Genomic DNA, 53,770 nt, shown 5'->3' with positions numbered 1-53,770 from the left:
GGTCCGCCACACGACCTTGCCTGTGTCCGGGTCCAGGGCCCAGACCGTTCCGGACTTCTGGCCCGCCAGCACCAGATCGCGGCCGCTCTTGAGCTTCACCGCCATGAAGGAGGCGCCGAAGTCCACGTCGCGATAGACGGTCTCGGGCGCCTTGACGCAGTTGAGCCGGCCCGCGGGCGGGCTCAGGCCGCAGCCCACGTTGAAGATGTCGTCGGCCGTCGCCTGGTGGCTCCAGGCCTCGGTTCCGTCCTTCAGGCGGATGGCGATCAGGGCGTCGGTGTTGCGGTGGGCAGGCGGCGAGTTGGATTCCCCGGTCCCGAAGAAGATCAGCCCGCGCTTCTCGTCGACCACGGGCGAGTTCCAGATCGGCGCGCCGGACGGTCCCAGAAGCGGCTTGCCGTCACCGCGGTCCCGCACCGGCTGCGCGTCGGGCATGGTGTCGTATCGCCACTGCTGCGCGCCGGTCTTCGGGTCCAGCGACAGCACGTAGCCGTGGTTGGTGCAGCAGGCGACGCTGTTGTTGGCCGCCACCATGATCTCGAACTGGCTGACCGGGACGATGATGCGGTCCTTCAGCACGCGCGGCGTGCCCGTGGTCATCGAGTAGGCGTACGAGCCCACGTGCTTCGTCCAGAGCGCCTTGCCGGTGCGCGCGTCGACGACATGGACCGTGGTGTCCAGGCCGGCGAACGCCAGCACCGGGACGCCGTCGGCGAGGACGCCGTAGGCGGCGCTGGTCCGCAGCGGCGCGCCCAGGGCCCGGTACACCCACTTCACGCAGGGCTTCGCCGGGTCGCTGACGTCGAAGGCGTACAGGGCCGAGGACTCGGCCACGGGGAGGAACACCATGTCGCCCACCACGGCCGGCTGCGCGCGGATCATGGTCGTCTCGGGGAAGCCGATGGCCCACGCCAGGTCGAGGCGCGATAGGGAGGCCTTGCTGAGACCGGTCTGGCGGGCCGACAGGGCCCGGGTCTGCCGCGCGTCGAAGCCGAAGGTGGTGACGGTGGGGGCGCCCTTCAGGTCCACGTTCCGGCCCGGGCAGGCCATCGCCTGGCTCCAGGTCTCGACGGACGCCTGCGAGCGGCCGGTCAGATAGTTGATCAGCTGGCCCCGTTCCTCGGGCGACAGCCCCTCGGCCATCGCCTTCATCTTGCCCTGGGACATGGCGAACTCGAGCGTCTGGACGCTCATGCCTTCCAGCGCGGCCTTTGCGGGGGACCGCGTGGCCTCGGGATTGTCGTGGCAGGCCGCGCATTTGAGCCGGTAGAGCGCCTGGCCGGGATGCGGCATCTGGCTCGCCGTCTGCGCCGACAGCGACGACCCGGCCGCCCACACGCCGGCCGCCGCCAGCATCCCCGCGGCGATGCCCCAAAGACCCCGCATCCACTTCCCCCGACATTCCGGGCGGCTCTGACGCGGCCGCCTCGATTTTTCGAAGATACGGCATCCCGGCCGCGCGTCCAGCCGACGCCGGCTTGACCTGACGGCGCCCGGCGTCGCAAATGCGCGCTCAAATCAAACAAATGTTTGGAGGAGCCCGCGATGGCCGTTCTGGAAGCCCCCAAGGTGAGCGCCAAGGGTCTGTTCGACCTCACCGGCAAGGTGGCCGTGATCACCGGATCCTCCCGCGGCATCGGCCGCGCCATCGCCGAGCGCTTCGCGCAGCAGGGCGCCAAGGTGGTGATCTCGTCGCGCAAGGCCGGGCCCTGCGAGGAAGTCGCCGCCGCGATCAACGCCGAGTATCCCGGCCACGCCATCGCCGTGCCGGCCAACATCTCGTCGAAGGAGGATCTCCAGCGGCTGATGGACGAGACCCGCAAGGCGTTCGGCCAGATCGACATCCTGGTCTGCAACGCCGCGTCGAACCCGTTCTACGGCAGCCAGCTCGACATCACCGACGACGCCTTCAACAAGATCCTGTCGAACAACATCGTGGCCAACAACTGGATGGTCCAGATGGTCGCGCCCGAGATGAAGGCCCGCATGGACGGGTCGATCATCATCATCTCGTCCATCGGCGGCCTGCGCGGCAGCCAGGTGATCGGCGCCTACTGCATCTCCAAGGCCGCCGACATGCAGCTCGCCCGCAACCTCGCCGGCGAGCTGGGTCCCTACAACATCCGCGTCAACTGCGTCGCGCCGGGCCTGGTGAAGACCGACTTCGCCAAGGCGCTGTGGGACACGCCGGCCGGGGAGGAGCGCGCCAGCTCGGGCACGCCGCTGCGCCGCCTGGGCGAGCCGGACGACATCGCCGGCGCCGCCGTCTACCTGGCGTCGCGCGCGGGGGCCTGGACCACGGGCCAGACGATCGTCGTGGACGGCGGCTCCACCTCCTGACGCCCTGAGCCCGTCCCGATTGGCCTGACTCGGGCCGACGGAGGGTTCCTGCGGATGCCTGATGCTCGTGCGGGAAGCGCTCCGGCGGGCGGCTGCAACCGGAGCGGAGTCGCGCCCGACGAAGAGTTCTGCTTTTGTTCTGTTCATGGACAACAAGCGGATGCGCGCCATTCCCCTGGGCGCCGAGGCGTCGGTGGGCGACTTCCAGCGGTACCCCGGCTGCCGGTTCACGATCACCTGCAGCCTGTGCGGCTGGACGAAGGCCTACAACCCGGAACGGGTGGTGCGCCGCCTGCGCGAACTCCGTGCGGGCGGCCACGCCACGCCGCTGAGCCGGCTCGGCGCCCGCGTCCAGTGGCCCTGTCCGGGATGCGGGCGGCTGAAGTGGCGCGCGGGCCTGGCCTGGCCCGCGGGCCTACAGCCCGATGAAGTGCGGCGGCTGACCAACCGGTACCGCAACTAGCCTCCCGGCCGTAGCCGCGCGCGCTCGGGATCACAGGCGGTCTCAGCCGCCCGGTGACTCTCCCCGAGAGAGCGCGGCGAGGCTGACGCGACGTCCGCCTTGTCTCCCCGTCGTCCCGGTCGTCTGATGTCGCCGTCAGGGAACAGCGGGAAGCGCCATGTACGATCTCTCGGGCAAGGTCGCCGTCATCACCGGCGCGGCCAGCGGCATGGGGCAGGCGGCCGCCATCCTGTTCGCGCAGCAGGGCGCCCATGTCGTCCTCGCCGACCTCAACACCGCCGGGGGCGAGGAGACCGCCGCCGAGGCCTCGCGGGCCGGGCCGAAGTGCGTCTTCCAGCGCACCGACGTGTCGCAGGAAGCGGATGTGGCCGCCATGGTCGGGCGCGCCGTCTCGGAGTTCGGCAAGCTCGACATCCTGTTCAACAACGCGGGCATCGGCGGCGCCGTCGGGCCGCTGGAGAACATCGCCGTGGACGACTGGGACCGGACCCAGGCGGTCTGCCTCCGGGGCGTCTTCCTCGGCATCAAGCACGCGATCGGCCCGATGCGGGCGAACGGCAAGGGCGCCATCGTCTCCACCGCCTCCACGGCGGGCATCGACGGCTATTCGGGCCTGCACGCCTATTGCGCGGCCAAGGCCGGCGTCGTGAACCTCACCCGTTCGGCCGCCCTGCAGCTCGCCTGCGACTTCATCCGCGTGAACTGCATCGCGCCGGGCGGCGTCTCGACGCCGATCGTCTGGAACGGCACGGCGAACCGGGATGCAGTCGAAGGCATGCTGCTGAACGCCCAGCCCCTGCCGCAGGTGGGCCAGCCGATCGACATCGCCAACGCCGCGCTGTTCCTGGCCAGCGACGCCGCCCAGTTCATCACCGGTCACACGCTGGTGGTGGACGGCGGGGCCACGGCAGGCGCCCTCGTCACGGCGCCGAAACGGGGCGGTCAGCCCACCGGCTACGGGGCCCAGCGGACCTTCGCCGGTCCCAGCTACGAGCTGGGCTAGCTCGCGAACCCGAGTTCCGGCTGGGTGATCGCCTGCGCTTCCTCGGGAAGGTGGCAGGTGAAGGTGGCTCCGGCGCCCGGCTCGCTCTCCAGCGCCACCCAGCCCCCGTGCAGCTCCGTGAGCGCCTTGACCAGGGCGAGGCCCAGCCCGGGACCGCCCCGCTCGCGGCCGATGAAGCGGTCGAAAATGTGCGCCTGGACGTGGAACGGGATGCCGCGCCCGGTGTCCGAAACCTGCAGCTGGACCTCGCCCAGGGCCTTGCGGGCCGCGAGCGTGACCGTGCCCCCCGGCGGCGTCTGCCCGATGGCGTTCTCCATCAGGTGGTCGAGGATCTGGCTCAGCCGCCGGCGGTCGCCGCGGATGACGCCGACGTCTCCGGGGCGTTCCAGGACGATCGAGACCTTCCCGGGCTCGGCCTCGGACCGCCAGCGCGCGGCGACCTCGATCAGCAGGTCGGCCACGTTCACCGGTCCCAGGTCGAGCGCCATCTCGTCGGCGTCGATCTCCGCCATGTCGAGCACGTCGTCGATCGAGCGCGCCAGCTGCGTGGCCGCCGACTTCACCGCCGCCGCATAGCCGCGGGCGCGCTCCGACAGCCCGTCGCCCGAATGCTCGAGCAGCTCGGAGTAGCCGATGATGGTGGTGAGCGGGGTGCGCAGCTCGTAGCTGACGTTGCCGACGAAATCGCGCTTCAGGCGCTCGGTCTCGGTGAGGGCCTGCTCGCGGTCGGCCAGCGCGCTCTCCAGGCGCCGCGCATCCGTGACGTCGGTGAAGGCGATCAGCGTGGCGCCGTCGGGGAGCGGGCGGGTCCGGTACTCGATGACCCGGTCGTCCGACGTCTGGGACTCGCCCGTGATCGGCATCCGCGCGGCGGGGTCGGGATCGGTGACCCGGCCCTTCAGCTCCTTCCAGAACGCCATGTCGTGCAGCTTGTGGACGCAGAGCTCGACCACGCCCTCGAAGCCGCCGGCCGCCTCGAGCTGCAGCGGCGTGATGTTCCAGAAGCGCTCGAAGCTCTCGTTGTGCAGGCGCAGCCGCCCGTCCGACCCGAACACCGCGACGGCGTCCGAAAGCTTGTCCAGCGTGGCCTGCTGCACCTGCACCAGGGCGCTGAACTGGGCCTTCATGCGCAGCTCGCCGGTGATGTCGGAGAACAGCAGCAGGATGCCGCCGAGGGGGTGGGGCTGGCGCGAGACGCGCAGCGTCCGTCCGTCGGGCGTCGACCACATCTCGTCCGGCGTGGCGTCGAGCCGCTCGTAGCGGTCGAGCTCGGCGGCCTTCCACCTGGCGTAGTCCGCCGTCTCGGGCAGCCGGCGGCGCTGGCGCAGCCGGTCCAGCACCTCGCCGTGCGTGGGTCGCTCGCTCAGCCAGGCCGGCTCCAGGCCCCACAACTCGGCGAAGGCGGTGTTGTGGAAGCTGAGGCGCTTGGCCTTGTCGAAGATCACGACGGCGTCGTCGATCCGGTTCAGGGTCTCGTCGTGGGCCTCGATGTTGCGCTTGATGTCCTCGCGCGCTTCCTCGAGCTCGGTCTGGTCGTCGGTCCACACGCCCACGCCGCCGCCGTCGAGCGGCTGGGCGGTGATGTGGAAGGCGCGACGGCGCCCGTTCAGCGACAGCCAGCGCAGGCTCTCGCGGCGCTGGCCCAGGTTGGCCGCCTCGCTGGCGATGGCGTCCGCGCCCCGGTCGAAGGTCGCGCCGCGCTGCGCCGCCTCGTCGAGCGAGCCGGCGTCCACCGCCTTCAGCCAGGCGCCGTTGACCCAGACCGGCGACCCGTCCGCCGCGGCGATCCAGGCGGGTTCGCTGCGCGAGTTCAGGAAGGCGGCGAAGCGGGGCGCGGTGGGCAGGCCCTGGTCCTCGCCGAGGACGCCGGATACGCGCAGCCACGCCAGGGCCCCGGCGGCGCGCCCCTCGACGGTGACCACGCCCGCGGGCCCCTTCACCTCGAACGCGCAGGCCTCGCCACGCTCGAACAGCGCGCGAAGCCTCCGGGCGTGGTCGGGATCCGCCCGCATCAGAGCGTTCAGCACCACCTGCGGGTCGCAGCCGCTGAGGCCCAGCGCCTCGCAGCAGACGCCGAGGCTCTCCTCGCCCGAGGCCAGCAGCGCCTGGCCGTCCTCCACGGCGAGCAGGGCGGAGTCGAAGGCCTCCGCCGAGGCCTGGGCGGTCTCGGCGCGCGCCTCCAGCTGGCGGATCCTGCCCGCGAGCTCGGCCACGCGGCGATCCGCGGCGCGGCGCTGGGCGAACGCCCAGAGCACCGCGGACAGCGCCAGGCTGACCGCGCCCGCAGCGGCCGCGAGGATCAGGTCTTGCGCGCTCATCACGCCCCGAATCAGTTCCTGCGCAGCTTAGGCCCCGCTTGGCCCCCGGGCACGCGCTACCCACGTTCTAATCCGGCAGATAATCGTCGAGAATGCGCCCGATGACCGCGATCCTCTACCCGGTGGCGACCAATGCGGAGCAGGCCCTGAGCCGCCCGCTGGGCCGCGCCGCGCGCGAAAGCGAGGCGGTGCGCCGCGCGGGCGAGGCGGTGGTCTTCACCAGCGACGCCGTCGGGCCGGCGTTCGCCACGCGCGAGGCGGCGCTCGACGCCTACCGCGGCCGGATCGAGGACGAACGCACGGGTGCGTCGCCCGAAGCCGTGGACCGATACTGCCGGCTCGTCGAGCAGGTCGCCGACGGCGCGCCGCGGCCCAGGCCCGTGGAGCCGGTCTACGCCGACGGGCGGCGCTGGCCCGATCCGCCCAGGGCGGCCCGGACGGTCTGGCGGCTCTCCGTCTCGTACTGGCGGGTGGGGACGGCCGAGCGGCCCCTGGACACGCCGCAGGCGCGGCAGGCGCGCAAGTCGAAACAGGCGCTCGACCCCGACACCCTGCGCGCCATCGCCCGGGCGCCGCTCCGGCCCACCCGGCCGCAGCAGCCGCTCGACATCGGCCTGTTCGAGGTCCGGCCCCCCGAGGCCCCCCACATCGTGATGCCGGATGAGTGAGCCGACCTCCTGGGGCCGCGCCCCCTCCCTGGACGACCTCGCCGAACTCGCCGAGCGCGCCTTCGCCGGACTGCCCGAAGGCTTCCGCACGCTGGCCGGCGACGTGGTCTTCCGCGTGGACGACTTCCCGCCCGACGACGTCCTTGAGGACCTGGGGATCGAGGACAGCTTCGGCCTCACGGGCCTGTACTCCGGCGTCAGTCTCGCCGAACGCAGCGTCTTCGGGCCGGAACCCGAGCCCTCGCGCGTCTTCCTGTACCGCCGCCCGATCCTCGACGAGTGGGCCGAACACGGGGAGATCTCGCTGGAGGAGCTGGTGACCCACGTCCTCGTGCACGAGATCGGCCACCACTTCGGGCTGTCCGACGCTCAGATCGACGCGATCGAGGCGGCGGTGGAATAGGCCGCCGGCGCGGCGTCCCCAGAACCTGACGCGCCCGTCACTTTCCTTGACTGAACGGTGTTAAGACCGCATTTTCTCCGGCCGGACCCCAGCGAGGATTTTGGCATGGCCGCCGACGGCAACATCACCAAGGACGTGATCTACGACGCGGTGTCTCCCGACGACTTCGAGTCGATGCTCGAGCTCGACCGCTACAACGCCCGCTCGACCGCCTTCGACAAGATCATCTCGGCCACCCACGACCACTTCTGGGATCCGCTCGACAAGAAGTACATCGACTTCGACGAGCCCTTCGACATGGAAAACACCATGATCCTCCCCGAGGAGATGGTGATCTCGCTGCAGACCGATTACGTGTCGAACGCGCTGAAGACGCAGAAGGACCGGGTCCGCTTCGTCAACCAGTTCACCCTGCGCACCTTCTCCTCGATCCTGCACGGCGAGCAGGGCGCGCTGAACCTGTCGGCCAGCCTCTGCCACGTGCTGAAGGACCAGGGCGCGCAGGAGTACGCCGCCAACCAGACGCGCGAGGAAGCGCGCCACGTCACGGCTTTCGCCAAGTACATCAAGGCCCGCTGGGGCCGTCCGGTGGAGTGCGGCCCGACGCTGAAGGCGCTGCTGGTCGACATCATCCACTCGCCCGAAGTCTACAAGAAGATCATCGGCATGCAGATGCTGGTCGAAGGCCTGGCCATGGGCGCCTTCGCCACGATCTTCAAGCTGACCAACGACCCGCTGGCCCGCAAGCTGACCCAGCTGGTGATGACCGACGAGGCGTTCCACCACAAGTTCGGGAAGATCTGGGCCGACCGCACCATCCCGCACCTGACGGAGAAGGAGCACGAGATCATCGAGCTCTGGGCCGCCCAGTGCTTCCAGACCCTGCTCTTCAACCTCGTGGGCCCGACGCAGCAGCGCAGCCTCTACGAGGAGTTCGGCCTGGATCCCGAGATCGTCATCGCCGAACTGGGCAAGCTGATCACGGACGACACCCGCCGCGAGGGCATGAAGGAGCAGACCAACATCTTCCGCGTGCTGGTGAAGACCCTGCTCAACGCCGGCATCATCACCGACCGGACCAAGGCGTTCTACGGCATGTACGTCGACATGGACGAGCTGAAGGCCGAGGGCGACAAGATGGTCGGCGACGACATCGCCGAGGAGGGCATCCGCTTCCTCCAGGAGATCAATTTCGCCGACAAGGCCAAGCAGGTCCTGATCGCCGCCGAATAGACGGCCGCCGCACGGACCCGGTTTCGGAGAGGCTCCGCGAAGGCGGAGCCTCTTTTCGTCTGGGCTTTGCCGCCGCTTGCTGCGAGGCGACCGTTCATCCTCCGGTCACCAAAGCTGCGTCCCAATGGCGCGGCTCCGGGATTGGCGTTTGGCCCTCGTTTCGTATATTGCACTGCAACATGCCCCGATCGTTGCTCCCGACGGCGCTTGGCGCCGCCCTGTTGCTCGCTCCCTTCGCCCCGGCCCAGGCTGCGGTCGAGCCCACGGGGCGCATCGAGATCTCCAAGATGATGGGCCGCTGGTACGAGGTGGCCCGCACGCCGAACGCGCTGCAGCGCGGCTGCGTCGCCGGCGCCTCCGACTGGAAGCCGGCCCCAAACGGGTTCGCGGTCGTCCAGTCCTGCCACAAGGGCGGGTCCAACGGCCCGCTCTCGGTCTGGAAGGCGAAGGCCACCGTGTCCGACCCCCGGACGAACGCCAAGCTGAAGATGAGCTTCTTCGGCGGCGTGGTGAGCCAGAACTACGTCGTGCTCGAGCACCGGCCCGACCAGGGCTGGCTCGCGCTCGCCACCGCCGACGGCAAGTACTTCTGGCTGATGGCGCAGCGGCCGGTCCTGCCGGCGGCCGCCCGGAGCCAGGCGCTGGCCCGCTTCCGCCAACTCGGCTTCGACGTGGGCCGTCTTGAGTTTCCGCTGCCGATGGGCAGCTGAGCGCCGGATTCTGTTGACTCGGAACGAAGGCGGAACAAGGTGATCGCATGGACGTCACCGTCGTCGTCTCCCGGCCCGAGACCACCGCCACCGTCACGCGCGGCGCGGCGCGGCTGCTGAGCGCCCTGGGCTATGCGCCGCTCGCGGAAGTGACCCTCCCGAACGGCCGACGCGCCGACCTGATGGCGCTGGGGCCCAAGGGCGAGATCTTCATCGTCGAGGTGAAGTCGGGCGTCGAGGACTTCCGGGTGGACCTGAAGTGGCCCGAGTACCTGCCCTACTGCGACGCCTTCGCCTTCGCCGTCGCCCCGGAGTTCCCGCGCGAGATCCTGCCCGATGAGCCAGGCCTCATCGTCGCCGACGGCTTCGGCGGCGCGATCCTCCGCGAAGCCCCCGCAGCCCCGCTCGCGGGCGCCCGGCGCAAGGCCCTGACGCTGGCCTTCGCGCGCCTCGCCGCCATGCGCGCCGCCGGCGTGGCGGCGACCGAGCTCTAAAGGAACACCTCCGCGCCGACCGGGGTTGTGCTGCCGCTCAACCCATGGAGTCGCAGATGCACAACGAACGCGAACACGCGGTCAAGGTCCTGAACAGCCTGATCGAAACCACCCTCGACAGCGCCAACGGATACCGGGAGGCGGCCGAGAACGCCTCCGAAGGGCAGCTCAAGACCATGTTCGCCGAGCGCGCCGCGCGCCGGATGGAGCTGACGCGCCAGCTTCAGCAGGAGGTGCGTTCGTTCGGCGGGGAGCCCGAAGACGATCAGTCCTTGCTCGGCAAGGCCCACAACAAGTTCGTCGACCTGAAGAACGCCGTCATGGGCGGGCGCGACGACACCGCGGTGATCGACGAAGTGGAGCGGGGCGAGGACTTCATCAAGGGCAAGTTTGAGGCCGCGCTGGACGACGGGGAGCTGCCCATGGAGGCGCGCCAGGTGGTGACGCGCGCGTGCGAGCAGATCCGCCTCGAGCACGACGAAGTGAGCGCCATGAAGCGCGCACGCCACTGACCCCCGACGGCCGGTCCTTTCCCGACGGCGGGGGAGGGCCGGCGCCTACTTCGGGGCGCGCTTGGCGAGGATCCGCTGCAGCGTGCGGCGGTGCATGTTGAGGCGGCGCGCGGTTTCCGAGACGTTGTGGTTGCACAGCTCGTAGACGCGCTGGATGTGCTCCCATCGCACGCGGTCGGCGCTCATCGGATTGTCGGGCGGCGCCGGGGCCTGGTCCCCACGCGCCAGCAGCGCGCGCACCACATCGTCGGCGTCCGCGGGCTTCGACAGGTAGTCCACGGCGCCCGCCTTCACCGCCTGGACGGCCGTGGCGATGTTGCCGTAGCCGGTCAGCATGATGATCCGCGCGTCGGGCCGCGCGTCCCGGACAGCTTCGACCACCTTCAGGCCCGAGCCGTCTTCCAGGCGCATGTCGAGCACGGCGTACGCCGGCGCGCGTTGACGCACGGCCTGCATCGCCTCCTGGACGCTGCCCACCAGCGTTGGCTCGAAGCCCCGCTGCTCCAGCGCGCGGCCGAGGCGCGTCCGCAGCGGCGCGTCGTCGTCCAGCACGAGCAGACTGCGATCGGCGAGGCCCGCGACTTCAGCGGAAAGGTCGGTCATGCGTCGTCCCTCCGGAAGGATGCGTCAGACTGTCGCACCTTGATGGCTTCGTGCAAGCGCTGCCGTGTCTCCAGCATCAAGACGCCTCCACCCGCGACCTGGGCCAGCGCACCGCCACCACGGCGCCGCGCGGCTTCGCATTGTGAAACGTCACTTCCGCCCCAGTTCGTTCCAAAAGCGTCTTGGCGATGAAGAATCCGAGACCCATTCCGACGTGGCCGGTCCGTGATCCCTCGGCGCCCGGGCGGCTCGTGACATAGGGCTCGCCCAGCTTCGCCAGGATGTCGGGCGCGAACCCCGGGCCGTCGTCGCGCACCTCGATCGTGATCGTGTCCGCGTCGAAGCGGGCGGACACCAGGATCTCGGACCGCGCGAAATCCACGGCGTTCTCCAGGAAGGTCGTGAACGCGTGGGTGATCTCCGGCAGGCGGCGGACATCGGGCGCCTTCAGGTCCTTGGCGCCGGTGACGATGGCCTCGACCCGCACCTCCTTGCTCGCATTGGCGTGAGGCTCGATCACCTCCTGCACCAGCTGGCGCAGCGAGAGGCGTTCGTGCACGGCGTCGGAGGCCCGGTCGGGCGTGGCGGTCAGGCGCTTCAGGATCTCGCGGCACCGCTCGGCCTGGGCGATGAGCAGCTCGGCGTCCTCCTTGACGGTCGCCGTCTGCGCCTCGCGCGCCATCTCCTTGGCGACGATGGCGATGGTCGCCAGCGGCGTGCCCAGCTCGTGGGCGGCGGCGGCGGCCAGCGCGCCCAGCGCCGAGAGCCGTTGCTCGCGCGCCAGGACCGTCTGGGTCACATCGAGCGCGAGCGAGATGCGCGCGGCCTCCACCACGGACTGCCGGACGTAGCCGGCGACGAGCGCGATGCCGGCGATGTTCGCGACGCCGGCGATGATCCGGAACTCCAGGCTGAACCGCTCAGAGCCGGGATAGGGCAGGTAGATGATCGCCAGCAGCATCGAGGCCGCCGAGGCCAGGCCCGCCACGAAGAGCAGCGGGCGCAGGGGCAGGGTCGCCGCCGCCAGCGTGACGGGCGCGATCAGGAGCAGCACGAACGGGTTGGCCGTGCCGCCCACGAGGCTCACCACGGCGGAGAGCTGGAGCACGTCGATCGACAGCTGTCCGATCGCCTCGCGGTCGGCCATCACCCGCTGCATCGGGCCGGACACGCGGGTGGCGAGGTTGATCGCGGCGCCCGCCGCGATCACGCCCGCGCACGCCAGGTAGGGCGCGTCGTACCGCAGCAGGAACGCCATGGCGGCCACCAGCACGGCCTCGCCGAAGATCACCATCCAGCGGACGTTCACCAGGGTCCGCACCCGCAGGTGGCCCCTGCGGATGTCGGCGGTGTCCCACACGTCTTGCGGCGCGTTGGGCGCCGCCGTATCGAGGCTGCTGACCGGGGCGTGGGTCATTCCGCGGCCCCCCGCGGCGAGCCCGGCGAAGGAGTGCGCATGTCCAGGCGGATCCTGGCGGTCATTGCGGTCTTGGCTGTCGCGTTGGCCATACTCACCGCTCTCGCCGTCCGCAGGGGCGTACTCGGCCCCACCGACCAGAGCGCGGCCGTGGGCGGACCGTTCCAACTGGTCGACACATCCGGACGTACGGTCGATCAGGACGTCCTGAAGGGCAAGTGGAGCGTGGTGTTCTTCGGCTTCACCCACTGTCCGGACATCTGCCCGACGACCCTGTTCGAGATGGGCCAGGTGGAGCCGCTGCTCGGCGGAGAGGCCGCAAAGGTCCAGACCGTGCTGATCTCGGTGGACCCCCAGCGCGACACGGTGGAGCAGATGCGCGCCTATGTGGCGAACCCGGCGTTTCCCAAGCGGCTGATCGGCCTAACCGGCACGCCGGCCCAGGTGGACGTCGCGGCCAAGGCCTACCGGGTGTTCTACCAGAAGTCCGGCGAGGGCCCCGATTACCAGGTGAACCACGCGGCCTACAGCTACCTGATGAACCCGAAGGGCCGCCTGGCGTGCGTCCTGCCCTACGAACTGACGCCCGAGCAGACGGCGGCGAAGATCAGGACCGCCATGCAGGCGGGCCCCGCCGCGGACCATTGCTGACGCTCACAGAGACCGCCTTGTTCTGCGGCGCCGCATAGCTGTGCTGTTTCGCCGCTTGCGGGATTCGTCTCGCGGCGCGCATCCTTCGCCTTGCGCAAGCCGTTAACACCCGACAGGGTATGTTGCGGCGCACAAGGTTCAGACGATGCTCTACACGCTCTATGAGGCCGGCTACTACGCAGCTTCGCCGCTCCGCTGGGCGGCGCTGGCGGCGCGTGACTTCTGGAGTTCGCCGCTCAACCCCGCGTCCGACACCGAGGTGGGCAAGCGCCTCTACGCCACGTCGGACCTGTTCGCGAACCTGACGCGCCGCTACGGCAAGCCGGACTGGAACATCGGCTCGGTCGCCATCAGCGGCAGCCGGGTTCGGGTGCGCACGCAGGAGGTCTGGTCCAGCCCCTGGTGCAAGCTCACGCACTTCGCGCGCGACATGAGCGACCTGCGCCGCGCCGGGAAGACCGAGCTGGAGCCGGCGGTCCTGATCGCGGCGCCGCTGTCCGGCCACTACGCGACCCTGCTGCGCGGCACGGTGGAGGCCTTCCTCCAGGACCACGAGGTCTTCATCACCGAGTGGACGAACGCGCGCGACGTGCCGCTCGTCGAGGGCCGTTTCGACTTCCACGACTACATCGACCACGTCCGGGAGATGCTGCGCCAGCTGGGCCCGCGCCCGCATGTGGTCGCCGTCTGCCAGCCCGGGCCGCCGGTGCTCGCGGCGGTCTCGCTCATGGCCGAGGACAACGAGGAGTGCCGTCCCGCCTCGATGACCTTCATGGGCTCGCCGATCGATGCGCGCCTCTCGCCCACGGTGACCAACAAGCTGGCCGAGGAGCGGCCGTTCGCCTGGTTCGAGTCCAACATGATCTACAACGTGCCGCCGCCCCACCTGGGCGCGGGCCGGCGCGTCTATCCGGGCTTCGTGCAGCTGGCGAGCTTCATGTCGATGAACCTCGACAAGCACCAGGAAGCGCACCGGCGCTACCTGTCCCACCTGATGGAGGGCGACGGGGACTCCGCCGACAAGCACCTGGAGTTCTACGACGAGTACCTCTCGGTGCTCGATCTCACCGAAGAGTTCTACCTGCAGACCGTGGATGTGGTCTTCCAGCGCTACCTGCTGCCGAAGGGCGAGCTGGAGCACCGCGGCCGGCGGGTGAAGCCCGAGCGGATCACCGACGTGGGCCTGCTCACCGTCGAGGGCGAGAACGACGACATCTCGGGCATCGGCCAGACGCAGGCGGCGCACAGGCTCTGCCTCGGCCTGCCGGTCGAGATGAAGGAAGACTACATCCAGCCGCACGTAGGCCACTACGGCGTGTTCAACGGCAAGCGCTTCCGCGAGGAGATCTATCCCCGGGTGCGCGAGTTCGTGCGCCGGATGGAGAAGGACGTGAAGCGGCGCCCGGCGGCGGCCGCCGCGCGGGCCACCGAGGCCGACGGCGTCGTGCAGATCCGTCCGCGGGCCGCCAAGACCTAGCCGCGTCTGTCGCCTAGCCTGGGCGCGATGAACATCCTGAGTCGCCCCTCGAGCCTGTCCGACGGCGATCATCTCGAGATCGCCGGCGCCCGCGTGCGCCTCAAGGTCAATGTGCGCGCCCGGCGGGTCTCGCTGCGGCTCGACCGCACGCGACGGGAGGTCGTGGCCACGGCGCCCTCCCTGCGCCGGCTGCCGGAAGCCGCCGCCTTCGCCCGCGAGCGCGCCGGCTGGATCGTGGAGCGGATGGCCGAGCTGCCGGCCACGGCGACGCTGGCGCCCGGGATGCTGATCGAGGTCTTCGGCCGGCCGGTGCGGCTGGAGTCCGGCGCAGGCCGTGCGCGCTGGATCGAACCCGTCGACGGCTCGACGGCCCGCATCGCCGCCATGGGCGAAGGCGAGGGGTTTTCCCGCGCCGTCATGCTCGTCCTCAAGAGGAAGGCCGCCGAGGTGCTCACGGCGCGCACCGCGCACTACGCAGCCCGGCTGGGCGCCCCGATGCCGAAGGTGACGGTGGCGGACGCGAAGTCGCGCTGGGGGTCGTGCCGGCCAGGCCCGCGCGGCGGGCCCGGGTCGATCCGCTACTCCTGGCGGCTGGCGCTGGCGCCGTTCGAGGTGGCCGACTACGTCGCGGCCCACGAGTGTGCGCACCTCCTCGAGCTGAACCACGGCCCGCGCTTCTGGGCCCACGTCCGCAGCCTCGTCGGCGACGAACGCCGGCATCGCGCCTGGCTGCGGGCTGAGGGGGCCAGGCTGCACGCCTTCGGGCGCTGACCGGCCGCCCGCCGCGCGGGGATTCCTGCGCGGCCGTCCTAGAAGGGCGGCTCCTGCTGGCGGCGCTCGCGGTCGCGGGCCCGCGGCGGCGGCGCATCCTCGAACTCGGACGGGGGCGCCTCCTCGCGGTCGCCGCGGAAGAAGTCGGTCACCCCTTCCAGGATCTGGTCGATCGGCCCCTCGTCCTCGGGCGGCGGAGCGAGGTCGCCGCCCGGGATCGGGGCGACCTTCAGGCGGGGCAGGGCGGCGGTCATGTAGTCGCGCCAGATCCCGGCCGGCGCGCCGCCGCCGGTCACCCGGCGCATGGGCTTGTTGTCGTCCTTGCCCACCCAGACGGCGGTCACGAAGCCGCCTGTGTACCCCACGAACCAGGCGTCCCTGTAGTCGGACGTGGTGCCGGTCTTGCCGGCCAGGTCGTAGCCGCGGACGCTGGCGCGGGTACCGGTCCCGCCGGTGATCGTCCCGCGCATCATCGTGACCATGTAGGCGAGCGCGGGCTGGCCGATCACCTGGGCGCGGGGCGCCTTGTCCATGTTGTGGTCGTAAAGCACGCGCCCGCCGGCCGTGCGGATCCGTTCGATGCCGTATCCGCGGGCCAGGAAGCCGCCGTTGGCGAACGGCGCATAGGCCTGGGCCATCTCGAGCGGAGAGACTTCAACGGCGCCCAGCGCCATCGAGGGGTCGAGCTGGATGGGCGAGGAGATCCCCAGCCGCCGGGCGGTCGCCGCCACGTTGGCCGTGCCCACCTCGTTGGCGAGCCTCGCCGCGACCGTGTTCACCGACTGCGCAAAGGCCGTGCGGATCGTGATCGGCCCCAGGAACTCGCCGGTGTAGTTGCGCGGCTCCCACTCGCCGATCTTGATCGGCTCGTCCACGACCGGCGTCTCGGGCGTGCGGCCGGCCTCCATGGCGGTGAGGTAGACGAAGGGCTTGAAGGCCGAGCCCGCCTGCCGACGCGCCATCGTGGCGCGGTCGAACTGCGTCTGCAGGTAGCTGGTGCCGCCGACGTAGGCGCGGATCCGGCCTTCCCCGTCGATGGAGACCAGCGCGGCCTGCTCGACGCCCTGGCCCTTGGCGGCGTTCACCCCGGCCAGCACCGACTGCTCGGCGCTCGCCTGCAGCGGCAGGTCGAGGGTGGTCTCCACGACGAGATCCTCGGTCGGCTCGCCCACGAGCGTGCGCACCTGGTCGTCGACCCAGTCCGTGAAGTACTGCGCCCGCTGGTTGGCCAGCACGGGGTTCACGCGGACCTTGGTGCGGATCGCCGCCTCGCGCTCGGCGGGCGTGATGAAGCCGTACTCGACCATCTCGTCGAGCACGATGGTGGCCCGGCGCGCCGCCCGATCCGTGGAGGCCACGGGCGAGTAGCGCGAGGGCCCCTTCATGAGTCCGGCCAGCAGGGCGCTTTCGCCCAGGGACAGCTGGGCGGCCGGCTTGCCGAAGTAGCGCTGTGAGGCCGCCTCGATGCCGTAGGCGCCGGCGCCGAAGTAGACGCGGTTGAGGTACAGCTCGAGGATCTGCTTCTTCGAGAACTTGGCCTCGAGCCAGACGGCCAGGATCAGCTCCTGGGCCTTGCGGCGATAGTTCTGGTTGGGCGTCAGGAACAGGTTGCGGGCGAGCTGCTGGGTGATCGTCGACCCGCCGCGCAGGGGCCCGCCGCTGTCCTTGTTGCGCATGTTGTAGATCTGGCTTCGGACGATGCCCCACGGGTTGAACCCGAAGTGCCAGTAGAACCAGCGGTCCTCGATGGCGATGAAGGCCTTGGGCACATGCGGCGGCAGGCGGTCGAGGTCGATCGGCGGCGCGTACTGGCTGCCGCGCACCGCGATCAGGCCGCCCGACCTGTCGAGATAGCTCACCGACGGCTGGCGCTTCACGTCGTACAGCTTGGACGTGTCCGGCAGGTCCACGGCGAAGACCGCGAAGAAGGCCACCAGGAAGATCAGCCCCCACACGCCCAGCACGAGGGTCCAGTAGATCAGCCCTTGCAGGAACGTGCGCCTGGGGCGGGGCTCACGGCCACCGTCCGGCGACTGCGCATTGGCCATTCGGAGTTTCTTCCTAACCGCTCACGGGCCGTCCGGCCCTGCCTGGTGCCAAAGCCGACGGAACGCCCAACATGCTTGACGAGATATGAACGACTGCCGTCCAACCGCGGCCTTTCGAAGGCGGCGGGGTGACCTTGGGTAACTTCCGGCGGCGCGATCGCAGACCGGCTCTGCATTCCCGCATAGCGACTGAGAACATTTTGCAGTTGCACCTGCGATCTTAACACCGTTATCTTAGCAATGCTCAGTTCGACGCGCGCCAATGGGAGGGGATACCCGGAGGCGGCCAAGACGCGGCGGACCGGGCCGGTACTCAAATCCTTGACGCCGCACTCCCCGAACGCTGGAGGGCTCCTTGAAGCTCCAATTCCTTGCGGCCTGCGCCGCGCTGACCACCCTCGCGGCCGGCCAGGCCTTCGCCGCCGACGCGATCACCGCCAAGCTGGCCGCTCCGGTGGCCGAGAAGACCAAGTTCATCGCCGGCGGGGCGATGTTCAACTGCGAAGGCGACGCCTGCGTCGCGCTGGCTCCGACCTCGCAGACCTTCGCCGCCGCGACCTGCAAGACCATCGCCGACAAGGTGGGTGTCGTCGCCTCGTTCTCCGGCCGCAAGGCGCTGGACGAAGCCAAGCTCGCCAGCTGCAACGAGAAGGCCCTGGCCAAGGCCGGCGCCACCACGCTCGCCAAGCAGTAAGGCCGCAGACTCCCAGCAGCTCCCCAGTCGAGCTTCTGTCGCCTGGCCCGCCGGCTCCCAGCCGGCGGGCCTTTTCTTTTGCTGAACTTCCCTTACGTCGCACCCGGCCCCACTCGGTTGCGACGCACAACGGCGCGTGCTAGTAGGCGCGCGGCTTTGGGCCGGGGGTCGAAGACGACCTGTTGGTCTATGTGCTTTTCTCGAGCGCTTTCAAGCCTTTAGCCGCAGCGGACCGGTCCGCTTGCGGCGCGCGACATACGACCCGGGCGGACAGTAGTGGCAGACGACTCCAGCGCAGCGAACGTGGGCCTCAGATACGCCCAAGCCCTCTTCGATCTGGCGAGCGACGAGAAGAAGGTCGCCAGGGTCGAGGCCGACCTCAAATCGCTGAAGGCCGCGATCGCGGATTCGCGGGATCTGCGGGTCCTGCTGGGCTCGCCGACCTTCAGCGCCGAAGACAAGGCCAAGGGCCTGGTCGGGATCGGCGCCAAGGCCAAGTTCGACATGACGACGCTGAAGTTCCTGGGCCTGCTGGCCTCGAACGGCCGCGCCGCCGCCCTGCCGCAGGTCATCGAGGCCTTCGCCAAGCTTTCGGCCGCCGCCCGCGGCGCCGTCTCGGCCGAAGTGACCACCGCCGTGCCGCTGACCGCCGCCCAGGCCAAGGGCGTGCAGGCGGCGCTTCGGCAGTCGCTGGGCAAGGACCCTGAAATCACGACCCGAGTCGATCCGGCCCTCCTGGGCGGGATCAAGGTGAAGGTCGGTTCCCGTCTGTTCGACGCTTCGCTGCGCTCGAAGCTCGACTCCCTGAAATTCGCCCTCAAGAGAGCGTAACGCCCATGGATATCCGCGCCGCCGAAATCTCGGCCATCCTGAAGTCCCAGATCGCCAACTTCGGCGAAGAGGCCGATGTCTCCGACGTCGGCTCCGTGCTGAGCGTCGGCGACGGCATCGCCCGCGTCTTCGGCCTCGACAACGTGCAGGCCGGCGAACTCGTGGAGTTCCCCTCCGCCGGCGTGAAGGGCATGGCCCTGAACCTCGAGCGCGACAACGTCGGCGTCGTGATCTTCGGCGAAGACCGCGCCATCCGCGAAGGCGACGAGGTCCGCCGCCTAGGCGAGATCGTGGACGTGCCGGTGGGCAAGGGCCTCCTGGGCCGCGTGGTCAACCCGCTGGGCGAGCCGATCGACGGCAAGGGCCCGATCCAGAACGTGGCCGAGCGCCGCCGCGTGGACGTGAAGGCTCCGGGCATCATTCCGCGGAAGTCGGTGCACGAGCCGGTGCAGACCGGCCTGAAGGCCATCGACACCCTGATCCCGATCGGCCGCGGCCAGCGCGAGCTGATCATCGGCGACCGCCAGACCGGCAAGACCGCCGTGGCGATCGACACCATCCTGAACCAGAAGGCGGTGAACGCCTCGGGTGACGAGAGCGCCAAGCTCTACTGCATCTACGTGGCCATCGGTCAGAAGCGCTCGACCGTCGCCCAGATCGTGAAGACCCTCGAGGAGCGCGGCGCCCTCGACTACACGATCGTGGTGTCGGCCACGGCCTCCGAGCCGGCCCCGCTGCAGTTCCTGGCCCCGTTCGCCGGCTGCGCCATGGGCGAGTGGTTCCGCGACAACGGCATGCACGCCGTCATCATCTACGACGACCTCTCCAAGCAGGCCGTCGCCTACCGCCAGATGTCGCTGCTGCTGCGTCGTCCGCCGGGCCGTGAAGCCTATCCGGGCGACGTGTTCTACCTGCACTCCCGCCTGCTGGAGCGCGCCGCGAAGCTGAACGAGGACAACGGTTCGGGCTCGCTGACCGCGCTGCCCCTGATCGAGACCCAGGCCAACGACGTGTCGGCCTACATCCCGACGAACGTGATCTCGATCACCGACGGCCAGATCTTCCTCGAGACCGACCTCTTCTTCCAGGGCATCCGCCCGGCGGTGAACGTCGGCATCTCGGTGTCGCGCGTGGGCTCCTCGGCCCAGATCAAGGCGATGAAGGCCGCGTCCGGCCCGATCAAGGGCGAGCTCGCCCAGTACCGGGAGATGGCCGCCTTCGCGAAGTTCGGCTCGGACCTGGACGCGGCGACCCAGCGGATGCTGGCGCGCGGCGAGCGCCTGACCGAACTCCTGAAGCAGCCGCAGTACTCGCCCCTCGCCGTCGAGGAGCAGGTGGTGTCGATCTACGCCGGCACCCGCGGCTACCTCGACAAGGTCCCGACCGCCCAGGTCGGCCGCTTCGAGCGCGAGCTGCTCAGCCACATGCACGCCAAGCACCAGGACCTCCTGGACGAGATCCGCACCAAGAAGGACCTCGGCGTGGTGGAAGAGCGGCTGAAGGGCATCCTCGCCGCCTTCGCGGACACGTTCGCCTAAGCAAGACGGATGGCCGCGGATCAACCCAAAGCGCTGGGCGCCTGGTCGGGCGAGTTCGGCGATCGGTACACGGAGCGCAATGTCGCTTCGGCCGACGCCGTCCGCGGCCGCGCGCGCGTCTGGGGCGAGGTGTTCCGCAAGATCGTCGGCGACATGCCGGCGAGCGCCATCGAGATCGGTCCGAACCTCGGGCTGAACCTGCGCGGCATCCGGGCGCTCTCCGGCATGGAGCTGTGGGGCATCGAGCCCAACCCGGCCGCGCGCGAGCGTCTGGTGGACGACGGCGTCCTGCCGGCCGACCGCGTGGTCGCGGGCTTCGGCCACGAGATCCCGCTGGCGGACGGGGCGGTGGAGCTCGCCTTCACCTGCGGCGTGCTCATCCACGTCGATCCCAGCCTGCTGGACCGGACGATGCGCGAGATCCACCGCGTCTCGTCCAAGTACGTCTTCTGCGCGGAGTACTTCTCGCCGAAGGCCGAGACCATTCCGTACCGTGGCGAAACCGATCTTCTCTTCAAGAACGACTTCGGGTCGCTCTACCTCGACAATTTCCCCGACCTCGTGCTCGTCGACTACGGGTTCTTCTGGCGAAGGACGACCGTGATGGACGACACCACCTGGTGGCTCTTCAGGAAGGCTTGACGGCGTATGGCCAGCGTCAAGGAGATGCGCAATCGGATCGCTGCGGTGAAATCCACCCAGAAGATCACGAAGGCGATGCAGATGGTGGCGGCGGCCAAGCTGCGCCGGGCGCAGAACGCCGCGCAGGATTCGCGTCCCTATGCCCAGCGCATGGCGGCGGTGATCGCCAACCTCGCCGCGGGCGTGTCCGGCGACGGCGCGCCGAAGCTGCTGGTGGGCACCGGGTCGGACCAGCGCCACCTGGTGCTGGTGGCGACGTCGGACCGCGGCCTCGCGGGCGGCTTCAACTCGTCGATCGTGCGCGCGGCGCGTCAGCGGATCGACCAGCTGCTGTCCGAGGGCAAGGACGTCAGGATCATCACGGTCGGCCGCAAGGCGCGTGACCAGCTGCGCCGGCTGCACGCCTCGCGCACCGTCGATTCCTTCGAGGTCGGCGGCAATCCTTCGCTCGCCGTCGCCGAGACGGTGTCGGCGCGGGTCCGTGAGCTGTTCGAGGCCGGCGAGGTCGACGTCGTCACGCTGTTCTTCAGCCAGTTCAAGTCGGTGGTCACCCAGACCCCCACCGCGCGCCAGCTGATCCCCGCCGAGGTGGCGGACGGCTCGGCGCCGCTGGACCTCAAGGGCGCCTCCTACGAGTACGAGCCCGACGAGGGCGCGATCCTGAACGAGCTGCTGCCGCGGAACATCACCACCCAGATCTTCTCGGCCATGCTCGAGAACCAGGCCGGCTTCTTCGCCGCGCAGATGACCGCGATGGACAACGCCACCCGCAACGCCGGCGACATGATCGCCAACCTCACCCTCCAGATGAACCGAGCCCGCCAGGCGCAGATCACCAAGGAGCTGATCGAGATCATCTCCGGCGCCGAAGCGATCTAGTTGGAAGAACAGCCCCATGTCTGAAGCCGCCACCGCCAAGAAGCCCCGCGCCAAGAAGCCCGCCGCCGCGTCGGGCGCTCCCGCCCCCGCCGCCGCCCAGGGCGTCGCCACGGGCAAGCTCGTCCAGATCATCGGCGCCGTCGTCGACGTCGAGTTCGAGGGTCACCTGCCGGCGATCCTGAACGCGCTCGAGACCACGAACACCGACCAGCGGACGGGCCAGCCCTTCCGCCTGGTGCTCGAGGTCGCCCAGCACCTCGGCGAGAACACCGTGCGCGCCATCGCCATGGACACCACCGAGGGCCTGACCCGCGGCCAGCCGGTGGTCGACACCGGCAAGCCGATCACCGTGCCGGTGGGCCCCGCCTGCCTCGGCCGCATCATGAACGTCGTCGGCGACCCCGTGGACGAGGCCGGCCCGATCAACAGCGCCTTCGCGAGCCCCATCCACCGCGAGGCCCCGACCTTCGCCGAGCAGTCGACGTCGGCCGAAGTGCTCGTCACCGGCATCAAGGTCATCGACCTGCTCTGCCCCTACACCAAGGGCGGCAAGATCGGCCTGTTCGGCGGCGCCGGCGTGGGCAAGACCGTGACCATGCAGGAGCTGATCAACAACATCGCCAAGGCGTACGGCGGCTACTCCGTGCTGGCCGGCGTGGGCGAGCGGACCCGCGAGGGGAACGACCTCTACCACGAGATGATCGAGTCCAAGGTGAACATGGACCCGAAGGAGCACGGCGGCTCGACCGAGGGCTCCAAGTGCGCCCTCGTCTACGGCCAGATGAACGAACCTCCGGGCGCCCGCGCTCGCGTGGCCCTGACCGGCCTGGCCCAGGCGGAGTACTTCCGCGACCAGGAAGGCAAGGACGTGCTGCTCTTCATCGACAACATCTTCCGCTTCACCCAGGCGGGTTCGGAAGTGTCGGCGCTGCTGGGCCGCATCCCCTCGGCCGTGGGCTATCAGCCGACGCTCGCCACCGAGATGGGCAACCTGCAGGAGCGCATCACCTCGACCTCGAAGGGCTCGATCACCTCGGTGCAGGCCATCTACGTGCCCGCCGACGACCTGACCGACCCGGCGCCCGCCACCTCGTTCGCCCACCTGGACGCGACGACCGTGCTCAGCCGCGACATCGCCGCCCAGGGCATCTTCCCGGCCGTGGACCCGCTGGACTCCACCTCGCGGATCATGGACCCGCTGGTCATCGGCGAGGAGCACTATCAGGTCGCCCGCCGCGTTCAGGAGACGCTGCAGCAGTACAAGGCCCTGAAGGACATCATCGCCATCCTGGGCATGGATGAGCTGTCGGAAGAGGACAAGCTGATCGTGGCTCGCGCCCGCAAGATCCAGCGCTTCCTCAGCCAGCCCTTCCACGTGGCCGAGCAGTTCACGAACCTGCCGGGCGTTCTGGTGAGCCTCGAGGACACCATCCGCTCGTTCAAGGCGCTGGTGGACGGCGAGTACGACCACCTGCCCGAGCCGGCCTTCTACAACGTCGGCACCATCGAGGACGCGGTGGCCAAGGCCGAGCAGCTCGCGGCGGAGGCCTAGGTGGCCGGCGCGAAACTCAACTTCTCCCTGGTGTCCCCGGAGCGCGAACTGTTCTCCGGGCTGGTGGACCAGGTGGACGCGCCGGGCTCCGAAGGCGACTTCGGGGTCCTGGCCGGCCACGCGCCGTTCATGACCGCGCTGAAGGAAGGTCCCGTGCGGGTCCACAACGACGGCCGGGTGACCACCTACGAGGTTCGCGGCGGCTTCGCCGACGTGACGCCCGAGGGGCTGACCATCCTGGCGGAGCATGCCCAGGAAGCAGCCTGATCACGGTTGATTTGACTGCCGTAAATTGGCCGTCTTCAGGCCTTGCATAGGGCGTGATGACCACGTTTCATGCCCGGGCTAATCAGGGGTTTAGAGACAGATGCGCCTCGCCATTTCCAGCCTGATCCTCGCCGCCGGCCTCGCGGGCGCCGCCCACGGCCAGGACCCTGCGGCCCAGCCGGCGCCGCCTCCGGCGGCTCCTGCTCCGGCCGAAGCGGCGGCCCAGCCCGCGGCGCCGTCGGCGGCCCCGGCCCCCACGGTGGAGGCGCCTCCGGCGCCCGCCCCGACCCTGCCCACGTCGGGCCCCGGCTTCGACGCCATCCAGGTCATCGAGAAGATCTGCATGCCCGTGGTGCGCGGTCAGTCGCTGGACGTCGTGGCCAAGGCCAACGGCTTCAAGATGAACCGGCGCGAGCAGACCTGGACCCGGCAGTTCAACGCGGACAACAAGGCGTCGCAGGTCATCGTCTTCCCCACGGGCTCCAACAAGACGGTCTGCAACGTCGAGCTTCGCTACGCCATGGGCTCGGACACCGACATCGCCAAGGCGCTGAACGTCTGGGCGTTCGTCCAGCAGCCGCCGCTGGACCCGACCGCGAACTACACCCAGCCGCAGGACCCGGACGGCCTGAAGCGCGTCCGCCGCTCGTGGGAGTACCTCGAGCAGGGCCGCTCGATCGGCCTGAACTATTCGACCGTCCGCAAGCCTGACGACACCCCGCTGTCGGCCAAGTACGACACGGGCACGATGCAGTACCAGGAGCGCACGCTCTAGCGGGCGGTTTCTCCGAAGCGGGGCCACGTCCCCCCGCCGCCGCTGGCGGCGCTTCAAGTCCGGGACGGCCCGGCCCTTTGAAAGGAGGGCCGGCATGGCCTGGATGATGCTCTTCGTGGCCGGACTGCTCGAGGTGGTCTGGGCCTACTTCATGAAGCAGTCGCAGGGCTTCTCCCGCCTGACGCCGACGCTCATCACCTTCGTGACCATGTTCGCCAGCTTCGGGCTGCTCGCCGCCGCCATGCGCACGCTGCCGCTCAGCGTGTCCTACATGGCCTGGACGGGCATCGGCGCGGTGGGCGCCTTCCTGGTCGGCGTCTTCGTGCTGGGCGAGGCCGCCTCGCCAGGGCGGATCGGCGCCGCGGCCCTGATCGTCAGCGGCCTCGTGCTGATGCGCCTGTCGAGCCCCGCCTGACGCCTTCGCCCAGGGCGGCGTCCAGCCATGCGACGACCGTTCCGGCGACCTCTTCCCAACCCTCCTCGCGGACCAGCCAGTGGCTCATGCCGGGCAGGGTTTCGAACTGCGCGCCGATGCGCTCGGCCGTCTGCCGGACGGTCGCCGCCGGGTGCACCACGTCGCGGTCCCCCACCAGGGCCAGCGTGCGGCAGGGCAGGGGACCCAGCCCCACGCTCGTGGTCATGAACGGATCCATCCACCAGTTCAGCACCTCGCGCAGGGCGCGGCTGCTCTCGGGCCGGAGCCGTTCCAGGATGGGGCGGCGGGCTCCCTTGGGAACACGGTCCAGGCTGTGGTGGCGCATCAGGTGCCGATCCGGCGTGACGCTGCCCGAGAAGAACGGGTCCAGCACCTGGACGCCGAACGCGGTGATCGCCTCCTCGAGGCTGGAGCCCGGGACGCCCCAGGGCGGGGACGGGGCCAGCAGCGCCATGGCGATCGGCTGCACCTGGCGCGCCGCGAGCTGGCAGACGAGCCCGCCCATGGAGTGGCCCAGCAGGACCGGCCGCTCGGGCAGCGCCTCGCAGAGCCTCGCCACCGAACGGGCGTAGTCGCGCATCGACAGCCCGGCGGGCGAGGCGCCCGGCTCGTGGCCCGGAAGGTCGGGGGCCAGCACCGTCCAACCCCGCGCCTCGAACGGCGCGCGGAACGACTCGAAGGCCCAACCGCCGCAGAAGGCGCCGTGCACCATGACGACTGTGGGCATCTGTCCTCCCCCGGCCCAACAGACAGTGTAGACCGATGTTCCCCCTTCGCCTGCAGAATTCAGGCCACCGGGCCGCCCCGGGCCGCGAACGGGGCGAACGCCGCAGCGACGGCCTCGTACGCTGCGCGCTTGAAGGGCACGACCAGCCCGGGAGCTTCGGCGAGATAGCCCCAGCGCCAGGCGTCGAATTCGGCCGGCGTGTGCGCCGCGAGGTCGAACTCGGCCTCCTTGCCGTCGAAACGGAGCGCGAACCACACCTGCCGCTGGCCCTTCCAGCCGCGCGCCAGCTCGGCCCGCACGAGCGGCGGGTAGTCGTAGGTGAGCCAGCCGTCGGTGCGGGCGAGGTAGGTGGTGGATCTGACGCCGGTCTCTTCCGCCAGCTCACGCCGCGCAGCGTCCTCGAGGTCCTCGCCGTCGTCGACCCCGCCCTGGGGGAACTGCCAGCAGTACCGACCGTCGGTCTTGGCGCGCTTGCCCAGCCAGACCCGTCCGTCGGGGTGGAACAGCACGACGCCCACGTTCGGGCGATAGAGCGACAGGTCGGCGGCGGTCATGGGCGGTCTTGGCGCGTCAGCGCCTGGCGGTCAGGGCGCTGGCCGGGGTCAGCTGATAGCCCCTCTGTTCCACCTCGACGGCCCAGGATGCAACCTTCTCCAGCGTCACCGGATAGGCGAAGCCCGAGCCCAGGGCCTGGCCGCGCTGCAGCGCGCCGGCCTCCAGGGCCGCGAGCTGACCATCGATGGCCGGGCCCGACAGCTTGTCGTCGATCACCCGCTCGGCCGTCGCCCGCGGCATGCCGCCGCCGCGCCGGGCCGCCGAGCCGTCGTCGATGAACGCCAGGCCCCGGGCCTTCAGCGAGCTGGCGAAGGCGTTGTAGGCGGGGTCGGTGGCGAGGAACCGCGAGCCCAGGTAGTTGGTCAGGCCGAAGTAGCCCGTGGCGCGGCTCAGGATCCACTCCAGCCGCTTGACCGTCTCGGGCGGCTGGCCTGTCGCCATCAGGGTGTAGGGCCCCGCGTCGTTCTCCGGGAAGTCGATCGGCTCCATGGGCGCCTCGATCAGCACCTCGTGGCCGCGGGCTCGGGCCATGTCGATCCAGCCCTGCAGCCCCTCGGCGTAGATGCTGAAGGAGAGGGTGATCTCGGGCGGGAGCGCCTCGATCGCCTGGCGGGTGCGTGCGGCGTTCAGCCCCAGGCCGCCGATGACGAGCGACACCTTGGGTCGGCCGTTCGCCTTGAACGGCCGTGCATAGGCTTCCGCCGGCGTGCGCCCGTCCTGGGCGATGATCGGCAGGGGCCCGCTGGGCCCTGGCGCGTAGAAGCCCGCGAGGGGCGCGGGGGGCAGGCCGGCTCCGGCGACGGGGATCGCGGCCGGCGCGCGGGACCTTGCGGCCGGGGCGCCGGGGGCGAGGGGGCGCTCGGAGAGCCGGACGACGTCGTGGTAGGTGTGCGGGCCGCCGCGCGCGGGCTTCAGCGCCTCGCGCCAGCCCGGCGGCGCGTGGCTCGCGTCGAGCGGCACCCGCACGCTGAGGCCGTTGTCGCCAAAGGGGCCCAGCAGGTTCACCAGGGCGACCACGCAGCCGGCGAAGAGCAGGCCTGCGCCCGCCAGCCGGACCGCGGGACGGGCGAGCAGGCCGCGGACGTCGATCTGCGGCGCCTTCAGTTTCGGAAGCGCGATGCTGGCCACGGCAGGGAGGTCTCCTCGACCTACCGTGGCGCAACATGGTTAACGCCGGCTTGCCTCGCGAAGCGGGCGGCCCGGCGGACCGCCCGGCGTCGGCCTACTTCTGCGTGGTCTGCGGCGGCTTCACCTCGGCCACCTTGGCCTTCGAGACGATCTCGGCCAGGCGGGCGGTGGGCTTCGGCAGCTTGGGCGTCGCGGCCACCGAGCCGAACTTCAGGACATCGACCGCGCGGGCGATCTGGAAGTCCTTCTTCTCGTCGAAGCCTTCCGGCGGCGCCTCGGCGGGCTCGTGGGCCCCCTTGCGGACCTTGCCTTCGTCGGCGTTCAGCGCGTTGCGGAACGACGCCTCCGAGAACTGGTAGGCGCGATTGGCGATGATCTGCGCCTCTTCGCGGCTGGAGGCGACCTCCAGGTCCGGCGTGATGCCGGTCCGCTGGATCGAGCGGCCGCTCGGGGTGTAGTACCGCGCCGTCGTCAGCTTCAGCGCCCCGTCGATGCCGCCGCGCAGCGGGATGACGGTCTGCACCGAGCCCTTGCCGAAGCTGGTCAGGCCCACGAGCTCCGCGCGCTTGCGGTCCTGCAGGGCGCCGGCCACGATCTCGGCCGCCGAGGCCGAGCCCGAGTTGATCAGCACCACGATCGGCATGCCGCTGGCGATGTCGCCGGGCCGGGCGTTGTAGCGCTCGACGTCGCGGGCGTCGCGCCCGCGCTGGGAAACGATCTCGCCCCCTTCCAGGAACAGGTCCGAGACGCCCACGGCCTGGTCGAGCAGGCCGCCGGGGTTGTTGCGCAGGTCGAGGATCAGGCCCTTGGCCTTCGGGTTCTTCCCGCGGATCTCGGCGAAGGCGGCTTCGGCCTCGTCGGTCGTCTTCTCGTTGAAGCTGCCGATCCGCAGGACGATGTTGTCGCCCTCGAGCCGGGCCGTCACGTTCTTCGGCTTGATCACCTCGCGGACCAGCTTCACGTCGAACGGGTCCGACTTCTCGCGCGCGATCGTCAGCGACACGGTCTCGCCGGGCTTGCCGCGCATCTGCTTCACCGCCTCGGTGACGGTCAGGCCCAGCACGCTCTCGCCGTTCACGGCGGTGATGTAGTCGCCGGCCTTGATGCCGGCCCGGGCGGCAGGCGTGCCGTCCATCGGCGAGATGACCTTCACCACGCCGTCTTCGCTGGTGACCTCGATGCCCAGGCCGCCGTACTCGCCGCGCGTCTGGTCGCGCATGTCGTCGAAGTCTTCCGGATCCAGGTAGCCCGAGTGCGGGTCGAGGCTGGTCAGCATGCCGTCGATGGCCGCCTGGATCAGCTTCGTGTCGTCGACCTCGGTGACGTACTGGTTCTCCACCGTGTTCAGCACGTCGCCGAACAGGCCGAGCATCCGATAGGTCTTCGCGCGGGGCTGGGCCGAGGCCAGCGCCTGCTGGCTCACGTAGGCCATGGATCCGGCGCCGAGCACGAACGCCGAGGCGCCGATCAGGAGATACTTCTTCATAGCCTGGCTCAGACTCCCTTTGGCGGTGAGCTCACCGCTTATCAAACAGGCTGGAGCGACCATTTTGCGGCGGCCGCCAGCCTGCCCGTTTTCAACCCCGGCTCTTGTTCAACCACCGCGAGGGATCCACCGGGGAACCCTGCTCGCGGACCTCAAGATAGAGTTCCGATGTCGTACTGCGACCCTCGCTAGCCCATCCGACCGGTTGACCCTCCGCGACGGATTGTCCGACCGCGACGGACGTTCTCTCCAGACCAGCAAGCACGAGATGATATCCCCCGGCTAGTCTTAATATCACGATGACGCCCCAGCCCTTTACAGGGCCCACATACTGAACAAGCCCCGCCGCAGGGCTGACGGCGCGCGCGCCCTTGGCCGCGGAGAGCGTCAGGCCGTTCGACCGGCCGCCTCCGGCGATGGGGTCGCCAAACCGCCGCAGGATCGTCCCGGACGTGGGCAGGATCAGGCGCGTGGGCGGCGTCAGCCCGGTCGCGTCGGGCGACGCATCGCCGGTGACCGCGCCCCGCAGCCGCGCGCCCACGGCGGCGTCCGGCGCGGGCAGCGCCTCGGCGGCCAGGCTGTCGCGCTCGAACAGCGCCTCGCTCTGCACCGCCGCCAGACGGCGCTGGCGCATGACCTCGCTGGCGCCCTCGGCGTAGTGCTGCGCGCGGGCCTGGAGCTCCGGGGTCATGGCGCGGACCAGGATCGCCGCCCGGACCGCGTCCTTCGCGTCTTCCGGCGACACCAGGAGCGCCGGGGGCGGGTCGCGCCTGAGCTGCTCGAGCACCGAGAGCAGCCGGGCCAGCCGGTGGCGGTTCACGCCCTGGTCGACGGACAGCACCGTCTCTGCGGCGTTCAGCCGCTCCAGCTCGCCGGTCGTCGCCGCGACCGCCGCTGCGCCGCCGATCGCGAGCGCGCCCAATCCTGCCAGCCAGAGAATCCGCATCAGTCCCTATGATACGGCGAACCGGCCAGGATGGAGACGGCCCGGTAGATTTGTTCGGTCAACATTGCGCGCGCCATGGCGTGCGGCCAGGTCTGGGGGCCGAACGCCAGGGTCCCCTGGGCGGCCTTCACCAGCTCGGCGTCGAGCCCGTCGGCGCCGCCGATGACGAACACCAGACGTCGAACCCCACGGTCGCGCAGCGCGCCGATCTCCTCAGCGAAGGCGCGGGACGGGCGGGCTCTCCCGCGCTCGTCGCAGGCCACCACGTGGCTGTCGGCGAGATGGCTGCGCAGCGCCTCGGCCTCGGCAGCCTTGCCGGGCTTGCGGCTCTCGACCTCGATGACCTCCACGGGCCCGAGGCCCAGCGCGCGCCCCGACGCCGTCGCGCGCTCGGCGTACAGCTTCACGAGCTCGGTCTCGGGCGACCGCGGGAGCCGGCCGATGGCGACGACGGCGATCTTCAAGCGTCAGGTCAGCGGCGGCGGCGGCCTGAAGCCGCCGAACTCGCGCTCCAGGAGCTCCGCCACGTGGATCGTGGTGCGGTCCTCCAGGTGAGCCCCCATGATCTGGGCCCCGATCGGGAGCCCGGCGCGCGAAAAGCCGATCGGAACCGCGGTCGCGGGCAGGTTCGGCAGCAGGGCCACGGCCGGCCAGGCCAGCTGGTCGAAATAGGGGGTCGACCGGCCGTCGATCGTCAGGGTCCGGGCCGGCATGCTGGACTCGTCCACGTGCGGGAACGCCGTCGTGCCGAAGGTGGGCATGATGACCACGTCGAAGGCCTCGAAGAACGCCGCCCACGCCCGCTGGAAGCCCACCTGCGCATCCAGCATGTTCATGTAGGTGTGGGCGTCGATCGGCGTCGCGCCGGGCTGGCCGCGGCTGATCGCCGTGTTCAGGATCGGCATGTACACCTGATGCTGCGCCGCCAGGTCGGGCATCAGCTCGCTGGACCGGAACACCGCCGCGCCCAGGGCGTCCAGGCGGTCGGCCAGGGTTTCGAGCGCGCCGGCGACCTCGCTGTCGGTGGCGGCGAGCGGGTGCGAACTCAGCACCAGGATGCGGTAGTCGGCCAGCTCGGCGCGCCGGGGCTCGGGCAGGTCGAGCACATAGCCCTTGGCGTCGTGGACTTCCGGCCCCGCGATCACGTCCAGCGCGCGCCGCAGGTCGGCGGGAGCCCGCGCCATCGGGCCGACCACCGCCAGCGGGACCGGCCCGCCGTCCAGCCCGGGCGGGGAGTGGCCCCGGCTCGAGACCAGGCCGTACGTGGGCTTGTGGCCGTAGGTTCCGCAGAAGGCCGAGGGCACGCGGATCGAGCCGCCGATGTCCGAGCCGATCTCGAGCGGCGTCATGCCCGAGGCCAGCGCCGCGGCGCTGCCGCCCGACGAGCCGCCGGGCGAGCGCGAGAGATCCCAGGGGTTGCGGGTGCGGCCGTAGACAGGGTTCGTCGCCTGCCAGTCCGCGAGGAACGGGGGCACGTTCGTGAGGCCCATCACGATGGCGCCCGCCGCCTTGAGCTTCTGGATCACCACGGCGTCCCGGGGCGCGGTCCAGCCGCTGAAGGCGGGGCTGCCCCAGGTCGAGGGCAGTCCCTCGACCTGGTTGGATTCCTTCACCGTCATCGGCAGTCCCAGCAGCGGCCGCCGCTCGCCGCGGGCCAGCGCCGCATCCGCGGCCTTCGCGGCGTCCCGCGCGCGGTCGAAGTCGCGGACCACGACCGCGTTCAGCGCGCGGTCGCGGTCCTCGATCCGGGCGATGGCGGCGTCCATCAGCTCCAGCGCGCCGATCTTGCGCGCGGCGAGCAGGTCCGTCAGCTCGCCGGCGGTCCGGTCCAGGACGTCGCGGCTCAGGGTCTCGGACATGGCAGGTCCCTCCGTCCTGAGGATCGTGCCCATCCGCGCCCGGCGGTGTCCAGCCGCGAGTGAGCGGTCCTCAGGCTACGGGTTCGGCCGCCGGCGCGCTTGACCGCAGTTGCTGCGGGCAGAAAAGCTGCTCGGCGATCTGAACCGCGTTGAGCGCCGCGCCCTTCAGCAGCTGGTCGCCCGAGACCATCAGGCAGATCGAGCGCCCGGTCGGATCGGCCAGGTCGCGCCGGAAGCGGCCGGCGAGCACATCGCCCTGCCCCTGCGACTCCGACGGCATGGGGAAGTGGTTGCCGGCGCGGTCGTCCACGATGCGGACGCCCGGCGCGCCCGACAGCGCCTCGCGCGCCGCCTCGGGGCTGACGGGCTCCGGGAACTCGAGCGTCAGCGCGATGGTGTGCGCCCTCAGCACCGGCACCCGGACGCTGGTGATCCCCACCGGCAGGTTCGGCCGCCCCAGCAGGCGCTGGGTCTCGGCGACCACCTTCAGCTCCTCGCCGTTGTAGCCGCTCTCCTCGTCCACCGCGCTGTCGTGGCTGAACAGGTTGAAGGCGTAGGGGTGCTTCAGCACCTGCGGCGTGAACGCCTCGCCGGCGAGATAGGCGGCGGTCCCCGCGCGCAGTTCCTCCATGGCCGCCGCGCCGGCGCCCGAGGCCGCCTGGTAGGTCGCCATGCGGATCCGCGTCAGCCCGAACGCCTGCTGCAGCGGGTGGATCGGCACCACGGCGATGATCGCCACGCAGTTCGGATTGGCGATGACCCCCCGGTGCCCGCCGATCGTCTCGGGGTTCACCTCGGGCACCACGAGCGGCGTCGCGGGGTCCATGCGGAAGGCCGAGGAGTTGTCGACGACCACCGCCCCGGCCGCGACGGCCCGCGGCGCCCATTCGCGCGACTGCGACGCGCCGGCCGAGAACAGCGCCAGGTCCACGTCGTCGAAGCTCGCGGCGTCCACCGCGTCCACCGTCAGGGCCTCGCCCCGGAAGGACAGGGTGCGGCCCGCCGAGCGCGGGGAGGCCAGGAGCTTCAGGCGCGACAGGGGAAAGTCGCGGGCCTCGAGGCAGCGGATCAGTTCGACGCCCACGGCGCCGGTCGCGCCGAGGATCGCCACGTTGGGGTGGGCTCTGCGGAAGCTGTGGAAGGTCATGGTCTTGCGTCTCCAGTTGGGCGGAGGCGCGGGGTGCTCTGTCCGGTGATCGGGGCCCCGCGCTTCGGCGGGGCTCTCTCCGGGTGTGTGCTCGCTCAGATCACGCGCGCACCCGTCGACGCCCCGCAGGAGCGGGTCGTTTTCCGGGTGATAATCATGGTCGCGAAGGCGCGCATCGGCGGGGCCTCTACGGGAAACGCGGCCGCCTGTAAAGCCGTCCGCCAAACGCCGATCGCCGGAGGCGGCGCAAGAAAAAGGACCGCCCGCCGGAGCGGACGGTCCCTTCGCTTCGGTGGACGAAGACCGCTTAGGCGGCCTTCTCGCCTTCGATCAGGGCGCCCTGGGCGCCGGTGGTGATCTGGACGGTCCGGGGCTTCAGCGCCTCGGGAAGCTCGCGCTTCAGCGAGATCGAGAGCAGGCCGTCGGCGAGGTTGGCGTCGGTGACGATCACATAGTCGGCCAGCTGGAAGCGGCGCTCGAAGTTGCGCTCGGCCAGGCCGCGATGGAGGTACTTGCGGGCCTCGTCATTGGCCGCCTTGCGGCCGGTCACGGTGAGGAGGTTCTCCTTCACCTCGACGTTGAGCTCTTCCGGACGGAAGCCCGCGACCGCGATGTCGATGCGGTAGGCGTTCTCGTCGGTGCGCTCGATGTTGTAGGGCGGATAGCCGGCGGCGCTGTCGGCGGCCGCGGTCTCCAGGAGGTTCGCCAGCCGGTCGAAGCCGACGACGGAGCGATAGAGGGGCGAAAAGTCGATCGTACGCATAGGGGTCACATCCTTCTTTCAAAGCAAGGTTGCGTATGTGCGTTGAACCTGTGGCGACCCGATTGGCGTCGCCGGCAGCCCAAGGAGGCCCGGACATCCAGCGCCTCCGCCCATCAGTTAGTGGCGGGAAAACTGCGTTCAAGGGGCTTGCCGCGGCGCCGCTACGCCCTAGGTTTCCGGCAAGTCCCAGGAGGAATCCCCCGATGCACCGTCTTGCCCCCCTCGGCGCCGTCGTTCTGGCGCTGTCCGTCACCGCGCCGGCCGTCGCCGCCGACGCCAAGCTGCAGGCCGCCGTGGCCGGCACCCAGCGCAGCGATGCGCACAAGGCCCGAGACGCGGCCCGGCGTCCCGTCGAAACCCTGACCTTCTGGGGGATCAAGCCGAAGCAGACGGTGATCGAGCTGTCGCCCGGCAGCGGCTACTGGACCGAGATCCTGTCGCCCTACGCCAAGGCGACCGGCGGGACCTACTACGCGACCGCCGCCGACCTGAACAATCCGAACCTCTCCGAGGCCGCCAAGGCCGGCCGGACCGCCTTCGAGAAGCGCTACGCCGACACGGCGAAGTACGGCGAGGTCAAGCTGGTGAACTTCGGGCCCATGTCGGGTCCGCTGGGCGCGCCGGGCTCCGCCGACGTGGTGATCACCGCGCGGAACCTGCACAACTGGGCCCCGAACGCCGCCTTCCTCGACAAAGTCCTGAAGGACGTGCACGCGGTCCTGAAGCCCGGCGGCGTCTTCGCCGTCGAGGAGCACCGCGCGGATCCGAAGCCGTCGGCCCCCAACTGGTCGACCGGCTACATGACCGAGGCCGAGGTCATCGCGGCGTTGGAGAAGGCGGGCTTCAAGCTGCAGGCGAAGTCCGAGGTCAACGCCAACCCGAAGGATACGAAGGACCACCCGTTCGGCGTCTGGACGCTGCCGCCGTCGCGCTGGACCACCGCGGGCGGACGCGGTTCGGATCCCAACTTCGACCGCACCAAGTACGACGCGATCGGCGAGTCCGACCGCATGACCCTGCGGTTCGTGAAGGCGCGCTGAGCGGCCTGCGGCTTTGACCTCGGCGGCGGGCTTCGCTAGCCCTCTCGCCGGGGGACTGAAAGAGGGGGGCCGCGAAAGGACGCCGCGCGCCCATGATGCCTGTCTCCCGCCGCGCCTGGATGGCCGGCTTGCTCGCCGTCGGCGCCTGCCAGCGCGAACCGCCCAGGCGTTCGCGGGCGGCCGGGACCATTGCCGCGGCGGTCGCGGGGCCCTGGCGCTCGCCGGCGGACCGCGCCCGCGACAGGTTCCGCCATCCCGTCGAGAGCCTGCAGTTCTGGGGTCTTTCGCCCGGCGCCACGGTGGTGGAGTTCTGGCCGGGCGCAGGCTGGTACACCGACATCCTCGCGCCGTTCCTGGCGGCGACGGGCGGGCGGCTCTACGCGGCGCACCTGCAGGCGACCGACGCCGGGGATCCGGCGGCGCGCGACGTGGTCGAGGCCTACAGGGCGCGGTTCGCCGCCGACCCCAGGCTCTACGGCAAGGTCGAGCTCACCGCCTTCGGACCCACCAGCGGGCCCGTGGCGCCGGCGGGGACGGCCGACCTCGCGCTGTTCCTGCGCAACCTGCACAACTGGATGGCCGCCGGCATCGCCGAGAAGGCGTTCCGGGACGCCTTCCTGGCCCTGAAGCCAGGCGGCGTCCTGGGCGTGGAGGAGCACCGCGCGCGGCCGGGCGGCGTCCCCGACCTGCTCGCCGAGGACGGCTACGTGGACCAGACCTATGTCGTGAAGCTGGCGCAAGAAGCGGGCTTCCGGCTGGCCGCGACCAGCGAGATCAACGCCAATCCGAACGATACGAAGGACCACCCCTTCGGGGTCTGGACCCTGCCGCCGGTCCGCCGCTCGTCCCCCCGCGGCGAGGCGTTCGATCCCGCGTTCGACCACACGCGCTACGACAGGATCGGCGAGTCCGACCGGATGACCCTCAGGTTCGAGAAACCGTGCTAGCCGATCACGGTGTGTTTACACGCGCGGCGCGTGCGGCGAAGCTCACCTGATTCACGAGAGCCAATGGGGCGATGGCCACTCTTGAGGAGCTGACCGACCGCATCCGCCGCGCCGCCGCGGCCGGCGGGGGCCTGTCGCGCTCTGTGACCCTCGACCTCAAGGGCGAAGGCTTCATCCATCTCGCCGGCGATGCGGTCACCAACGAGAACGCGCCCGCCGACCTCACGGTGCGCGTCAGCCGGGCTGATCTGGTGCGGCTGGGCAAGGGCGAACTCAACCCGATGAGCGCCGTGATGACCGGCCGCATGAAGCTGTCCGACATGGGCCTCGCCATGACGCTGACGCCCGAGATCCAGGCGCTGTTCGAGAGGGTGGTCTAGCCCGCCCGCGATGTCCGAGCCCGCCCCCCTCCTCGACATCCCCGAAGACCCCACGCCCCCGGGCGCGGAGCCCGACTGGTTCGTCGGCGCCGGCGGCGCGCGGTTGCGGGCAGCGCTCTTCACGCCGCCCGGCCGGGCGCGGGGCTCCGTGGTGCTGTCCGGCGGGCGCACCGAGCCGATCGAGAAGTACTACGAGACGATCCGCGACTTCATGGACCGCGGCTTCGTGGTCCTGGCGCACGACTGGCGCGGACAGGGCCTTTCGGCGCGCGAACTGCCCGACAGGCTGAAGGGGCACGCCAAGGGGTACCGAAGCTTCCTGGACGACTTCCGGCGGCTGCTCGACACCTACCAGGACCGGCTCCCGAAGCCGTGGATCGCCGTCGGGCACTCCATGGGCGGCTGCCTGACGCTGCTGGCCCTGGCCCAAGGCGAGCGGCGGTTCGCCGGCGCCTGCCTCTGCGCGCCGATGCTCGGGATCAACTTCGGCAAGGTCTCGCCCGCCGCCGCGGCGGCCCTGACCTGGCTCAACATGCGGATCGGGCGCTCCGGCCGCTACACCCTGGGCCAGGCCGGCAAGCCCTTCGACGACACGTTCGAAGGCAACGCCCTGACCCACGACGAGCGGCGGTTCGCGCGGCACCGGGCGCAGATCCGAGCCAACCCGGACCTCGCGCTGGGCTCGCCGACCTATGGCTGGCTCGACTTCGCGCTCCGCGCCACCGCCTACCTCGCCCGGCCCGAGCGCCTGAGGGGCGTGACCATTCCCGTCGAGATCGTGTCGGCGGCCGAGGACAAGCTGGTCGACAACACGGCGCACGCCGCCGCCGCCCGCAATCTGCCCCAGGGGCGCCTGGTCACCGTGCCGGGCGCCTACCATGAGATCCTGATGGAGACCGACGACATGCGTAACATCTTCCTCCGGGTGTTTGACGCGCTCACGGGCAAGGCCGCGCCGAAGCCGGCCGAAGCGCCGAAGGCCGCCGCCCCCGCGGCCCCCGCCGCGCCTGCGGCTCCGCCCGCGGCCAAGGCGCCCGAGCCCGAGTCGAAGCCGCCGGCCGAGCAGCCGGCGCCGGCCGCGGTCGCGGCTGTGGCGCCCGCGGCCACCAAGCCTCAGGCGGTCAAGACCCGGCCTGCGCGCAAGCCGGCCGCGAAGGCGGCGTCGGCCAAGTCCGCCCCCAAGCCGGCGGCCAAGCCCGCGGCGGCGAAGGCGCCGCCCGCCAAGGCCGCTGCGCCCGCCGCGGCGTCCAAGCCCAAGGCGGCGGCGAAGGCCGCGCCGGCCAAGGCGCCCGCCGCCGCGAAAGCCAAGCCCGCAGCCAAGCCTGCCGCAGCCAAGGCGTCGACCGCCAAGCCCGCAGCCGCCAAGCCTGCAGCCGCCAAAGCTCCCGCCGCATCGAAGGCTGCGGCCGCCAAGCCCGCGGCGGCCAAGGCGCCGGCCGCCCCCAAGGCTGCGAAAGCCGCCCCGAAGGCGGCCGCCAAGGCGCCTGCGAAGCCGAAGGCCGCGGCCAAGCCGGCTGCGTCCAAGCCTGCAGCGGCCGCGAAGGGCGCCGCGAAGGCGCCCGTGGCCCGCAAGACGCCCGCCAAGAAGGCCTGATCAGGCCGCCGACCGCCGCAGCGCGACCAGGGCCTCGTCCAGGCAGGCCCGGTCCCCGGCGATGGCGATCTGGCCCCCGTGCGGGCCCACGGGGGCGCCGCGCCAGTCGGTGGTGATCCCGCCGGCGCCCGCGATCAGCGGAATCGCCGCGTCGATGTCCCAGGCCTTCAGGCCGGCCTCGACCACCAGGTCCATCGTGCCGGCGGCCACCATGGCGTAGGCGTAGGCGTCGCAGCCCAGGCGCGCCAACCGCGCCGCGGCGCGGACCTGCGTCCAGGCGCCCAGTTCGGCGCCCGTGAAACAGGCCTCGGGATCGGTGGTGGCGATGATCGCGTCGGTCAACCTAGGACAGGGCCGGACCTTCAACGGGCGCTCGCCCTGGGACGTCACCACCCGCGAGCCGCTGGCGTGTCCGATGTAGACCTCGCCCAGGTAGGCCTGGCCGATCGAGCCCAGGACCGGCTTGCCCTGGAAGCGAAGGCCGATGAGCGTGGTCCAGAGCGGGAGCCCGGCGATGAAGGCGCGCGTCCCGTCGACCGGGTCCAGCACCCAGACGAACTCGGCGTCGGGCCGGTCCTCGCCGTACTCCTCGCCGATGACGCCATGGTCGGGATAGCGCGCGGCGATGAGCTGGCGGATCGCCCGCTCCGCGCCCTTGTCGGCCTCGGTCACGGGGTCGAACCCCACGTCGAACTTGTTCACGAGTCCGTGCGCGCCGCGGAACAACGGCAGGATGGCGTCCGCGGCCGCACGATTGAGGTCCAGCAGGAAGGCGTCGAGCTCGCTCAGGCGGGGCTCGGGCAGGCGGGCGTCCGGGAGGGGGGCGGTCATGCGACCGCCATAACCCGCCTGGGCGTCGGGCTTAAGCCTCGACTTCGCCGTTCATGGCCTTGGCGAGGTCCAGCAGGCGGCGGCGGGGCCGTTCGCCGAGCTGGTAGTACGCATGGATCAGGTCCTGCGTTTCCTTGCTGGCCATCGTTTCGTTGCTGGACGCCGTCTCGCGCTCGAGGTGCTCGCGCTGATCGCGGGTGAGGCCCTCGTAGAAGTAGCTGACCGGAACCTCCAGCACCTCGGCGAGTTGCCAGAGGCGGGCGGCGGACATGCGGTTGGCGGCGCACTCGTACTTCTGGATCTGCTGGAAGCGAACCCCGCACGCGTGCGCCAGCTCCTGCTGGGTCAGGCCCAGCAGACGGCGGCGGCGACGCAGGCGCCGACCCAGGTGGATGTCGATCTCGTCCATGGAATCCCCGGCCATGATTTCCCTTCGTCCCGCTTCGGGACTCCGTGGTTGAGACATCGCAAGTGGCACGCCAGCAGCCTCCATTGCCGAACGCGGGCGGCCCAGCCTAGGAAGGTAAATGGCCGCACGTAACCATTCATACGTGGCAGAACTGTTTTGGATGCTTGAAGCGGCGCTATTTGATGCCGTTCGCGCAGCCGCCCGCCTTTTCCCCATAGATTCTGTTTCAGATTCCGGCGCCTGGCTGGCCCGGAAGATCGGCCCCCTGACGCGCGCCCACCGCGTGGCCGAGACGAACATCCGGCTCGCCTTTCCTCGCCTGAACGACGCCGAGGTTAACGATCTCCTCCGGGCGCAGTGGACGGAACTCGGTCGGTCGCTAGCAGAGTTCGTGATCCTCGACCGTGTTGTAGCCGACCCATCGCGGCTGGAGATCGAGGGCGAGCCGGCGCTGCGCGCGGTCGCCGCCGGCCAGGGGCCGGTCGTGTTCATCTCGGGCCACTTCTCCAACTTCGAGCTGATGGCCGCCGCCATGGTCCGCTGCGGCGTCCAGGTGCAGGTGACCTACCGGGCCATGAACAACCCGCACATGGACCGGCGGGTGCGCCGCGCGCGGTTCAGCTACGGCGTGCGGATGTTCGCGCCCAAGGGGCTCGAGGGCGCGCGCGAGCTGATGCGGGCCATCGAGCGCGGCGAGTCCGTCGCGCTGCTGAACGACCAGAAGTTCAACGGCGGCGTCGCGGCGCCCTTCTTCGGCGTGCCCGCCATGACGGCGCCGGGACCCTCCACGTTCGCGCTCAGGTTCGGCATTCCCCTGCAGCCGCTCAGCGTGCAGCGGACGGGCCCGGGCGCCCGCTTCCGCGTGATCGTCCACGAACCGATCAGGCTGGAGAACACCGGCGACCGCGAGGCCGACATCGAGGCCGGCGTCCGCCGCATCAACGCCTTCATCGAAGATCGCGTGCGCGCCCGCCCCGCCGAATGGTTCTGGGTCCACCGCCGGTGGCCCAACGAGGTCTACCGCGGCGCGCCGGCTAGCTCCGCGTCGCCTGCCAGCGCTTGAGGGACTCCGCGGGACCCGCATAGGCCTCCTGGAGCTCGGCGCTCCAGTAGCGCAGCTGCTCCAGCGGGATCTGCTGTCCCGTCACCGCGCAAAGGACATAGCGGCCGGGCTTCAGCACGGCGTAGTCGCCGTCGCCGTAGTGCAGCTTGGCGAGGTCGGCGCCGAGGTTGCGGTCGTGGGCGTTCATGGGCGCCTATGTAGCGCTTCACGCCGGCTCAGAACAGGTCGCCCTGTCCCGGCAAGGGCGCCGCGCCCTTCCGGGCGGGCCGGCGGGCCGGCGCGGGGCTCGCCGCCGGGTCGCCATCGATCACGGCCTGCCGCCGGGTCTTGTCGCCGAAGGTGATGGTGACGCCTTCGCCGCTCGCCAGCAGGCCGCCGTTGACCACCAGCGAGCCGTCGGCTCGGTTCACGCGCGCGAAGCCCCGATAGAGCGGTCGGTCGGGATCCACCGCCACGTACAGCTTTGAGACGCCCGACAGCCGCTCTGTGGCGCGATCGAAGCGGCGCGTGACCGCGGGCGCCAGCCGCCCTGCGAGGCTGTCCAGCCGGTGCCGCCAGACCTCCTGCGGGCGCTTGAGCAGGCCGGGGGACAGGCGCGCGGCCACGCCGACCAGGTCCCGCTCGTGCGCCGAGAGGTTCTTCTGCAGGCTTGCGGTCAGCCGGCCCGAGACGATGTCGAAGCGCTGCTCGGCCAGCCGCACCAGGTCCGGAACCCGCGCCAGCGCCCGCCGGGCGTGTTCGACCCGCCCGCGCCGGTCCTCCACGGCCCGGGCGCCGCAGCGGTGCATGCGCCCGGCCAGGTCCGAGACCAGCGCCTTCAGCTCGGCCAGGACCGGGGTCGCCATCTCGGCCGCGGCCGTGGGCGTCGGCGCGCGCCGGTCCGAGACGAAGTCGATCAGGGTGGTGTCGGTCTCGTGCCCGACCGCGCTGATCAGCGGAATGGTCCCCGCGGCGACGGTCCGGGCCAGGGTCTCGTCGTTGAACGGCCAGAGGTCCTCCACCGAGCCGCCGCCGCGCGCGACGATCAGCACGTCCGGCCGCGGCACGCGCCCGCCGGGCTCCAGGGCGTTGAACCCCTGGATGGCCCTGCAGACCTGCGCCGCGGCGGCGTCGCCCTGCACCACCACCGGCCAAACGATCACCCGGCAGGGCCATCGGTCGCGGATGCGGTGCAGGATGTCGCGGATCACCGCGCCGGTCGGGCTCGTCACCACGCCGACGACGGCGGGCATCTCGGGGATCGGGCGCTTCCGGGCCGGGTCGAACAGGCCCTCCGCCGCCAGCCGCTGCTTCAGCCGCTCCAGCTGCGCCAGCAGCGCCCCGATGCCCGCCACCTCCATCGTCTCGATGACGATCTGGTAGCGCGAGCCCTGCGGGTAGGTCGTGATCTTGCCCGTGACGATCACTTCCAGTCCCTGTTCGGGCCGGATCGAGAGGTTGCGGACGCTGGTCTTCCAGACCACCCCGTCGATGGCCGCCCGCTCGTCCTTCAGCGTCAGGTAGACGTGGCCGTTCGAGTGATGGGTGACCTTGGACAGCTCGCCCCGCAGCCGCACGAAGCCGTAGGCGTCCTCCAGCGTCCGCTTCAGCGCGAACGCCAGCTCCGACACGGAGTAGGGCCGCGCGTTGCCGTCGGCGTCGGTGAGGGGGGCGGCGTCGGTCATGAGTCCCGCAAGGCTAAGGGGGCGCGCGCGGGGCCACAATCACGATCTCCCCCCGCGCCCGCGCTCCCGTCATACCCCGACAAGCCCGGGGATGACGGAGGGGAGCGGACCGAAGACCCCGCCTCCAGACGGAAAGAGACGCGCCCGGGACCTGAGGCTCTAGCGAGCTTCGGTTCCGGTCGCGTCTCCCATCCCCAACGGATAGCGGTTCCGCGCGGGCGCGGAATTCAGATGTAGCGGCGCAGGCTCCGGGCGAGCTCGGCGGCGCTGGACTTCTTCTTCGCCTGGGCCGGCTGGTAGGCCACCTGGGCGTGCTCGTGGCAGTAGGGGCCGTTCTCCTCGGAGCGTCGGCCGCAGAAGGTGAAGTTGTCGAGCGCGGGGTCGCCGATCGGCCACTTGCACATGTGGGCGCCGAGCGTGAGCACGGTCGCCGTGCCCGGCGCTTCGTCGACATAGCGGACCGGAGCCGGGGCCGCGGCGTGGGCGACCGGCTCGGCGATCCGGCGCGGCGCGGCGGGCGGGTGGGTCAGCGCGCGCGCGGGGCGAGGCGCCTTGAAGGTGGTGCGCTGCGGCTTCGAGGGCGTGGCGCGGCCCGACAGGCCCAGCCGGTGGACCTTGCCGATCACCGCGTTGCGGGTGACGCCGCCCAGCTGCTTGGCGATCTGACTGGCCGAGAGGCCGTCCTGCCAGAGCTTCTTCAGAAGTTCGACGCGTTCGTCGGTCCAGCCCATGGTCTCGCCTCCCAACCAGAGGTCCCGGAAGCGCCCCCGCGCCTCGGGATTCAATATGTTGTGGCAGTGGACGTCTTCGTCCCTCACCAACCACTATCAGTAGTAAACAACTCGCTAACGGCCACAATAGGCGCCCCAACTTCCATCCACAGGAACTAGATGTGGGGGTGCGCCGTCCACAATCGGCGCCCAGGCTTGCGTGCGCCGCGCGACCGGCGCACATGGGGACGATGCGAGACCTGCCGATCGCCGAAGTCGTCCTGCCGCCGCAGCCGCGGGCCTACCACGGGGTGAACTGGGAGGGGCTGAAGACCCTCTACCTGCGCGAGGTGCGCCGCTTCCTGAAGGTGGGCATGCAGACCCTCGCCGCGCCGGTGGTGACGGCGCTGCTCTACATGCTGGTGTTCGTGGTGGCGGTAGGCGGCTTCCGCGAGGTCCACGGCGTGCCCTACGGGACCTTCGTCGCGCCCGGCCTGGTGATGATGCAGATCCTCTCCAACGCCTTCGCCAACTCGTCGTCGTCGCTGCTGCAGGCCAAGTTCAACGGCCTGATGGGCGACTTCGTCACGCCGCCGCTGTCGGCCGGGGAGCAGGTCATCGGGTTCGGCGCCGGGGCCGCCACGCGGGGCATCCTGGTGGGCGCGGTGAGCCTGCTGGCGGTCCTGCCGTTCGCGCGCCTCCCGCTCGCCCAGGCCTGGGCGGTGCTCTATTTCGGCGTCGGTGCGGCGCTGATCATGGGCTTCATCGGCATCATGGCCGGCCTCTGGAGCGAGAAGTTCGACCACATGGCCGCGGTGACCAACTTCGTGATCATGCCGATGACGTTCCTGTCCGGCACCTTCTACCTCGTCGAGCGGCTGCCCGAGCCGTTCCAGACGGCCAGCCACTTCAACCCGTTCTTCTACCTGATCGACGGCTTCCGCTTCGGCTTCACCGGCCAGGCCGAGAGCAACCTGTGGATCGGCGCGACGATGACGGCCGTCCTCGTGCTGGGCCTCGCGTGGGCCTGCCTGTGGATGTTCAGGGTCGGCTACAAGATCAAGACCTAGCGGCCGGCAGGTCGGCGACCCACGCCAGGGCCTCGGCCTGCTCCCCCGGCAAGAAGGCGCGCGCCTCGACCTGCGGCACGAGGGGATCGATGAAACGGACCCAGGCGCGCAGCCAGGGCTCGTCCGTCACCACGGCCGCGCGCGGAAACCGGGTCCACTGGCCCAGGTGGCCGAGGTGGTAGCGCAGGTCCTTCATCACGGCCTCGGCGGTCATGGACTCAAAGTCGGTCATGTCGGCGTAGACGCCGACGCGGCCGTGCGCGGCGAGCTTGGCGTCCAGCGTCCCGACGATGCGTCCGTAGTCGGCGGCGTCGAGGGTTCCCGAGATCCGGTAGGCCAGGACATGGTCGGGGGCATCGAGCAGCTGCAACATGGCGGGCTCCTTCTGATCCAAGCCTGCCACCCGGCCCGCCCCGCGACCTTGCGCCTCGTCAAGGGACGCCCCTTGCGGAGGAAACATTGACTTGACCGGTCCTTGAGAGGAAAACGCCAAGCCTTCCGGTCCCCGTCGCGCACCGCGGCGGGGATGTTCCTTTTCAGGAGGGTACTCTCGTGGCCGAGACGACCGCCACCGCTCCCGTTCCCAGCGACCACATCATGGGCGTCTACGCGCGCGCCCCGCTGGCGTTCGAGCGAGGCGAGGGGTCGCGTCTCTACACCGCCGACGGAGAGGCCTACCTCGACTGCATGGCCGGGATCGCGGTCACCGCCCTGGGCCACGGCCATCCCAAGCTCGTCCAGGCGGTGAAGGACCAGGCCGAGCAGCTCTGGCACACCTCCAACATCTTCCGCATCCCGAACCAGGAGAAGCTGGCGAAGCTCCTCACCGACAACACCTTCGCCGACGTCTGCTTCTTCACGAACTCGGGCGCCGAGGCGATCGAGTGCGCCATCAAGACGGCGCGCAAGTACCACTGGTCCAAGGGCCACGCCGAGCGGATCGACATCATCGGCTTCGACGGCTCGTTCCACGGCCGGACGATCGCGGCCATCTTCGCGGCCAACAACCCGAGCTACGTGGAAGGCTTCGGCCCCCCGCTGCCGGGCTTCGTGGGCGCCAAGTTCGGCGACATCGAAGCCCTCCGGGAGCTGGTCGGCCCGACCACGGCCGCCATCCTGCTCGAGCCCGTGCAGGGCGAGGGCGGGGCGCGCTCGTGGACTGAGCAGCAGCTCAAGGAGATCCGCCAGCTCTGCGACGAGACCGGCACGCTCCTGATCTACGACGAGATCCAGTGCGGCCTCGGCCGGACGGGCCGGCTCTTTGCCTACGAGTGGGCGGACGGCCAGGCCGATCCCGACATCATGGCGGTGGCCAAGGCGCTGGGCGGCGGTTTCCCGGTCGGCGCCTGTCTGGCCACGGCCGAGGCGGCCAGCGGCATGACGCCCGGCAGCCATGGCTCCACCTATGGCGGCAACCCGCTGGCCATGGCGGTCGGCGTCGCCTCGGTCGAGGAGCTGGCGAAGCCCGAACTCCTGGCCCACGTGCGCGAGGTGGCCGGCTACCTGACGCAGCAGATCGCGGGCCTGAAGGACCGCTATCCGGACGTCGTGGTCGACATCCGCGGCAAGGGGCTGCTGATCGGCGTGAAGCTGGCGACCCCCAACCGCGAGTTCATGCAGCACGCCCGCGACCAGCACCTGCTGATCGCCGGCGGCGGCGACAACTGCGTGCGCCTGCTCCCGCCCCTGACCCTCAGCCTCGACGAGGCGCGGGAGGCGATCGAGCGGCTGGAAGGCGCCTGCCAGGCGGCCCGGGCCAAGGCTGCGACGGCGGTCCCGGCATGAGCCGGCCGGTCCGCCACTTCCTCGACCTCTGGAAGCTGGACGCCGCCGACCTCCGCGCGATGCTGGAGGACGCCAAGGCCCGCAAGTCGGCCCGCGCCGGCTGGCCGCAGGGACGCCCCGACGCCGACGCGCCCGCGCGCGAGCGGACGCTGGCGATGATCTTCGAGAAGAATTCCACCCGGACGCGCTTCTCGTTCGACGCCGCCATGCGCCAGCTCGGCGGCGATGTGATCATCTCCAACGCGGTCGACATGCAGCTCGGCCGCGGCGAGCCGATCGAGGACACCGCGCGCGTGCTCAGCCGCATGGTCGACGCGGTGATGATCCGCGCCAACGTTCACGAGGAGGTGGAGCGCTTCGCCCACTGGGCGGCCGTGCCGGTCATCAACGGCCTGTCCGACAAGGGTCACCCCTGCCAGATCATGGCCGATCTCTTGACCTTCGAGGAGCACCGCGGGCCGGTGGCGGGCCGGACGTTCGCCTGGGTCGGCGACGGCAACAACATGTGCTCCAGCTTCATCCAGGCGGCCGCCAAGCTGGGCTTCCGGCTGAACATCGCGACGCCGGCGATCTTCCATCCCGACATGATGGACCTGGCGCGCGCGGCCGAGCTGCAGGGCCAGGTCACGACCACCGACGACCCGCGCGAGGCGGTCCGCGGCGCCGACTGCGTGATCACCGACACCTGGGTTTCGATGGGCGACACCGACCACGACGAGCGGATCGAGGCGCTGGAGCCCTACCAGGTCGACGGCCGGCTGATGGCCGAGGCGCACAAGGACGCGGTCTTCCTCCACTGCCTGCCGGCGCACCGCGGCGAGGAGGTGACGGACGACGTCATCGACGGCCCGCAGAGCCTGGTCTGGGACGAAGCGGAAAACCGCATCCACGCCCAGAAGTCGATCCTGGCCTGGTGCTTCGGCGCGATCTGAGAATCCTCCTCTCCCCTCGGGCTTCGCCGCGGGGGAGAGGAGTCACGCCGCGAAGTATCGCGCGATGATGCGGGCGTAGACCTGCTGCAGCCGGCGGATCTCGTCCACCGGCGCGCGCTCGTCCACCTGGTGCATGGTCTTGCCCACCAGCCCCACCTCGATCACCGGGCAGAGCGCGCGGATGAAGCGGGCGTCCGAGGTGCCGCCGCTGGTCGAGAGCTCCGGGGGCTGTCCCGTCACGTCGGCCACCGCCGCGGCCACCAGGTCGGTGAAGTCGCCGCGCTCGGTCAGGAACGCCTCGCCGCTGATGGCCGAGGTGACGGTGATCCTGCCCTTGAAGTCGGCCGAGGCGCGCCAGGCCTCCAGGTCGAACCAGTCGGCCAGCTGCTTGCCGGTGTGATTGGGGTTGAACCGCACGTTCAGCCGCGCCCGCGCCACGCCCGGGATCACGTTCGTCGCCGTGTTGGGCATGTCGATCATGGTGACTTCCAGGTTCGACGGCTGGAACTCGGGATAGCCCTCGTCCAGCACCCGCGACTGCAGCGCGCCCAGCATCCGGATCAGCGCCCGGGCCGGGTTGGCGGCCCGGTGCGGATAGGCCACATGGCCCTGCACGCCCTCGACCGTGATCTCGGCGTTGATCGAGCCGCGCCGGCCCACCTTGACCATGTCGCCGAACGTCTCCGCCGAGGTGGGCTCGCCCACCACGCAGTGGTCGATGACCTCGCCCTCGGCCATGAGCGCGTCCACCACCTTGGTGGTGCCGTCCGTGGCCACGCCCTCCTCGTCGCCGGTGATGAGGAACGAGATCGATCCCGTGACCTGGCCGGCCGCGATGGCGTCGGCCGCCGCCGCGGCGAAGGCGGCGATGGCGCTCTTCATGTCCACCGACCCGCGCCCGATCAGCACCCCGTCCACCACCTCGGCGGCGAAGGCGTCCTTCGACCAGGCGCCCGCCTCGCCCACGGGCACCACGTCGGTGTGCCCGGCGAAGCAGAGGTTCGGCCGCGCCGTCCCGTAGCGGGCGTAGAGGTTCTCGATGTCGCCGAACCTCATCCGGCGGCACGCGAAGCCGAGGCCCTTCAGCGTCGCCTCGACGATGTCCATCGCTCCGGCGTCGGTGGGCGTCACCGACGGGCGGCGGATGAGGTCGCGGGTGAGTTCGACGGCGTCTATGGCGGGCGGCATTCCGGCGCTCTACCTAGAAAATTCAACCTGCGCGAGGGACTGATGCCCAAGATCGAACTGGAGGCCGTCCCCGAGACGACCGGCTGCAGCTACCCCGACCCGTTCCGCGCCGTATGCCTGGGCGCGCACTGGCGCAAGCTCGGCGACGCCGTCGGCCTGACGGACTTCGGCGTGAACCTCGTGCGGCTCCCGCCCGGCAAGTGGTCCAGCCAGCGCCACTGGCACACCGAGGAGGACGAGTGCGTGTGGGTGCTCGAGGGCGAGGTGACCCTGGTCGAGGACGACGGGGAGACCGTCCTGCGCCCTGGCGACTGTGCGGCCTGGAAGGCCGGCGAGCGCGCCCATGCGCACTGCCTGCAGAACCGCAGCGGCGCCGAGGCGGTCTATCTGGAGATGGGCTCGCGGCGGCCGGCGACCGACGCCTGCGACTACCCCGACATCGACATGATCGCCCGGCCCGCCGAGCCGTTCTATCGCCACCGCGACGGAACGCCCTATCCGGCGGCCTGAGCCCCGCCCCGCGGGGCGCGAGACGGTGGGGCGTCGCCGCGCCGGCTCTAGTCGCGCAGCAGTTCGTTGATCGAGGTCTTCGAGCGGGTCCGCTCGTCCACCGTCTTCATGATGACCGCGCAGTAGGTGGACGGCAGGGTCGGGTCCACCGGGTTGGGCCGGCTGCCCGACACCACCACCGAGTAGGGCGGCACCTCGCCGGTGAAGGTCTGGCCGGTCTTGCGGTCGATGATCGGAGTCGTGGAGGTGATGAACACGCCCATCGAGAGCACCGAGCCCTCGCGCACGATCACGCCCTCGGCCACCTCGGCGCGGGCGCCGATGAAGCAGTTGTCCTCGACGATCGTCGGGTTGGCCTGCAGCGGCTCCAGCACCCCGCCGATGCCGGCGCCGCCCGAGATGTGGCAGTTCTTCCCGATTTGGGCGCACGACCCGACGGTCGCCCAGGTGTCGACCATGGTGCCCTCGTCCACATAGGCGCCGACGTTCACGAACGACGGCATCAGCACCACGTTCCTGGCCACATAGGCGCTGCGCCGCACCACGCACCCCGGCACGGCGCGGAAGCCGGCGGCCTCGAACTGCGCCGCGCCCCAGCCTTCGAACTTCAGCGGGACCTTGTCCCAGAAGGGGCCGGGCTCCATCACGGTCGACGCGTTCAGGCGGAAGGAGAGCAGGATCGCCTCCTTGGCCCACTGGTTCACGGTCCAGGTCCCGTCCGCGCCGCGCTCGGCCACGCGCAGGCGGCCTGCGTCCAGCAGCGACAGGGTCTCGTTGACCGCGTCGCGGACCTGCCCCCGGGTGGAGGTGTTGACGGTGTCCCGCTCGGCCCAGGCGGCCTGGATCACGGACTTCAGTTCGCCGAAGGCGTTGGTCATCAGGCGGCTTCCTTGAGCTTTGCGGTCGCGAGGAACGGCGCGAGGCGGTGCGTGCGGTGCTGGACGAAGGCGGCGGTCGATTCCTGCGCGTGTGGGCCCACCAGCACGGTGGTCATGCCCAGCTCGGCCGCCGGGGCCAGGTTGCGCGCGGAATCCTCGAAGAAGGCGGTGGCGGCGGGCTCGATCGCATGCGCCGCGCCGATCGCGGCGAAGGCGGCGGCGCTGGGCTTCGGCTCGTAGCCGGTGGAGGCGATGTGGAAGACGTCGTCGAACAGGTGGCCCAGGCCCAGCCGCTCCAGCACCCGTTCGGCGTGGCGGTCGTCGGCGTTGGTGAAGATCAGCCGCCGTCCCGGCAGCCGCTCCAGCGCGGCCAGCAGCTCCGGATCGTGCGCCAGCGCCTCGAGCGACAGGTCGTGGAAGATGGCGTGGAACTCGTTCGGGTCCACGCCATGGTGCAGCATCAGGCCCTTCAGCGTCAGCCCGTGCTCGGCCAGGTACGCCTTCTGCACCTTGAAGGCCTCCGCGCGCGGCAGGCCGGTGACCCGCTCCACGAAGTCGGTCATGCGGTCGACGACGGCGTCGAGGAAGCCGCACTCCGCCGGGTAGAGCGTGCCGTCCAGGTCGAACAGCCAGGTGTCGATGTGCGTGAGGTCGGCGCTCACGCCTTCACCAGGGTGCCCGAGCCGTGCTCGGTGAAGAGCTCGACCAGCATGGCGTGCGGCCGGCGACCGTCCAGGATGACCACGGCCTCCACGCCGCTTTCCACCGCGGCGATGGCGGTCTCCAGCTTCGGGATCATCCCGCCGGTGGCCACGCCGTCGGCGATCGCCTGGCGCGCCTTGGCGATGGTCAGGTCGGTGATCCGCTGCTTGTTCGCGTCCAGCACGCCCGCCACGTCGGTCAGCAGCAGCATGCGCTTGGCGCCCAGCGCCCCGGCCAGCGCGCCGGCCACGGTGTCGGCGTTGATGTTGTAGGTCTGGCCGTTGTCGTCCACGCCGATGGGGGCGATCACCGGGATGTAGTCGTGGTCGGCCTTGATCAGGGCCTCGATAAGGGTGGTGTCGATGTGCTTCGGCTCGCCGACGAACCCCAGGTCGACGATCTTCTCCTCGACGCTGTCCGGCGCCCGCTTGGTGCGCTTCACCTTCTCCACGGTGATCAGCTTGGCGTCCTTGCCCGACAGGCCCACGCCGCGCACGTCGGCCTCGGCGCCGGCCTGGGTGATCCAGCTGGCGATCTCCTTGTTGATCGCGCCCGAGAGCACCATCTCGGCCACTTCCATCGTGGCCTGGTCGGTCACGCGCAGGCCGTCGATGAAGGTCGACTTCACCCCCGCCTTCTCCAGCCAGGCCGAAATCTGCGGCCCGCCGCCGTGCACCACCACCGGATGGACGCCCAGCATCTTCAGCAGCACCACGTCGGCGGCGAACAGCTTGGCGACGCTCTCCTCGCCCATGGCGTGGCCGCCGTACTTGATGACCACGGTCTCGCGGTCGTAGATTTGGATGAAGGGCAACGCCTCCGCCAGCGTCTTCGCCGTGGCCCAGCCCTGCTGCCCTTGGGTGTCTTCGCTCAACTCACCGTCCTCACGCCCGCGGCGTCCCGATAGCGGACGGTCGCCCGGCTGTCACGGCCCCTGAGCGGGCGCAGGGGCGGGACTTCCCCGCATCCCCGGGCGTGCTAAGCCAGGGCTGAAACAGAGGGACCTGCGATGCGCAAGCTGCTGGGAGCGATGCTGGCCGGACTCCTGGCGGCCGGCGCCGCCCAGGCCGATACCGTGGCCGTCACGGCGGACCGGCTGCTGGACGTGCGGACGGGGAAGTATGTGGAGCGTCCCCTGATCGTCGTCACCGACGGCCGCGTGGTCTCCGTCGGTCGGGCGGGGGACGCGCCGCCCCCCGGCGCGCGGCAGGTCGACCTGCCTGGCGTCACCCTGCTGCCGGGCCTCATCGACATGCACGTGCACCTGACGAGCACCGGCCGATACGGCGGCTACTCCGCCTACCAGTTCACCGACACCTTCTGGACCGCGCTGGCCGTCGCCAACGCCCGCGCGACGCTGGAGGCCGGCTTCACCACCGTGCGCAACGTCGGCTCGGCCTTCTACGCCGACGTCGGCGTGCGCGAGGCGATAGACGAGGGCTGGGTTCCCGGTCCGCGGATCATGGCGGCGGGCTACGCGCTCAGCGCCACGGGCGGCCACTGCGACGAAACCTTCTTCCCGCCCTCGATGCAGCAGAAGAGCCCCGGCGTGATGGACGGCCCTGAGGAGGCCCGGCGGCTGGTGCGCGCCCAGCGCAAGTACGGCGCGCGCATGATCAAGATCTGCGCCACGGGCGGCGTGTTCTCCCGCGGCACGGCGCCCGGGTCGCAGGAGCTGTCGGTGGAGGAGATGAAGGCGGTGGTCGAGGAGGCGCACATGGCCGGCATGACGGTCGCCGCCCACGCCCACGGCGCGCCGGGCATCAGGGCCGCCATCCAGGCCGGCGTGGACACCATCGAGCATGTGAGCCTGATCGACGACGAGGGCGTCCGGCTGGCCGTGGAGAAGAAGACCTGGCTGGGCTTCGACATCTACAACACCGACTACACCCAGGCCGAGGGCCGGAAGAACGGCGTCCTGGAGGAGAACCTCAAGAAGGACCGCGACATCGGCGACATCCAGCGGGAGAACTTCCGCAAGGCGCTCCGGGCCGGCGCGCGGATGATCTACTCCACCGACGCCGGCATCTTCCCGCACGGCTGGAACGCGAAGCAGTTCGCCGTGATGGTCCGCTACGGCGCGACGCCCCTGCAGGCGATCCAGTCGGCCACCGTCAACGCCGCCGCTGCGCTGGCCTGGGACAAGGACGTGGGGCAGGTGGCCCCCGGCTTCTGGGGCGACATGGTCGGCGTCAGGGGCGACCCGCTCGCCGACGTCACCCTGCTGGAGCGGCCGGTGTTCGTGATGAAGGGCGGCGAGGTGGTCCGGCGCTAGCGCCCTCGGCGCCGCGAGGTCTCCCGGCGGGGGAGGGGCTCACGCGGGCACGCTAGACGTCCACCTCGGGCAAGAGGGCCGCGAAGTGGTCCTCCACCGCGCGGTAGCACTCGCACGACGCGCGCTCGAGCCCGGGCCTGTCCACGATCTCCACGCGGCCGCGGTGCGTGCGGATCAGGCCCCGCGCCTGCAGGCCGGCGGTCACGGCGGTCACCGTCGTGCGCTGCAGGCCCAGCATCTCGGCCAGGCTCTCCTGCGTCAGCTGGATCATCCTGTCGCCGGCGCGGTCGTGGGTGGCGAGCAGCCAGCGGCTGGCCCGCTCCTCGGCGCTGTGGAGGGCGTTGCAGGCCACCGACTGCATCATCTGGGCGAGCAGCGCGTCGGCGTAGCGCGAGAACAGGTCGCCGAAACGGGGCGAACCGATCTTGGCGGCCTCGAGGTGACTGGTGGGGATCGCCAGCGCCTCGCCGCCGATCTGCACCACGGCGCGCCCGAACGCGGGCTTGTGGCCTTCGGACACGATGCCGCCCACGGCGCCTTCGCGCCCGATCGTCGCCGCCTCGACCTCGCGCCCGTCGCGCGTGACGACCAGCAGCGAGGCCATAGTGCGGTGGCAGGGGAAGTGCGTCGTGGCGACGTCGTCGCCCGGCTCGAACAGCACCTGGCCGCGTTCGAGCCGAACCGGCTCCAGGTGCGGCTCCAGGACCGCGAAATCCCGGCCCGAGAGGGCGCCGAGCAGCCGGTTTCCACGGCGGTCGACACGGGGCCGGGCATCGGCGATGGACGGCACGAACCCGGATGCACTCATGCTGGCCCCCGACACACTGGCCGGGAGTCAACGCGGCAAGGCGGCGCTTGTTGCATCCGGCGCCGGCCGGATGGGCCCTAGATGGTGCGGGCGACCACTTCCTTCATGATCTCGGACGTGCCGCCGTAGATCCGCTGCACGCGGGCGTCGCGCCACAGCCGCGCGATCGGGTACTCGTTCATGTAGCCCGCGCCGCCGTGCAGCTGCAGGGCCGCGTCGCAGACCTCCCACTGCAGCTCGGTGTGGAACAGCTTCGCGGCGGAGGCCTCGGCGGCGGTCAGCTTGCCCTCCAGGTGGCGCGCTATCGCCCAGTCCAGGTGCGCCCAGCCCGCCTGCATCTTCGCCTTCAGCCCCGCCAGCGTGAACCGCGTGTTCTGGAAGTCGAACACCGTCTGGCCGAACGCCTTGCGCTCCTTGGTGAACTTCACGCCTTCGTCGAAGGCGCGCTGCGCCGCCGCCTGCGCCTGCGCCGCGATCCCCAGCCGCTCCTGCGGCAGCTGGGTCATCAGCTGCGCGAAGCCGCGGCCCTCCTCGCCCAGGATGTTGGTTACCGGCACGCGCACGTCCTCGAAGAACAGCTCCGAGGTGTCGGCCGAGTTCTGGCCGATCTTGTCCAGGTTCCGGCCGCGCTTGAAGCCCTCGCGGGTGGCCTCCACCAGGACCAGCGAGATGCCCTTGCCGCCCTGGGTGGGATCGGTCTTGGCGACCACGATCACCAGGTCGGCGCTCTGGCCGTTGGTGATGTAGGTCTTGCTGCCGTTGACCACGTAGTGGTCGCCGTCGCGGAGGGCGGTCGTGCGCACGGCCTGCAGGTCCGAGCCCGTGCCCGGCTCGGTCATGGCGATCGCGGTGACGGCCTCGCCCGAGACCATCTTCGGCAGCCACTCGCGCTTCTGCGCTTCCGACCCGTAGTTGACGATGTAGTCCGCCACGATGTCGCTCTGCAGCGTGATGCCCGAGGTCGAGCCGGCGTAGAACAGCTCCTCGCTGATCACGGCGTTGTACCGGAAGTCGAGCCCCAGCCCGCCGTACTCCGCGGGCACGCCGGGACACAGCAGGCCCGCCTCGCCGCACGCCAGCCAGAAGTCCCGGCCGATGATGCCCTCCTCCTCCCAGCGGTCCAGGTTGGGGATCAGCGCCTTCTCGTAGAACTTCCGCACCTGGTCGCGAAACAGGTTCAGCTCCTCGTCGAAGACGGGGCGGGCGGACATGTCGATCATCGGCGGCATCCTCGGAACGTTCGGCCGCCAGTTAGCCGCCTGACGCAACGGGCGCCTAGCTCGCGGCGCCCGGGCCGTCGGAGCTGAAGACCGCCCCTCGTCCTCCCCCGCAGGGGGAGGGGGACCGCCAAAGGCGGTGGAGGGGGCGATCCGCGGCGCCAGCGACCCCTCCACCCCGCTGACGCAGGGTCCCCCTTGTTTGTCGGAAGAGGTCTACTGTGGGGTGTCTTCCGGGACGCCCGCCTGATGTTCGCAGCACCAGGCGGGCTGTCGGTGGAGGGGCCGCGTCCCCCTGAGCTTTGTGAGCTGCAGGGGAGCTGGGCCGCCGCCGACATTCCATGACCCGGATGGTTGCAGGGACTTTGAGGTCCGGAGCCACAAGGAGGGGTCGAGTGGAACAGCGTCAGTCTAGCACGAAGGTGGCAGGG

56 protein-coding genes and 1 pseudogene (1 of these 57 cut by a window edge) are annotated in these 53,770 nt (G+C 70.6%); 31 read left to right on the top strand and 26 right to left on the bottom strand.

Translation table 11 applies throughout. From position 1 onward, the window contains the following. Positions 1–1,386, bottom strand: partial view of an outer membrane protein assembly factor BamB family protein gene (locus tag AC2D8W_RS16010; RefSeq protein WP_484672367.1) — the 5' portion only. Its footprint begins 519 nt before the window's first position; 1,386 of the gene's 1,905 nt are visible here — the first part of the coding sequence; it begins with the start codon at positions 1,384–1,386; its stop codon lies beyond the left edge, outside the window. A 159-nt stretch (positions 1,387–1,545) separates the two neighbouring features. Between AC2D8W_RS16010 and AC2D8W_RS16005 the strand changes: the two genes are divergently transcribed. The 3 genes from AC2D8W_RS16005 to AC2D8W_RS15995 all read left to right on the top strand — a co-directional run bounded on the left by AC2D8W_RS16005 (position 1,546) and on the right by AC2D8W_RS15995 (position 3,806). Next, the gene (locus tag AC2D8W_RS16005) at positions 1,546–2,340 is read left to right on the top strand and encodes an SDR family oxidoreductase (RefSeq protein ID WP_484672366.1); all 795 of its coding nucleotides are present in this window, start codon (positions 1,546–1,548) and stop codon (positions 2,338–2,340) included. Between the two features lie 145 nt (positions 2,341–2,485). After that, complete coding sequence (locus AC2D8W_RS16000; protein WP_484672365.1) at positions 2,486–2,803, top strand: hypothetical protein; 318 nt, start codon at positions 2,486–2,488, stop codon at positions 2,801–2,803. Positions 2,804–2,960: 157 nt separating this feature from the next. Then, on the top strand, positions 2,961–3,806 hold the full coding sequence (locus AC2D8W_RS15995) for an SDR family NAD(P)-dependent oxidoreductase (protein ID WP_484672364.1): 846 nt from the start codon (positions 2,961–2,963) through the stop codon (positions 3,804–3,806). On the opposite strand, the gene AC2D8W_RS15990 is transcribed toward AC2D8W_RS15995, so the two are convergent. After that, entirely contained in the window at positions 3,803–6,124 is a 2,322-nt protein-coding gene (locus AC2D8W_RS15990) for a sensor histidine kinase (protein ID WP_293484837.1), read from the bottom strand. The two genes, AC2D8W_RS15995 and AC2D8W_RS15990, sit on opposite strands and share 4 nt — an antisense overlap. 101 nt (positions 6,125–6,225) lie before the next feature. On the opposite strand from AC2D8W_RS15990, the gene AC2D8W_RS15985 reads away from it, so the two are divergent. The 6 genes from AC2D8W_RS15985 to AC2D8W_RS15960 all read left to right on the top strand — a co-directional run bounded on the left by AC2D8W_RS15985 (position 6,226) and on the right by AC2D8W_RS15960 (position 10,144). Continuing rightward, positions 6,226–6,792 carry a hypothetical protein gene (locus tag AC2D8W_RS15985; RefSeq protein ID WP_484672363.1) on the top strand — a complete coding sequence of 189 codons (567 nt, stop codon included), beginning with the start codon at positions 6,226–6,228 and terminating at the stop codon, positions 6,790–6,792. Beyond that, positions 6,785–7,195 (top strand): metallopeptidase family protein, encoded by a 411-nt coding sequence (locus AC2D8W_RS15980; RefSeq protein WP_484672362.1) that lies wholly within the window; start codon positions 6,785–6,787, stop codon positions 7,193–7,195. The genes AC2D8W_RS15985 and AC2D8W_RS15980 overlap by 8 nt, the downstream gene beginning before the upstream one ends. Before the next feature lie 105 nt (positions 7,196–7,300). Then, positions 7,301–8,428 (top strand): ferritin-like domain-containing protein, encoded by a 1,128-nt coding sequence (locus AC2D8W_RS15975; protein WP_293484843.1) that lies wholly within the window; start codon positions 7,301–7,303, stop codon positions 8,426–8,428. A gap of 179 nt (positions 8,429–8,607) precedes the next feature. Further along, a complete protein-coding gene (locus tag AC2D8W_RS15970) occupies positions 8,608–9,138 on the top strand; it encodes a lipocalin family protein (RefSeq protein WP_293484845.1) in 531 nt (176 codons plus the stop codon). A gap of 47 nt (positions 9,139–9,185) precedes the next feature. Further along, positions 9,186–9,632, top strand: coding sequence for a DNA repair putative endonuclease MmcB (gene mmcB, locus AC2D8W_RS15965; protein WP_484672361.1), 447 nt, complete (start codon positions 9,186–9,188; stop codon positions 9,630–9,632). 56 nt (positions 9,633–9,688) lie between these two features. Then, on the top strand, positions 9,689–10,144 hold the full coding sequence (locus AC2D8W_RS15960; protein ID WP_484672360.1) for a PA2169 family four-helix-bundle protein: 456 nt from the start codon (positions 9,689–9,691) through the stop codon (positions 10,142–10,144). A gap of 45 nt (positions 10,145–10,189) precedes the next feature. On the opposite strand, the gene AC2D8W_RS15955 is transcribed toward AC2D8W_RS15960, so the two are convergent. Both AC2D8W_RS15955 and AC2D8W_RS15950 read right to left on the bottom strand, forming a co-directional pair. Beyond that, positions 10,190–10,747 (bottom strand): ActR/PrrA/RegA family redox response regulator transcription factor, encoded by a 558-nt coding sequence (locus AC2D8W_RS15955; RefSeq protein ID WP_293484851.1) that lies wholly within the window; start codon positions 10,745–10,747, stop codon positions 10,190–10,192. A gap of 76 nt (positions 10,748–10,823) precedes the next feature. Next, positions 10,824–12,164, bottom strand: coding sequence for an ActS/PrrB/RegB family redox-sensitive histidine kinase (locus tag AC2D8W_RS15950; RefSeq protein ID WP_484672359.1), 1,341 nt, complete (start codon positions 12,162–12,164; stop codon positions 10,824–10,826). 39 nt (positions 12,165–12,203) lie between these two features. On the opposite strand from AC2D8W_RS15950, the gene AC2D8W_RS15945 reads away from it, so the two are divergent. The 3 genes and pseudogenes from AC2D8W_RS15945 (at position 12,204) to AC2D8W_RS15935 (ending at position 15,063) form a co-directional block, all read left to right on the top strand. Then, the gene (locus tag AC2D8W_RS15945; RefSeq protein WP_484672358.1) at positions 12,204–12,815 is read left to right on the top strand and encodes an SCO family protein; all 612 of its coding nucleotides are present in this window, start codon (positions 12,204–12,206) and stop codon (positions 12,813–12,815) included. Positions 12,816–12,960: 145 nt separating this feature from the next. Next, positions 12,961–14,199 (top strand): annotated as a pseudogene (locus AC2D8W_RS15940) (polyhydroxyalkanoate depolymerase); the annotation flags it as partial. Positions 14,200–14,319: 120 nt separating this feature from the next. Then, positions 14,320–15,063, top strand: a complete 744-nt coding sequence (locus AC2D8W_RS15935; RefSeq protein ID WP_484672357.1) for a M48 family metallopeptidase — start codon at positions 14,320–14,322, stop codon at positions 15,061–15,063. 38 nt (positions 15,064–15,101) lie between these two features. Here AC2D8W_RS15935 and AC2D8W_RS15930 read toward each other — a convergent pair whose 3' ends face one another. Then, on the bottom strand, positions 15,102–17,111 hold the full coding sequence (locus AC2D8W_RS15930) for a transglycosylase domain-containing protein (protein WP_484672356.1): 2,010 nt from the start codon (positions 17,109–17,111) through the stop codon (positions 15,102–15,104). Positions 17,112–17,466: 355 nt separating this feature from the next. Between AC2D8W_RS15930 and AC2D8W_RS15925 the strand changes: the two genes are divergently transcribed. From AC2D8W_RS15925 to AC2D8W_RS15885, 9 genes are all read left to right on the top strand, one after another. Further along, positions 17,467–17,805, top strand: a complete 339-nt coding sequence (locus AC2D8W_RS15925) for a DUF8200 family protein (RefSeq protein WP_293483606.1) — start codon at positions 17,467–17,469, stop codon at positions 17,803–17,805. A gap of 276 nt (positions 17,806–18,081) precedes the next feature. After that, a complete protein-coding gene (locus AC2D8W_RS15920) occupies positions 18,082–18,636 on the top strand; it encodes a F0F1 ATP synthase subunit delta (RefSeq protein ID WP_293483607.1) in 555 nt (184 codons plus the stop codon). A 5-nt stretch (positions 18,637–18,641) separates the two neighbouring features. Further along, positions 18,642–20,174, top strand: coding sequence for a F0F1 ATP synthase subunit alpha (gene atpA / locus AC2D8W_RS15915; RefSeq protein WP_293483608.1), 1,533 nt, complete (start codon positions 18,642–18,644; stop codon positions 20,172–20,174). Positions 20,175–20,183: 9 nt separating this feature from the next. Beyond that, positions 20,184–20,816, top strand: coding sequence for a pseudaminic acid biosynthesis-associated methylase (locus tag AC2D8W_RS15910; protein ID WP_293483609.1), 633 nt, complete (start codon positions 20,184–20,186; stop codon positions 20,814–20,816). Between the two features lie 6 nt (positions 20,817–20,822). Continuing rightward, the gene (locus AC2D8W_RS15905; protein WP_484672355.1) at positions 20,823–21,695 is read left to right on the top strand and encodes a F0F1 ATP synthase subunit gamma; all 873 of its coding nucleotides are present in this window, start codon (positions 20,823–20,825) and stop codon (positions 21,693–21,695) included. Positions 21,696–21,711: 16 nt separating this feature from the next. Further along, entirely contained in the window at positions 21,712–23,247 is a 1,536-nt protein-coding gene (atpD, locus tag AC2D8W_RS15900; RefSeq protein ID WP_293483611.1) for a F0F1 ATP synthase subunit beta, read from the top strand. After that, on the top strand, positions 23,248–23,514 hold the full coding sequence (locus AC2D8W_RS15895; protein ID WP_293483612.1) for an ATP synthase F1 subunit epsilon: 267 nt from the start codon (positions 23,248–23,250) through the stop codon (positions 23,512–23,514). 100 nt (positions 23,515–23,614) lie between these two features. Next, positions 23,615–24,289, top strand: coding sequence for a hypothetical protein (locus AC2D8W_RS15890; protein WP_484672354.1), 675 nt, complete (start codon positions 23,615–23,617; stop codon positions 24,287–24,289). Between the two features lie 94 nt (positions 24,290–24,383). Beyond that, on the top strand, positions 24,384–24,704 hold the full coding sequence (locus tag AC2D8W_RS15885) for a DMT family transporter (protein WP_484672353.1): 321 nt from the start codon (positions 24,384–24,386) through the stop codon (positions 24,702–24,704). On the opposite strand, the gene AC2D8W_RS15880 is transcribed toward AC2D8W_RS15885, so the two are convergent. The 9 genes from AC2D8W_RS15880 to AC2D8W_RS15840 all read right to left on the bottom strand — a co-directional run bounded on the left by AC2D8W_RS15880 (position 24,664) and on the right by AC2D8W_RS15840 (position 33,336). Continuing rightward, a complete protein-coding gene (locus AC2D8W_RS15880; protein WP_484672352.1) occupies positions 24,664–25,452 on the bottom strand; it encodes an alpha/beta fold hydrolase in 789 nt (262 codons plus the stop codon). The two genes, AC2D8W_RS15885 and AC2D8W_RS15880, sit on opposite strands and share 41 nt — an antisense overlap. Before the next feature lie 59 nt (positions 25,453–25,511). Next, complete coding sequence (locus tag AC2D8W_RS15875) at positions 25,512–26,006, bottom strand: RNA pyrophosphohydrolase (RefSeq protein ID WP_484672351.1); 495 nt, start codon at positions 26,004–26,006, stop codon at positions 25,512–25,514. Between the two features lie 16 nt (positions 26,007–26,022). Further along, positions 26,023–27,135, bottom strand: a complete 1,113-nt coding sequence (locus tag AC2D8W_RS15870; protein ID WP_484672350.1) for a divergent polysaccharide deacetylase family protein — start codon at positions 27,133–27,135, stop codon at positions 26,023–26,025. A gap of 94 nt (positions 27,136–27,229) precedes the next feature. Next, positions 27,230–28,621, bottom strand: coding sequence for a S41 family peptidase (locus AC2D8W_RS15865; protein WP_293483618.1), 1,392 nt, complete (start codon positions 28,619–28,621; stop codon positions 27,230–27,232). A gap of 91 nt (positions 28,622–28,712) precedes the next feature. Beyond that, positions 28,713–29,567: a murein hydrolase activator EnvC family protein gene (locus tag AC2D8W_RS15860; RefSeq protein WP_484672349.1), complete on the bottom strand. Its 855-nt coding sequence runs from the start codon at positions 29,565–29,567 to the stop codon at positions 28,713–28,715. Then, a complete protein-coding gene (rlmH, locus tag AC2D8W_RS15855; protein WP_484672348.1) occupies positions 29,567–30,031 on the bottom strand; it encodes a 23S rRNA (pseudouridine(1915)-N(3))-methyltransferase RlmH in 465 nt (154 codons plus the stop codon). The genes AC2D8W_RS15860 and rlmH overlap by 1 nt, the downstream gene beginning before the upstream one ends. Before the next feature lie 3 nt (positions 30,032–30,034). Then, entirely contained in the window at positions 30,035–31,426 is a 1,392-nt protein-coding gene (locus AC2D8W_RS15850) for an amidase family protein (RefSeq protein WP_484672347.1), read from the bottom strand. A 70-nt stretch (positions 31,427–31,496) separates the two neighbouring features. Further along, on the bottom strand, positions 31,497–32,573 hold the full coding sequence (locus tag AC2D8W_RS15845) for an aspartate-semialdehyde dehydrogenase (RefSeq protein WP_484672346.1): 1,077 nt from the start codon (positions 32,571–32,573) through the stop codon (positions 31,497–31,499). Positions 32,574–32,880: 307 nt separating this feature from the next. Next, entirely contained in the window at positions 32,881–33,336 is a 456-nt protein-coding gene (locus AC2D8W_RS15840; protein ID WP_484672345.1) for an Hsp20 family protein, read from the bottom strand. A gap of 203 nt (positions 33,337–33,539) precedes the next feature. Between AC2D8W_RS15840 and AC2D8W_RS15835 the strand changes: the two genes are divergently transcribed. The 4 genes from AC2D8W_RS15835 (at position 33,540) to AC2D8W_RS15820 (ending at position 37,297) form a co-directional block, all read left to right on the top strand. Beyond that, on the top strand, positions 33,540–34,376 hold the full coding sequence (locus AC2D8W_RS15835) for a class I SAM-dependent methyltransferase (RefSeq protein ID WP_484672344.1): 837 nt from the start codon (positions 33,540–33,542) through the stop codon (positions 34,374–34,376). Between the two features lie 92 nt (positions 34,377–34,468). Continuing rightward, a complete protein-coding gene (locus AC2D8W_RS15830; protein WP_484672343.1) occupies positions 34,469–35,323 on the top strand; it encodes a class I SAM-dependent methyltransferase in 855 nt (284 codons plus the stop codon). Between the two features lie 71 nt (positions 35,324–35,394). Continuing rightward, a complete protein-coding gene (locus tag AC2D8W_RS15825; RefSeq protein ID WP_293483626.1) occupies positions 35,395–35,703 on the top strand; it encodes an SCP2 sterol-binding domain-containing protein in 309 nt (102 codons plus the stop codon). Positions 35,704–35,713: 10 nt separating this feature from the next. After that, on the top strand, positions 35,714–37,297 hold the full coding sequence (locus AC2D8W_RS15820) for an alpha/beta fold hydrolase (protein ID WP_484672342.1): 1,584 nt from the start codon (positions 35,714–35,716) through the stop codon (positions 37,295–37,297). Here AC2D8W_RS15820 and hisN read toward each other — a convergent pair whose 3' ends face one another. Together hisN and AC2D8W_RS15810 are read right to left on the bottom strand one after the other, a co-directional pair. Continuing rightward, positions 37,298–38,128, bottom strand: coding sequence for a histidinol-phosphatase (gene hisN, locus AC2D8W_RS15815; protein WP_484672341.1), 831 nt, complete (start codon positions 38,126–38,128; stop codon positions 37,298–37,300). Between the two features lie 31 nt (positions 38,129–38,159). Beyond that, positions 38,160–38,552, bottom strand: coding sequence for a helix-turn-helix domain-containing protein (locus AC2D8W_RS15810; RefSeq protein WP_484672340.1), 393 nt, complete (start codon positions 38,550–38,552; stop codon positions 38,160–38,162). A 103-nt stretch (positions 38,553–38,655) separates the two neighbouring features. Between AC2D8W_RS15810 and AC2D8W_RS15805 the strand changes: the two genes are divergently transcribed. Beyond that, a complete protein-coding gene (locus tag AC2D8W_RS15805; RefSeq protein ID WP_484672339.1) occupies positions 38,656–39,600 on the top strand; it encodes a lysophospholipid acyltransferase family protein in 945 nt (314 codons plus the stop codon). On the opposite strand, the gene AC2D8W_RS15800 is transcribed toward AC2D8W_RS15805, so the two are convergent. The 3 genes from AC2D8W_RS15800 to gcrA form a co-directional block, all read right to left on the bottom strand. Next, positions 39,572–39,787, bottom strand: coding sequence for a DUF2093 domain-containing protein (locus AC2D8W_RS15800; protein ID WP_293483630.1), 216 nt, complete (start codon positions 39,785–39,787; stop codon positions 39,572–39,574). The genes AC2D8W_RS15805 and AC2D8W_RS15800 overlap by 29 nt on opposite strands. Positions 39,788–39,815: 28 nt before the next feature. Beyond that, a complete protein-coding gene (gene xseA, locus AC2D8W_RS15795) occupies positions 39,816–41,264 on the bottom strand; it encodes an exodeoxyribonuclease VII large subunit (protein WP_484672338.1) in 1,449 nt (482 codons plus the stop codon). A 227-nt stretch (positions 41,265–41,491) separates the two neighbouring features. Further along, entirely contained in the window at positions 41,492–41,995 is a 504-nt protein-coding gene (gene gcrA / locus AC2D8W_RS15790) for a cell cycle sigma 70 cofactor GcrA (protein ID WP_484672337.1), read from the bottom strand. Positions 41,996–42,225: 230 nt separating this feature from the next. On the opposite strand from gcrA, the gene AC2D8W_RS15785 reads away from it, so the two are divergent. After that, entirely contained in the window at positions 42,226–43,044 is an 819-nt protein-coding gene (locus tag AC2D8W_RS15785; protein WP_293483635.1) for an ABC transporter permease, read from the top strand. Here AC2D8W_RS15785 and AC2D8W_RS15780 read toward each other — a convergent pair. After that, complete coding sequence (locus tag AC2D8W_RS15780; RefSeq protein WP_293483637.1) at positions 43,034–43,417, bottom strand: SpoIIAA family protein; 384 nt, start codon at positions 43,415–43,417, stop codon at positions 43,034–43,036. The two genes, AC2D8W_RS15785 and AC2D8W_RS15780, sit on opposite strands and share 11 nt — an antisense overlap. A gap of 224 nt (positions 43,418–43,641) precedes the next feature. Between AC2D8W_RS15780 and AC2D8W_RS15775 the strand changes: the two genes are divergently transcribed. Next, the gene (locus AC2D8W_RS15775) at positions 43,642–44,829 is read left to right on the top strand and encodes an acetylornithine transaminase (RefSeq protein WP_484672519.1); all 1,188 of its coding nucleotides are present in this window, start codon (positions 43,642–43,644) and stop codon (positions 44,827–44,829) included. Continuing rightward, positions 44,826–45,761, top strand: coding sequence for an ornithine carbamoyltransferase (argF, locus tag AC2D8W_RS15770; protein WP_484672336.1), 936 nt, complete (start codon positions 44,826–44,828; stop codon positions 45,759–45,761). Before AC2D8W_RS15775 ends, argF begins: the two co-directional genes overlap by 4 nt. A gap of 42 nt (positions 45,762–45,803) precedes the next feature. Here the strand turns inward: argF and dapE are convergent, their stop codons facing one another. Next, on the bottom strand, positions 45,804–46,949 hold the full coding sequence (gene dapE, locus AC2D8W_RS15765; RefSeq protein WP_484672335.1) for a succinyl-diaminopimelate desuccinylase: 1,146 nt from the start codon (positions 46,947–46,949) through the stop codon (positions 45,804–45,806). A gap of 42 nt (positions 46,950–46,991) precedes the next feature. Between dapE and AC2D8W_RS15760 the strand changes: the two genes are divergently transcribed. Continuing rightward, positions 46,992–47,459: a cupin domain-containing protein gene (locus AC2D8W_RS15760; protein ID WP_484672334.1), complete on the top strand. Its 468-nt coding sequence runs from the start codon at positions 46,992–46,994 to the stop codon at positions 47,457–47,459. A 47-nt stretch (positions 47,460–47,506) separates the two neighbouring features. On the opposite strand, the gene dapD is transcribed toward AC2D8W_RS15760, so the two are convergent. From dapD to argB, 3 genes are read right to left on the bottom strand one after another with little or no spacing between them, the layout of a single operon-like run. Beyond that, positions 47,507–48,337 carry a 2,3,4,5-tetrahydropyridine-2,6-dicarboxylate N-succinyltransferase gene (dapD, locus tag AC2D8W_RS15755; RefSeq protein WP_484672333.1) on the bottom strand — a complete coding sequence of 277 codons (831 nt, stop codon included), beginning with the start codon at positions 48,335–48,337 and terminating at the stop codon, positions 47,507–47,509. Further along, positions 48,337–48,999 carry a pyrimidine 5'-nucleotidase gene (locus AC2D8W_RS15750; RefSeq protein ID WP_484672332.1) on the bottom strand — a complete coding sequence of 221 codons (663 nt, stop codon included), beginning with the start codon at positions 48,997–48,999 and terminating at the stop codon, positions 48,337–48,339. Before AC2D8W_RS15750 ends, dapD begins: the two co-directional genes overlap by 1 nt. Continuing rightward, positions 48,996–49,913, bottom strand: coding sequence for an acetylglutamate kinase (gene argB, locus AC2D8W_RS15745; protein ID WP_484672331.1), 918 nt, complete (start codon positions 49,911–49,913; stop codon positions 48,996–48,998). The genes AC2D8W_RS15750 and argB overlap by 4 nt, the downstream gene beginning before the upstream one ends. A gap of 135 nt (positions 49,914–50,048) precedes the next feature. Between argB and AC2D8W_RS15740 the strand changes: the two genes are divergently transcribed. Further along, positions 50,049–51,314 carry a Xaa-Pro dipeptidase gene (locus AC2D8W_RS15740; protein ID WP_484672330.1) on the top strand — a complete coding sequence of 422 codons (1,266 nt, stop codon included), beginning with the start codon at positions 50,049–50,051 and terminating at the stop codon, positions 51,312–51,314. 52 nt (positions 51,315–51,366) lie between these two features. Here AC2D8W_RS15740 and AC2D8W_RS15735 read toward each other — a convergent pair whose 3' ends face one another. Both AC2D8W_RS15735 and AC2D8W_RS15730 read right to left on the bottom strand, forming a co-directional pair. Beyond that, positions 51,367–52,122, bottom strand: coding sequence for a Crp/Fnr family transcriptional regulator (locus tag AC2D8W_RS15735; RefSeq protein WP_484672329.1), 756 nt, complete (start codon positions 52,120–52,122; stop codon positions 51,367–51,369). A 77-nt stretch (positions 52,123–52,199) separates the two neighbouring features. Next, positions 52,200–53,342 (bottom strand): acyl-CoA dehydrogenase family protein, encoded by a 1,143-nt coding sequence (locus AC2D8W_RS15730; protein WP_484672328.1) that lies wholly within the window; start codon positions 53,340–53,342, stop codon positions 52,200–52,202. Between the last annotated feature and the right edge of the window lie 428 nt (positions 53,343–53,770).

The sequence above is a fragment of the Phenylobacterium sp. T106 genome (assembly GCF_057219735.1).
This window is presented reverse-complemented; position numbering and strand designations above follow the sequence as displayed.

Bases quoted from the DNA above. Each gene is read 5' to 3' on its own strand.
- AC2D8W_RS16005 (WP_484672366.1), top strand. From the start codon at position 1,546: ATGGCCGTTCTGGAAGCCCCCAAGGTGAGCGCCAAGGGTCTGTTCGAC.
- AC2D8W_RS16000 (WP_484672365.1), top strand. From the start codon at position 2,486: ATGGACAACAAGCGGATGCGCGCCATTCCCCTGGGCGCCGAGGCGTCG.
- AC2D8W_RS15995 (WP_484672364.1), top strand. From the start codon at position 2,961: ATGTACGATCTCTCGGGCAAGGTCGCCGTCATCACCGGCGCGGCCAGC.
- AC2D8W_RS15990 (WP_293484837.1), bottom strand. From the start codon at position 6,124: ATGAGCGCGCAAGACCTGATCCTCGCGGCCGCTGCGGGCGCGGTCAGC.
- AC2D8W_RS15985 (WP_484672363.1), top strand. From the start codon at position 6,226: ATGACCGCGATCCTCTACCCGGTGGCGACCAATGCGGAGCAGGCCCTG.
- AC2D8W_RS15980 (WP_484672362.1), top strand. From the start codon at position 6,785: ATGAGTGAGCCGACCTCCTGGGGCCGCGCCCCCTCCCTGGACGACCTC.
- AC2D8W_RS15975 (WP_293484843.1), top strand. From the start codon at position 7,301: ATGGCCGCCGACGGCAACATCACCAAGGACGTGATCTACGACGCGGTG.
- AC2D8W_RS15970 (WP_293484845.1), top strand. From the start codon at position 8,608: ATGCCCCGATCGTTGCTCCCGACGGCGCTTGGCGCCGCCCTGTTGCTC.
- mmcB (WP_484672361.1), top strand. From the start codon at position 9,186: ATGGACGTCACCGTCGTCGTCTCCCGGCCCGAGACCACCGCCACCGTC.
- AC2D8W_RS15960 (WP_484672360.1), top strand. From the start codon at position 9,689: ATGCACAACGAACGCGAACACGCGGTCAAGGTCCTGAACAGCCTGATC.
- AC2D8W_RS15955 (WP_293484851.1), bottom strand. From the start codon at position 10,747: ATGACCGACCTTTCCGCTGAAGTCGCGGGCCTCGCCGATCGCAGTCTG.
- AC2D8W_RS15950 (WP_484672359.1), bottom strand. From the start codon at position 12,164: ATGACCCACGCCCCGGTCAGCAGCCTCGATACGGCGGCGCCCAACGCG.
- AC2D8W_RS15945 (WP_484672358.1), top strand. From the start codon at position 12,204: ATGTCCAGGCGGATCCTGGCGGTCATTGCGGTCTTGGCTGTCGCGTTG.
- AC2D8W_RS15935 (WP_484672357.1), top strand. From the start codon at position 14,320: ATGAACATCCTGAGTCGCCCCTCGAGCCTGTCCGACGGCGATCATCTC.
- AC2D8W_RS15930 (WP_484672356.1), bottom strand. From the start codon at position 17,111: ATGGCCAATGCGCAGTCGCCGGACGGTGGCCGTGAGCCCCGCCCCAGG.
- atpA (WP_293483608.1), top strand. From the start codon at position 18,642: ATGGATATCCGCGCCGCCGAAATCTCGGCCATCCTGAAGTCCCAGATC.
- AC2D8W_RS15910 (WP_293483609.1), top strand. From the start codon at position 20,184: ATGGCCGCGGATCAACCCAAAGCGCTGGGCGCCTGGTCGGGCGAGTTC.
- AC2D8W_RS15905 (WP_484672355.1), top strand. From the start codon at position 20,823: ATGGCCAGCGTCAAGGAGATGCGCAATCGGATCGCTGCGGTGAAATCC.
- atpD (WP_293483611.1), top strand. From the start codon at position 21,712: ATGTCTGAAGCCGCCACCGCCAAGAAGCCCCGCGCCAAGAAGCCCGCC.
- AC2D8W_RS15890 (WP_484672354.1), top strand. From the start codon at position 23,615: ATGCGCCTCGCCATTTCCAGCCTGATCCTCGCCGCCGGCCTCGCGGGC.
- AC2D8W_RS15885 (WP_484672353.1), top strand. From the start codon at position 24,384: ATGGCCTGGATGATGCTCTTCGTGGCCGGACTGCTCGAGGTGGTCTGG.
- AC2D8W_RS15880 (WP_484672352.1), bottom strand. From the start codon at position 25,452: ATGCCCACAGTCGTCATGGTGCACGGCGCCTTCTGCGGCGGTTGGGCC.
- AC2D8W_RS15875 (WP_484672351.1), bottom strand. From the start codon at position 26,006: ATGACCGCCGCCGACCTGTCGCTCTATCGCCCGAACGTGGGCGTCGTG.
- AC2D8W_RS15865 (WP_293483618.1), bottom strand. From the start codon at position 28,621: ATGAAGAAGTATCTCCTGATCGGCGCCTCGGCGTTCGTGCTCGGCGCC.
- AC2D8W_RS15860 (WP_484672349.1), bottom strand. From the start codon at position 29,567: ATGCGGATTCTCTGGCTGGCAGGATTGGGCGCGCTCGCGATCGGCGGC.
- AC2D8W_RS15850 (WP_484672347.1), bottom strand. From the start codon at position 31,426: ATGTCCGAGACCCTGAGCCGCGACGTCCTGGACCGGACCGCCGGCGAG.
- AC2D8W_RS15845 (WP_484672346.1), bottom strand. From the start codon at position 32,573: ATGACCTTCCACAGCTTCCGCAGAGCCCACCCCAACGTGGCGATCCTC.
- AC2D8W_RS15840 (WP_484672345.1), bottom strand. From the start codon at position 33,336: ATGCGTACGATCGACTTTTCGCCCCTCTATCGCTCCGTCGTCGGCTTC.
- AC2D8W_RS15835 (WP_484672344.1), top strand. From the start codon at position 33,540: ATGCACCGTCTTGCCCCCCTCGGCGCCGTCGTTCTGGCGCTGTCCGTC.
- AC2D8W_RS15830 (WP_484672343.1), top strand. From the start codon at position 34,469: ATGATGCCTGTCTCCCGCCGCGCCTGGATGGCCGGCTTGCTCGCCGTC.
- AC2D8W_RS15825 (WP_293483626.1), top strand. From the start codon at position 35,395: ATGGCCACTCTTGAGGAGCTGACCGACCGCATCCGCCGCGCCGCCGCG.
- AC2D8W_RS15820 (WP_484672342.1), top strand. From the start codon at position 35,714: ATGTCCGAGCCCGCCCCCCTCCTCGACATCCCCGAAGACCCCACGCCC.
- hisN (WP_484672341.1), bottom strand. From the start codon at position 38,128: ATGACCGCCCCCCTCCCGGACGCCCGCCTGCCCGAGCCCCGCCTGAGC.
- AC2D8W_RS15810 (WP_484672340.1), bottom strand. From the start codon at position 38,552: ATGGCCGGGGATTCCATGGACGAGATCGACATCCACCTGGGTCGGCGC.
- AC2D8W_RS15805 (WP_484672339.1), top strand. From the start codon at position 38,656: ATGGCCGCACGTAACCATTCATACGTGGCAGAACTGTTTTGGATGCTT.
- AC2D8W_RS15800 (WP_293483630.1), bottom strand. From the start codon at position 39,787: ATGAACGCCCACGACCGCAACCTCGGCGCCGACCTCGCCAAGCTGCAC.
- xseA (WP_484672338.1), bottom strand. From the start codon at position 41,264: ATGACCGACGCCGCCCCCCTCACCGACGCCGACGGCAACGCGCGGCCC.
- gcrA (WP_484672337.1), bottom strand. From the start codon at position 41,995: ATGGGCTGGACCGACGAACGCGTCGAACTTCTGAAGAAGCTCTGGCAG.
- AC2D8W_RS15785 (WP_293483635.1), top strand. From the start codon at position 42,226: ATGCGAGACCTGCCGATCGCCGAAGTCGTCCTGCCGCCGCAGCCGCGG.
- AC2D8W_RS15780 (WP_293483637.1), bottom strand. From the start codon at position 43,417: ATGTTGCAGCTGCTCGATGCCCCCGACCATGTCCTGGCCTACCGGATC.
- AC2D8W_RS15775 (WP_484672519.1), top strand. From the start codon at position 43,642: ATGGGCGTCTACGCGCGCGCCCCGCTGGCGTTCGAGCGAGGCGAGGGG.
- argF (WP_484672336.1), top strand. From the start codon at position 44,826: ATGAGCCGGCCGGTCCGCCACTTCCTCGACCTCTGGAAGCTGGACGCC.
- dapE (WP_484672335.1), bottom strand. From the start codon at position 46,949: ATGCCGCCCGCCATAGACGCCGTCGAACTCACCCGCGACCTCATCCGC.
- AC2D8W_RS15760 (WP_484672334.1), top strand. From the start codon at position 46,992: ATGCCCAAGATCGAACTGGAGGCCGTCCCCGAGACGACCGGCTGCAGC.
- dapD (WP_484672333.1), bottom strand. From the start codon at position 48,337: ATGACCAACGCCTTCGGCGAACTGAAGTCCGTGATCCAGGCCGCCTGG.
- AC2D8W_RS15740 (WP_484672330.1), top strand. From the start codon at position 50,049: ATGCGCAAGCTGCTGGGAGCGATGCTGGCCGGACTCCTGGCGGCCGGC.
- AC2D8W_RS15735 (WP_484672329.1), bottom strand. From the start codon at position 52,122: ATGAGTGCATCCGGGTTCGTGCCGTCCATCGCCGATGCCCGGCCCCGT.
- AC2D8W_RS15730 (WP_484672328.1), bottom strand. From the start codon at position 53,342: ATGATCGACATGTCCGCCCGCCCCGTCTTCGACGAGGAGCTGAACCTG.